52 protein-coding genes and 1 pseudogene are annotated in these 57,671 nt (G+C 45.5%); 27 read left to right on the top strand and 26 right to left on the bottom strand.

The window, feature by feature from the left end; genetic code table 11:
• Positions 1-44: 44 nt before the first annotated feature.
• From HC752_RS12280 to HC752_RS12265, 4 genes are all read right to left on the bottom strand, one after another.
• Complete coding sequence (locus HC752_RS12280) at positions 45-1,208, bottom strand: hypothetical protein (RefSeq protein WP_190335431.1); 1,164 nt, start codon at positions 1,206-1,208, stop codon at positions 45-47.
• Between the two features lie 94 nt (positions 1,209-1,302).
• Entirely contained in the window at positions 1,303-2,364 is a 1,062-nt protein-coding gene (locus tag HC752_RS12275; RefSeq protein WP_190335429.1) for a hypothetical protein, read from the bottom strand.
• 145 nt (positions 2,365-2,509) lie between these two features.
• Positions 2,510-3,955 carry a succinate-semialdehyde dehydrogenase gene (locus HC752_RS12270; protein WP_190335428.1) on the bottom strand — a complete coding sequence of 482 codons (1,446 nt, stop codon included), beginning with the start codon at positions 3,953-3,955 and terminating at the stop codon, positions 2,510-2,512.
• A 136-nt stretch (positions 3,956-4,091) separates the two neighbouring features.
• Positions 4,092-4,433, bottom strand: a complete 342-nt coding sequence (locus tag HC752_RS12265) for an ArsR/SmtB family transcription factor (protein WP_190335426.1) — start codon at positions 4,431-4,433, stop codon at positions 4,092-4,094.
• Positions 4,434-5,105: 672 nt separating this feature from the next.
• Here HC752_RS12265 and HC752_RS12260 point away from each other — a divergent pair.
• On the top strand, positions 5,106-5,948 hold the full coding sequence (locus HC752_RS12260) for a DUF6279 family lipoprotein (protein ID WP_190335425.1): 843 nt from the start codon (positions 5,106-5,108) through the stop codon (positions 5,946-5,948).
• 125 nt (positions 5,949-6,073) lie between these two features.
• On the opposite strand, the gene HC752_RS12255 is transcribed toward HC752_RS12260, so the two are convergent.
• A complete protein-coding gene (locus HC752_RS12255) occupies positions 6,074-6,445 on the bottom strand; it encodes a DUF4440 domain-containing protein (RefSeq protein WP_190335423.1) in 372 nt (123 codons plus the stop codon).
• Positions 6,446-7,475: 1,030 nt separating this feature from the next.
• On the opposite strand from HC752_RS12255, the gene HC752_RS12250 reads away from it, so the two are divergent.
• Both HC752_RS12250 and HC752_RS12245 read left to right on the top strand, forming a co-directional pair.
• Positions 7,476-8,447, top strand: a complete 972-nt coding sequence (locus HC752_RS12250) for a hypothetical protein (protein WP_190335422.1) — start codon at positions 7,476-7,478, stop codon at positions 8,445-8,447.
• Between the two features lie 83 nt (positions 8,448-8,530).
• A complete protein-coding gene (locus HC752_RS12245) occupies positions 8,531-10,276 on the top strand; it encodes a HEAT repeat domain-containing protein (RefSeq protein ID WP_190335420.1) in 1,746 nt (581 codons plus the stop codon).
• Here HC752_RS12245 and HC752_RS12240 read toward each other — a convergent pair.
• Entirely contained in the window at positions 10,270-11,460 is a 1,191-nt protein-coding gene (locus tag HC752_RS12240; RefSeq protein ID WP_190335418.1) for a sugar efflux transporter, read from the bottom strand. The two genes, HC752_RS12245 and HC752_RS12240, sit on opposite strands and share 7 nt — an antisense overlap.
• 281 nt (positions 11,461-11,741) lie before the next feature.
• Between HC752_RS12240 and HC752_RS12235 the strand changes: the two genes are divergently transcribed.
• Positions 11,742-12,641, top strand: coding sequence for a helix-turn-helix transcriptional regulator (locus HC752_RS12235; protein WP_190335417.1), 900 nt, complete (start codon positions 11,742-11,744; stop codon positions 12,639-12,641).
• Positions 12,642-12,661: 20 nt separating this feature from the next.
• Here the strand turns inward: HC752_RS12235 and HC752_RS12230 are convergent, their stop codons facing one another.
• From HC752_RS12230 to hpaC, 9 genes and pseudogenes are all read right to left on the bottom strand, one after another.
• The gene (locus HC752_RS12230; protein ID WP_190335415.1) at positions 12,662-13,672 is read right to left on the bottom strand and encodes a S66 family peptidase; all 1,011 of its coding nucleotides are present in this window, start codon (positions 13,670-13,672) and stop codon (positions 12,662-12,664) included.
• Positions 13,669-13,863, bottom strand: a pseudogene (locus tag HC752_RS12225) (NAD(P)-dependent oxidoreductase); the annotation flags it as partial. The pseudogene HC752_RS12225 and the gene HC752_RS12230, both read right to left, overlap by 4 nt.
• Before the next feature lie 96 nt (positions 13,864-13,959).
• Positions 13,960-14,286 carry a hypothetical protein gene (locus tag HC752_RS12220; protein ID WP_190335414.1) on the bottom strand — a complete coding sequence of 109 codons (327 nt, stop codon included), beginning with the start codon at positions 14,284-14,286 and terminating at the stop codon, positions 13,960-13,962.
• 162 nt (positions 14,287-14,448) lie between these two features.
• Positions 14,449-16,809, bottom strand: a complete 2,361-nt coding sequence (locus HC752_RS12215; protein ID WP_190335412.1) for a Lon protease family protein — start codon at positions 16,807-16,809, stop codon at positions 14,449-14,451.
• A 304-nt stretch (positions 16,810-17,113) separates the two neighbouring features.
• Entirely contained in the window at positions 17,114-17,623 is a 510-nt protein-coding gene (locus tag HC752_RS12210; RefSeq protein ID WP_190335411.1) for a DUF6795 domain-containing protein, read from the bottom strand.
• Between the two features lie 521 nt (positions 17,624-18,144).
• On the bottom strand, positions 18,145-18,801 hold the full coding sequence (locus HC752_RS12205; protein WP_190335410.1) for a hypothetical protein: 657 nt from the start codon (positions 18,799-18,801) through the stop codon (positions 18,145-18,147).
• Positions 18,798-20,801, bottom strand: a complete 2,004-nt coding sequence (locus HC752_RS12200; protein WP_190335409.1) for a DEAD/DEAH box helicase — start codon at positions 20,799-20,801, stop codon at positions 18,798-18,800. The genes HC752_RS12205 and HC752_RS12200 overlap by 4 nt, the downstream gene beginning before the upstream one ends.
• 1,010 nt (positions 20,802-21,811) lie before the next feature.
• Positions 21,812-22,981, bottom strand: coding sequence for a p-hydroxyphenylacetate 3-hydroxylase oxygenase component (locus HC752_RS12195; protein ID WP_190335408.1), 1,170 nt, complete (start codon positions 22,979-22,981; stop codon positions 21,812-21,814).
• A 50-nt stretch (positions 22,982-23,031) separates the two neighbouring features.
• On the bottom strand, positions 23,032-23,541 hold the full coding sequence (gene hpaC, locus HC752_RS12190; protein WP_190335406.1) for a 4-hydroxyphenylacetate 3-monooxygenase, reductase component: 510 nt from the start codon (positions 23,539-23,541) through the stop codon (positions 23,032-23,034).
• Positions 23,542-23,796: 255 nt separating this feature from the next.
• On the opposite strand from hpaC, the gene hpaH reads away from it, so the two are divergent.
• From hpaH to HC752_RS12150, 8 genes are all read left to right on the top strand, one after another.
• Positions 23,797-24,600, top strand: a complete 804-nt coding sequence (gene hpaH, locus HC752_RS12185; RefSeq protein ID WP_190335405.1) for a 2-oxo-hept-4-ene-1,7-dioate hydratase — start codon at positions 23,797-23,799, stop codon at positions 24,598-24,600.
• A gap of 132 nt (positions 24,601-24,732) precedes the next feature.
• Positions 24,733-25,524 carry a 4-hydroxy-2-oxoheptanedioate aldolase gene (hpaI, locus tag HC752_RS12180; RefSeq protein ID WP_190335403.1) on the top strand — a complete coding sequence of 264 codons (792 nt, stop codon included), beginning with the start codon at positions 24,733-24,735 and terminating at the stop codon, positions 25,522-25,524.
• Between the two features lie 25 nt (positions 25,525-25,549).
• Positions 25,550-26,239, top strand: coding sequence for a fumarylacetoacetate hydrolase family protein (locus HC752_RS12175; protein ID WP_190335401.1), 690 nt, complete (start codon positions 25,550-25,552; stop codon positions 26,237-26,239).
• Positions 26,236-27,006 (top strand): fumarylacetoacetate hydrolase family protein, encoded by a 771-nt coding sequence (locus HC752_RS12170; protein WP_190335400.1) that lies wholly within the window; start codon positions 26,236-26,238, stop codon positions 27,004-27,006. Before HC752_RS12175 ends, HC752_RS12170 begins: the two co-directional genes overlap by 4 nt.
• Positions 27,007-27,008: 2 nt before the next feature.
• Entirely contained in the window at positions 27,009-28,532 is a 1,524-nt protein-coding gene (hpaE, locus tag HC752_RS12165; protein WP_190335398.1) for a 5-carboxymethyl-2-hydroxymuconate semialdehyde dehydrogenase, read from the top strand.
• Complete coding sequence (locus HC752_RS12160; protein WP_190335396.1) at positions 28,533-28,916, top strand: 5-carboxymethyl-2-hydroxymuconate Delta-isomerase; 384 nt, start codon at positions 28,533-28,535, stop codon at positions 28,914-28,916.
• A gap of 57 nt (positions 28,917-28,973) precedes the next feature.
• Complete coding sequence (gene hpaD / locus HC752_RS12155) at positions 28,974-29,825, top strand: 3,4-dihydroxyphenylacetate 2,3-dioxygenase (RefSeq protein ID WP_190335395.1); 852 nt, start codon at positions 28,974-28,976, stop codon at positions 29,823-29,825.
• Between the two features lie 267 nt (positions 29,826-30,092).
• Complete coding sequence (locus HC752_RS12150; protein ID WP_190335394.1) at positions 30,093-31,538, top strand: succinate-semialdehyde dehydrogenase; 1,446 nt, start codon at positions 30,093-30,095, stop codon at positions 31,536-31,538.
• Positions 31,539-31,565: 27 nt separating this feature from the next.
• On the opposite strand, the gene HC752_RS12145 is transcribed toward HC752_RS12150, so the two are convergent.
• Entirely contained in the window at positions 31,566-31,703 is a 138-nt protein-coding gene (locus HC752_RS12145; protein ID WP_190335393.1) for a hypothetical protein, read from the bottom strand.
• Here HC752_RS12145 and HC752_RS12140 point away from each other — a divergent pair.
• The 8 genes from HC752_RS12140 (at position 31,695) to HC752_RS12105 (ending at position 39,827) form a co-directional block, all read left to right on the top strand.
• A complete protein-coding gene (locus HC752_RS12140; protein ID WP_190335392.1) occupies positions 31,695-32,993 on the top strand; it encodes an NAD(P)/FAD-dependent oxidoreductase in 1,299 nt (432 codons plus the stop codon). The genes HC752_RS12145 and HC752_RS12140 overlap by 9 nt on opposite strands.
• 83 nt (positions 32,994-33,076) lie before the next feature.
• Positions 33,077-33,439 carry a cupin domain-containing protein gene (locus HC752_RS12135; RefSeq protein WP_190335391.1) on the top strand — a complete coding sequence of 121 codons (363 nt, stop codon included), beginning with the start codon at positions 33,077-33,079 and terminating at the stop codon, positions 33,437-33,439.
• Positions 33,440-33,500: 61 nt separating this feature from the next.
• On the top strand, positions 33,501-34,484 hold the full coding sequence (hpaA, locus tag HC752_RS12130) for a 4-hydroxyphenylacetate catabolism regulatory protein HpaA (RefSeq protein WP_190335390.1): 984 nt from the start codon (positions 33,501-33,503) through the stop codon (positions 34,482-34,484).
• Positions 34,485-34,531: 47 nt separating this feature from the next.
• Complete coding sequence (locus HC752_RS12125; RefSeq protein ID WP_190335389.1) at positions 34,532-35,944, top strand: aldehyde dehydrogenase family protein; 1,413 nt, start codon at positions 34,532-34,534, stop codon at positions 35,942-35,944.
• A gap of 127 nt (positions 35,945-36,071) precedes the next feature.
• Positions 36,072-36,596 (top strand): universal stress protein, encoded by a 525-nt coding sequence (locus tag HC752_RS12120; RefSeq protein ID WP_202987896.1) that lies wholly within the window; start codon positions 36,072-36,074, stop codon positions 36,594-36,596.
• A 177-nt stretch (positions 36,597-36,773) separates the two neighbouring features.
• Positions 36,774-37,721: a tripartite tricarboxylate transporter substrate binding protein gene (locus HC752_RS12115; protein ID WP_190335388.1), complete on the top strand. Its 948-nt coding sequence runs from the start codon at positions 36,774-36,776 to the stop codon at positions 37,719-37,721.
• A gap of 39 nt (positions 37,722-37,760) precedes the next feature.
• Positions 37,761-38,339, top strand: coding sequence for a hypothetical protein (locus HC752_RS12110; RefSeq protein WP_202987895.1), 579 nt, complete (start codon positions 37,761-37,763; stop codon positions 38,337-38,339).
• 9 nt (positions 38,340-38,348) lie between these two features.
• Complete coding sequence (locus HC752_RS12105) at positions 38,349-39,827, top strand: tripartite tricarboxylate transporter permease (protein ID WP_190335387.1); 1,479 nt, start codon at positions 38,349-38,351, stop codon at positions 39,825-39,827.
• 129 nt (positions 39,828-39,956) lie between these two features.
• Here the strand turns inward: HC752_RS12105 and HC752_RS12100 are convergent, their stop codons facing one another.
• Entirely contained in the window at positions 39,957-40,676 is a 720-nt protein-coding gene (locus HC752_RS12100; protein ID WP_190335386.1) for a helix-turn-helix transcriptional regulator, read from the bottom strand.
• Between the two features lie 325 nt (positions 40,677-41,001).
• Here HC752_RS12100 and HC752_RS12095 point away from each other — a divergent pair, with 325 nt between their 5' ends.
• From HC752_RS12095 to HC752_RS12080, 4 genes are all read left to right on the top strand, one after another.
• Positions 41,002-41,496 carry a hypothetical protein gene (locus HC752_RS12095; protein ID WP_190335385.1) on the top strand — a complete coding sequence of 165 codons (495 nt, stop codon included), beginning with the start codon at positions 41,002-41,004 and terminating at the stop codon, positions 41,494-41,496.
• 137 nt (positions 41,497-41,633) lie between these two features.
• Positions 41,634-43,253, top strand: coding sequence for an ABC transporter ATP-binding protein (locus tag HC752_RS12090; protein ID WP_190335384.1), 1,620 nt, complete (start codon positions 41,634-41,636; stop codon positions 43,251-43,253).
• Positions 43,254-43,402: 149 nt separating this feature from the next.
• Entirely contained in the window at positions 43,403-44,572 is a 1,170-nt protein-coding gene (locus HC752_RS12085; RefSeq protein WP_190335383.1) for a GGDEF domain-containing protein, read from the top strand.
• 197 nt (positions 44,573-44,769) lie between these two features.
• Positions 44,770-45,027 carry a DUF3081 family protein gene (locus tag HC752_RS12080; protein ID WP_190335382.1) on the top strand — a complete coding sequence of 86 codons (258 nt, stop codon included), beginning with the start codon at positions 44,770-44,772 and terminating at the stop codon, positions 45,025-45,027.
• 48 nt (positions 45,028-45,075) lie between these two features.
• On the opposite strand, the gene HC752_RS12075 is transcribed toward HC752_RS12080, so the two are convergent.
• Together HC752_RS12075 and HC752_RS12070 are read right to left on the bottom strand one after the other, a co-directional pair.
• Positions 45,076-45,975: a LysR family transcriptional regulator gene (locus HC752_RS12075; RefSeq protein ID WP_190335381.1), complete on the bottom strand. Its 900-nt coding sequence runs from the start codon at positions 45,973-45,975 to the stop codon at positions 45,076-45,078.
• A gap of 316 nt (positions 45,976-46,291) precedes the next feature.
• On the bottom strand, positions 46,292-46,660 hold the full coding sequence (locus tag HC752_RS12070) for a PilZ domain-containing protein (protein ID WP_190335380.1): 369 nt from the start codon (positions 46,658-46,660) through the stop codon (positions 46,292-46,294).
• Positions 46,661-47,257: 597 nt separating this feature from the next.
• Between HC752_RS12070 and HC752_RS12065 the strand changes: the two genes are divergently transcribed.
• The 3 genes from HC752_RS12065 (at position 47,258) to HC752_RS12055 (ending at position 52,302) form a co-directional block, all read left to right on the top strand.
• Positions 47,258-47,896, top strand: coding sequence for a 2OG-Fe dioxygenase family protein (locus tag HC752_RS12065; protein WP_190335589.1), 639 nt, complete (start codon positions 47,258-47,260; stop codon positions 47,894-47,896).
• A complete protein-coding gene (locus HC752_RS12060; RefSeq protein ID WP_190335379.1) occupies positions 47,874-49,115 on the top strand; it encodes a cysteine desulfurase-like protein in 1,242 nt (413 codons plus the stop codon). The genes HC752_RS12065 and HC752_RS12060 overlap by 23 nt, the downstream gene beginning before the upstream one ends.
• Before the next feature lie 445 nt (positions 49,116-49,560).
• Entirely contained in the window at positions 49,561-52,302 is a 2,742-nt protein-coding gene (locus HC752_RS12055) for an immune inhibitor A domain-containing protein (protein WP_190335378.1), read from the top strand.
• Between the two features lie 59 nt (positions 52,303-52,361).
• On the opposite strand, the gene HC752_RS12050 is transcribed toward HC752_RS12055, so the two are convergent.
• From HC752_RS12050 to HC752_RS12020, 7 genes are all read right to left on the bottom strand, one after another.
• On the bottom strand, positions 52,362-52,715 hold the full coding sequence (locus HC752_RS12050) for a hypothetical protein (protein WP_190335377.1): 354 nt from the start codon (positions 52,713-52,715) through the stop codon (positions 52,362-52,364).
• A 13-nt stretch (positions 52,716-52,728) separates the two neighbouring features.
• Entirely contained in the window at positions 52,729-53,214 is a 486-nt protein-coding gene (locus HC752_RS12045) for a hypothetical protein (RefSeq protein ID WP_190335376.1), read from the bottom strand.
• An 82-nt stretch (positions 53,215-53,296) separates the two neighbouring features.
• Positions 53,297-53,605 carry a hypothetical protein gene (locus HC752_RS12040; protein WP_190335375.1) on the bottom strand — a complete coding sequence of 103 codons (309 nt, stop codon included), beginning with the start codon at positions 53,603-53,605 and terminating at the stop codon, positions 53,297-53,299.
• Positions 53,606-53,706: 101 nt separating this feature from the next.
• On the bottom strand, positions 53,707-54,420 hold the full coding sequence (locus HC752_RS12035) for a DUF2799 domain-containing protein (protein WP_190335374.1): 714 nt from the start codon (positions 54,418-54,420) through the stop codon (positions 53,707-53,709).
• Between the two features lie 781 nt (positions 54,421-55,201).
• A complete protein-coding gene (locus HC752_RS12030) occupies positions 55,202-55,774 on the bottom strand; it encodes a hypothetical protein (RefSeq protein ID WP_190335373.1) in 573 nt (190 codons plus the stop codon).
• Positions 55,775-55,899: 125 nt separating this feature from the next.
• Complete coding sequence (locus HC752_RS12025; RefSeq protein WP_190335372.1) at positions 55,900-56,412, bottom strand: hypothetical protein; 513 nt, start codon at positions 56,410-56,412, stop codon at positions 55,900-55,902.
• Positions 56,413-56,599: 187 nt separating this feature from the next.
• Positions 56,600-57,373: a hypothetical protein gene (locus tag HC752_RS12020; protein ID WP_190335371.1), complete on the bottom strand. Its 774-nt coding sequence runs from the start codon at positions 57,371-57,373 to the stop codon at positions 56,600-56,602.
• Positions 57,374-57,671: the final 298 nt, after the last annotated feature.

Genomic DNA, 57,671 nt, shown 5'->3' with positions numbered 1-57,671 from the left:
AGGCGGTTTCACATTTTGAGATAATCACGCGAATATGCGAGCGCTTACTGCCCCAGTTTTTTCAGGAATTCAAGGCGTGCTTTCTCTTGCTCTGTGGGTTGATATGGCTCATCACTCAGTTGGGAAACATCAAATGACCCTAACAAATAAGACGCTTGCTCACTGATCCCAAAGCCCGTTTTTTGCCCCGGAAAATCCGACAGTTTTTCCAATTGAAGATAACGCAGTTCAAACTCGGTATTCGCTTCTTTTTTCAGGCTATTTTGTAATGCTTTGCTTTTTAAAACGCTGCTGTGCGCCTTCAAATGCATCTCTTGATTGCCTTCGGCTAACGTCTTTGTCTCACGTAATGACGCAATTGGCATACCGCTAGCAGAGAATAGGCTGGCTCGAAGCCGAAACGTCCCTCTCTTTTTGACGTCCAATTGAACAGGAATGAGCATGTCGGCACCTTTGCTCTCTAACGCGTCGACTCCTGTGATTTCCCCCACGGGCACATAGAAACGGAAATCACCGGTAAGAACATCATCCCCTTTTGCAAACGTGACTTTGGCTTTTACGCGAATTTCTTCTGGCCAATCTTCGCTCGGTATAAATGAGGCTTCTGCACCGTTAACGGTTTGACTGGCAATACTTTCCCCATTATTGATGCCTCGTAAATCAAACGAGACTTGCTGTATTTCGAGTGGCGACTCTATCGCCATACTAATTGGATGAGGATAAAAGTAACGGTATTGTTCCAACCTCAAAGCGGCTTTGTGCTTCCCCCCTAAAATAGGCAAGGTCACTTTGTGGTATCGATTTGGGTCAAGCGTCATGGGATCGTCGTCGTGTAGCGGCGGCGAATACGCAGGATGTTTCAATTCTTCGCTATACGCATGGGCGATCAACGAAAACTGCTGCTTAATGGGCGTCTCAAGTTCAACGGGCGGTGTTGGGAGATCCGTGACCTGATCAGACGGTTCCAAGCCGGACACCTCCATTCGTTTTTCCTTGAGTGCCACCTTTTCCTTGAGTATCACCTTTTCCTTGAGCATCGCTGCCCATTCTTCTTTGGGTTGACTGTCTTTTCTTGAGGCGCTGTCCATCATGGTGTCTTTGCCATACGATAGGTACGTCACCAAGGCGACCAAAACAACAGCAACAATAATGAAAAGGCTTCTAACATAGACGTTTCCAGAAAGAAACGGAGAGCCAAACACTTTCATAATCGAATGTCCAACGCATTACTGTGAAAAATAGGGTTCTGTCGAACGACGGAACCCGTATACGCAACGTACTGAATTCAATGCGCATGCAACATTACTGTGCTCTTTCCAACACATGGTATGTCAATTGCGACATGGATTGAGAATCGGAATGTTGGACATAACGATAGACACTACTCGACCACCAAGAGCTCTGATCTTCTGTCTTTACCGTGACCGTTTTGCCGTTACTTAAACTCACATTCGCGCGTGCCGTCGTAACTCTCCCTTCATGTCTGTTATCGATAAGGGAACCGTGAGAATAGCCCTCGCCCATTAACAACGGATAATGCTGTGCCATAAAATGGGTGACCCCCCGTGACTGAGCCGTCAATTTGCCATTAAATCCCACAAAAGCAGAGCAACTGTTGTAGCTGCCCACTGATTGTGCCCCACAACTCGAATGGGCTGCCACGACGCCGTCATCGTGCCCTGGAAGAAAGCCTGCCGTTAGCCCCAAGAAATCAGAACGGTCACCCACTACACGCACCCGTGGAACTCGGCTGTCTGGCGTTGCGGAAAGCTGCCTTGCGCTTGCGACTTTAAGATCGTTCAAAACACCCGTGTTATTCGATGTTGGTATCATACCTAGCCACAATGACAGCGCTTGTCTCAGTGTCCAATTGCCTAAGCCCCCTCCTTCTGCGGCATTAATAGCAATATCAGCCAATTCCGAACCGCCTCCTGCACCAGCGAAATCAACCGTCGCGATGATGTTCAAGGGCGTTAAGCCTGCGTTTTCAAGCCAACGTTTTTGGTTGTCCAAAATATATCGTGCTATGAGGTCACCCGTAGAATGCGTCACAAAAATGCACCCATTCGTACAGGTATTGTTGCGAGAAAGCGATTGAAGTTTTGGCCAAATATAGTCTGATGCAATTTTACCTTGGATTCGTTCATGAGAAGGCCAATCGATACGCTCATCAGAACGAGATAGCCAATAGGATCGCCAACCTTCTTCACCCGCTAACGCGACCTGTTGAGCGTTTGGCTTTTCGCTCAACTGATCGGCATTAAAACCGTGAATAAGGATGACTGGGTGCTGCGAAATGGCGGCTGAAGCGCCTGTAGAAACGTAGGCCATCAGGCATACTAGAGAGCAGATTAACGTCTTCATTTTATAATTTTCTCTTGTGCGTTATAAAAACAACAAGAATAGAAGCAAATTATTTAATTACTAAGGCATTAATGTCACAACCTATGATAAATGTTAAAAAATTGTAACATTATCGCAGTTTTATCCCTATTCTCTCACATCAACCTTACAATCCGCCCATCAGCATGTATTTGGTTTCTAGATAGTCTTCAATGCCTTGACGCGCACCTTCGCGCCCAAGCCCTGATTCTTTCATACCACCAAATGGCGCGACTTCCGTCGAAATCAACCCTTCGTTGATGCCTATCATGCCAGCTTCCAATTGCGCCGAAACCTGCCAGCTTCTTCTTAACGATTGAGAGTAAAAATACGCCACCAAACCCGCATCGGTTTGATTTGCCCGTTCGATCACTTCTTCTTCACTATCAAAGGTAAATATGGCGGCAAGGGGGCCAAAGGTTTCTTCATTTGCCACTCTCATGTCATCGGTCATTCCCGTTACAATCATGGGAGAACAAAAGAGATCCGCCGGTTTTTCTTTCGATCCGAACTCTAACGTTGCGCCTTTTTCCAATGCATCGTTTAGGTGATCGTACACTTTGTCGATCCCCGCCTGATTGATCATTGAACCAATGTGATTCTTTGGGTCGATGCCGTTACCAACATTCAGCTTTTCAAACGCAGCCTTAAGCTTCGCGACATACTCGCTTTGCACGTCGCGGTGAACAAAAATCCGGTTGGCGCAAACACAAGTTTGACCTGCATTTCTAAGCTTCGCAATCACGGTGCCTTGAACGGCAGCGTCGATATCGGCGTCTTCAAAGACAATGAAAGGCGCATTCCCACCCAGCTCTAATGACAGTTTTTTCACCGAGCCGGAAGACTGAGACATCAAAAGCTTTCCAACTTGCGTGGACCCAGTAAAAGAGACTTTGCGAACGGTTTTATTGTCCGTCAATGCCTTACCAATCCCAACGGCGTCGCCAGTAATAATATTAAAGACACCAGCCGGAATACCGGCTTCTTCCGCCAGTACACCCAATGCTAATGCGGTGAACGGAGTCTCTGGGGCAGGTTTAAGCACCACACTGCACCCAGCCGCTATGGCAGGTCCGCATTTTCGTGTGATCATCGCTGCGGGGAAATTCCAAGGTGTGATGGCGCCCACTACCCCAACAGGTTCTTTGGTCACCACGATTCTGGCGTCCGTTTTATGGGCAGGAATGATCTCGCCGTATGCACGCTTGGCTTCTTCTGCAAACCACTCAATAAAGCTGGCCGCGTACGCGACCTCGCCTTTCGCTTCGTGTATCGACTTGCCTTGTTCTGTGGTGATGATCGTCGCTAAGTCATCGCTGTTTGCTTGAATCAAATCAAACCATTTTTTTAATACATTACAGCGCTCTTTCGCTGTGCGAGCTTTCCACTCTTTCTGTGCTTTTTTCGCTATTTCGATACAATATTCGGCTTCTTCCCTGCCAAATACAGGCACTTCACCCACTTTCTCTGACGTGGCTGGATTGAAGATAGGCTGCTTGTCTGCCTCCTCCCCTACCCAATGCCCATTGATGTAACAACGCTGTTTAAAAAGGAGGGGATGTTGAAGTTTCACGGAGTGCTCCTGAGTACAAGAATTCGACTTCCGTAATATTTGTTCTAAATTTCGGAACAAATCAACCCATAATTGATTAAATGGTGACGTCGATACCCAGAAATTCAAAGCTGTATGACCGCGTTAAACTGAATTGTTACTCGCTATCCGTTAATTGCTTGTCTAGGTAAAATTCTAGTGCATCGAATTTGTCTTCCCAGAAAGTTTGATTGAACGCTAGCCATTCATTCACTTCGGCTAATGGACTGGGATTCAAAGAACATATGTGTTCACGTCCAACCACTTGCCGAGTCAGCAACCCTGCTCGCTCTAAAATTTTAAGGTGTTTCGTAACCGCAGATTTAGAAATGTTGTTTGGATTCGACAACGCTTTAACGGGCAATGATCCATTCGCTAACTGGCGTACCATTTCACGTCGTGTTTCGTCTGCGAGAGCCATAAAGACGTGGCTCAGTTGTTCGTCATTAATGTTTACCATAAGGTGTACAGTAGTTCTGAATTTTTACGTTGTCAACTTTCTGCTCTTTGCTTTGCTTTGCTTTGCTTTGCTTTGCTTTGCATAAGAATAGGTCAACTCATGTCGTCATAAAAAAGATGAAGCTAAGACGCGTATGAATGTGGGGTTTTCATCGCCGAGCTCTTTGCTAGGAAACCCATGCTACAATCGAAGCCCACACTAAAATCTACAAACTACAGACGAAAATCTACAAACTACAGACGAAAAAAAAGCCACACGCAAAACGCGGGTGGCTAAATCATTTGTGAACAAATTTCGGTTCACTAACAACGTCAGTTGGCTAGGTGACCCTCGGCTTTAAAAAGGGTCACTTTTATTAATGCATCTACCGTGCCAACTTTTTAAGCCATATTTCCGGCTAAAATCCGAACTCATCTCTCATAAATTCGCCATAAACATCAATGCTTTTGCATTTTGCAAATGCAGTTTGCAAACAATAGCAATATAAAACTTGTTTCACCTGAGGCGCGAATATACTCGTCTCACTTATAAAACACCATGCGTAAGCCCGTTGTGGTGGTTTTTTAAACTAATTCTGGGATATAAAGTACCATTAAGCATGTTGCTACGATTTATCTCTAGTGTTGTATAGTCATGACCAATATCTCCGTTACTTGTTAACAAGGAATCGCTATGTTTTGGAAACACCTATTACTACTTGCACTTTCATTTGGTTTGTTCGGATGTACAACCAAGTTGGTGTACAGCAATATAGATTGGATAGTGATGGAATACGTCGATGATTACGTCTCGCTGAATTCAGAGCAAGAAGAGGTCATCAAACTCAGCGTGCAACAACTGAGCGAGTGGCACAAAACTCAAGAACTCCCTACTTATATTGAACATCTCGACGAGCTCGCATCGATGGATCCCAAAGCCGTCGATGCCGCTTATGTTTTTAAGCATGCCGAAAAGTTAAGACAGCATGCCAAACGAGTGATCGCCAAGGCCTCACCAAACTTGTACGCACTTGTTAGCCAACTTAACCAAAAACAAATAGATGAACTGTTAAAAAATACCGCGAAAAATAATGAAGAGTATCGTGAAAAATATGAAGATATGAGCGAGTCGGAGATCCGCGAAGTGTATCAGGAAAGGATGGAAGACAATCTTGATAGATGGTTAGGAACGCTCTCGAAAGAACAAAAAGCGATCATCAAATCGTGGTCTGAGAAAGTCAAAATAACGAACGTCGATTGGGCGGCTCACAACGACAAAATGTACAAAGAGATAGAAACCTTGCTCAATCGCCGCGACGAAGTCCAATATTTTCAGTCCACGTTTATTCGCCTTCTCGATGATCCTGACAGTTTCTACACCGATTCGCTTAAACAAAAACTGGCACACAATCGACAATTATCCAGTGAACAAATCGCAAGGGTCATCAACCTAATGGACAACAAACAGCTGGCTTACTTCAAAGAAGAAATTGCAGACTGGAGGGACATTGCTCAAGATTTAGTAACAGCAAAATAGTGCCCACACTTCTCACTGAGCTAGGAAGAAACGTTGATACGTGCATTTCCCAGTCTGCGTCTCTTTGATGCAATACTCATGCATGTCCGTAAGCTCGCAGTATCAAAGGTGCCCCGAACCAGAACTTACTCTTTAATTTCAAATTCCGAGCATAACGTTCCCTGATGGTAAATAAGTTGCCAACTCTCATCAGTAGTAAGCGTCCAAATCGATGATCGTTTTGTGTAATCAAAATAACCGCCTTGTTGGTCTTGTACTGCTGTTTTGTAAAGCAGTAACCGAAGGGATGATTTAAGCTCGACACACAAAAATTCCTGAGCGTGAATTTCAGGGGGAACGTCCACGCTCCTTTCTTCTAATACATCCTCAAAGTAGTAGGTTACGCCTGCTTTCCCAACTTCTACAAAATCGGGATGCAACAGTCGCTTGAGTTCATCACGGTTACTTCTCACGCTATGCGCATGCAAAGCTCTTTCTTGTTCTATCAGTATTCTCACGCCGCCTCTCTTCCTTTTTTCTTCAGCCAGAAACCTACTCAGTCGAAATGTTAGAGGAACGAACCAAAAGCCAGTGCGCCTAAAATAGAGATCCTTTCCCCATATTTATGCCAAAGCACCATGATTTACATTCATAAATTTTGATGCCTTCCCAATTCAAGCACATCAAAGCCATGCTACATGACTGATAATTTCTCTTTTGTGAGCAGTGTTGCTTTCATTTTTCAAACACGAATTCGTTAGGAATAGAATTTTTTAGTCCATGCTTCGGAGCACAACCTTGCTGGATTGGCGGTTTCACACTCAAATGTTTCATATCCAACGCACCTCGACCAAATTCATAAGTCTCTACCCTTTTTTTGGGCTGGTACCATTCACCGCCATAAATCAAGCTAGGGCAATATTAATTTCATTCTCTTACTGACTCATCATTTGTTTATCTGGCGCTACAATATTAAAGACATTAAGGGTTTTGTGGCGAAAACAAAAACCATTATATTTTCATGGCTATAGTAAAGTTATCATTGATGTACCATTAATATACTGAACTAAAATCACATTTAATATATTGAACCGAAATCACGCTAAATATAAAAAAGAACATACACAAAATCTATTGGTATTTTTATCACCAGTTAAAAATACCCTTATTAATATTAACGCAAGTAAATAAATGGAACGCTAATAAATAGACTTAACATTAGAAATAATGTTTATTTTCTTTGATTTCACTCACATTAGTAGAAAGATTTAAGGCGATTTACTTTTCAACAATAATTAAATAACTCCTATAAAATCAATAGAATATAATTCCACTGCAAATAAAGGGATATTATCTTAATTAGATTAAACAAGGAGTTATCCATCTATTGACTGAGATATAAATAGGATTAAGTTAAATGAGTGTTTGATATTTTTATTTTCAATTTGGAACTTTTTTATTTATCCCTTTTTGATATTCAAACACATTTATCAACCTGAGATAACAGGTTTGACTTCAGCTTACAGGATGACTATTAAGGATAAGACAATGAAGAAAGCCTCAAATATGGCGTTGGCTGTCTGTAGTGCCTTGGCAATAGGGATATTTTCTCTCCCTACTTTCGCAGGCACTATGAATGCCGGAACCGTTTTAAACAAAACACACTCAGCAGACGTGCATAACGTTGTTGGTCGATTCCAACAAACACGGCATGCCTCTGGCTACGTGACTTATGCGGGAGGGAAAATACTGGGCAATACAGACAACCAGTTTACGGTGAATGTGGGACCGCATAATACGAAAATTGGCACCGTTTTTGGCAATACCAACCTTTCTTTTAACCCTCAAGAGCTTGACTGCGTACGTGGGCTGCATCTGTCTCTGACGGTCAATGCGTCGACCCCTCTTTCGATTAGCCCAACGTGTAACGCTCTTCTAAAAGCAGACATTAAACGCACCTTTTCTCACACCATTGCGACTCTCGAAGTGCCTATTCCTGAAGTCCCTATCGATCCGGCTGGCGTATTTAAGCTAGGTGTAAAAATTGGGGCGGTATTGAAAACGGGGGCAGATTTCGCGGCAGGTTTAGAAGTAGGCGGATTTGACAAGCCAAACACCCCAATCAAAATCAATGGACAGCGTCGACCCGACTTTGTTTACGCGTCTGTTCGGCCTTTTGTCTCTGGGGATGCGACAGCCAAAGGTTACGCCATGCTCAACCTCGGTGTTAAGACCGTCGAAAAAGGGGTGAAAGGTGCCATCAATTTGGTGAATGTTGGCACAACAGCGCACGCAGAAGCTGGGGTGACCTACAAGAAAGGCAGCGCGACGGATTTTCAGTACTACACACGGCTTAAATGGGATGCCAGTGCAAAAGGCGGCAGCGGAAACATAGGGTTGTACTGTCAGGTAAAATTATTGGGTATGTGGGACATCCTGAATGCGGAAACGACCCTCATCAGTTGGTCTCCAATTTGGGAGTTTAACCACACTATTTACGATAAGAAGACATTTATATAAAGCTCAAAATAGGGGGGCGAGCTTACCGCTCGTTCCCTTGAGATAGAGTGGAATTGAGTTAGACATCGATTAAAGGGGGAGACATGAAACGGATCATATTATTGCTATCTCTGAGTATTATTGCGATCACCACTGCCTTAGTCTTTATGGTCAGAGAAGAGCCCGAAGCATCTGATCATTCCGACACGATTCCTGTTTATGCACCCGAAATGAACAGCGAGCCCGCTGCCCTTTCTACGATTGCGAAAACACGGGATACGCACATACCCGATCCGGTGCATCGCTATCGTGTGACGCTCACAACAACCATGAGCAATCCGACGGCTCAATTGGGTGAAATGACCTACCGATTCAATATGGCTTTGAAAGCAGCGGACACCCAACCAAATGTGTACCTTGGGCAAATAGACGACATTCAATGGGCAGCCGACTCACAAGGAGAAGATCGCCCTAAACGCCTCACGTTTACCACTCAATTTTCAAAGGGCTCTTTTCACAACGTGGATTTACTGGGGTTAAATGACTCTCATCCTTTGACGATTATTCATACTACTCTCACTCAGTTTTCTTACTTTTCTGGCAGAAAAACACTGACCCTAGCCGATGGAAAGCACCGCTTTTACTTCGTCAGACAAGATGAATCCAGCCTTAAGCGAAACTGGCTTGGTTCGGTTTCGGATTCACAGAGCTATAAAATCACCGAACAGCAAGATCAGTGGCAATTAACTCACGATGCCCACGGGTTCCCGCAAACATTGGCGCATACCCACACACGAACCGTCGACTACGAAAATCAACAACTGACCGTTGTTCAGCAAACCACTATTGCGCCTTTGACAAGCACAACAGCCCTCAATTGGTCGATGAACCAATACGCAAGTCGCGTTAATCAACATTTGAAAGGGTTAGACGTGGCTACTGCCAGTAATAACGAGGCAGTGAGTGAAGCCAACTTTGCGAAACAATTCGAATTGTATGCAGGCTCACCCAATCTAGACAACGCCCACGTCATTGGGGCTTATCTTGCCAATCAAGGCTTTAATACGGTGAAAGATTGGCTTCAAAACCAGAACCTAACGGATAACCAGCAATCACTTTTGATCTTCGCGTTGGAGCGTTCACAAAGCGCTGAAGGGGAAACGATCCTTTCCCAATTAATTGAAGACAACTCACTAGACGAAGAAAATCGACTACGTGCCATCATGTCGATCGCCAAAATGGGTGACGTGAACTCCACTCATGCTCTGCAAACATTGGAAGCCGCCAGCGACAACAGCAATCAAATCATTTCAGAAACCGCATTACTCAATATCGGCATTTTAGGGAACCAATCCGAATCTTTACGCGATGAAGTGTCCAGCTACTTACGCAAGGCTTTACAGTCCGAGAAGGCGTCTTATCTCACGCTGGTTTCCATTGATAACCTGAATGATCGCACTCTGGATAGCCAAGTCTCTCACTATTTAGCAAGTGAGCATTTTGACGAACGAATGGTGGCGGCAAGAGTGTTAGCCAGAAACCCTGAAATGAAGCCAACCCTTCGTGAACAAGCGTTAAGAGACAGCAATCCGAATGTTGTGCGTGAAATTGTGAATGCACGTTTATCGACACCGAATTCACTGCCTTTTGATTCAAACTATCAGCACCAACTTCGTAACCGGATTTTGGATGGCGACGTGCCTACGCCAACAAAAGAAATGCTGTTTGAGTATCTAATGTCGGGTTCCGAAAATACGTCGGAAAATCAGGCGGTCGCAGAAGCGCTGTATAAAGAAGCAGATCTCTCTGAGTCCACAAGACAAACGCTCGCCGGCTTACTCAATCAATAAGCAGGGGCAATACCACGGGTGCTGCGATTTCTTAGCGCAGCCATCGCCAAGAAAACCAGCCCTAATACGGTTCCGCCTAAGCTTAAATAAAACGTACTGTAATAGTTGTACATGCCACCAACAATGCCAATGGAGATGCTCGCCAACAGCGTACTTCCCTGCAACACGTTAGAAAATAGAGTGGAAGCAACGCCAAGCTGGTCTTTCATCATATCTTGTAATATCACCATGCCTAACGAAGCGGTAATCCCGACAAATATCCCGTTGCATACCTGCATCGCGATTAATTGCCATACTTCTGTCGCTTTAATAATGCCGATAAAAAAGACCATGCCGCATATCATTGCAATCCCAACGACCCGATCCCCCCCATATTTCGCCGCCAGCCAGCCCGCAGCAAGCATAATAGGGATCTCGCACAGCGCGGCAATCCCCAAAAACGCGCCCGGTAAGCTTTCACTTAACTCCAATTCTTTGGTGATGTATAACGGCATCGCTGTTAAATACAAACCATTAGCAAAAAAGGCCATCAGCATGGATAAGCAAAACAACACAACCGATGCCCTTTGATACCAAGGAATCGCAACGGGTGCCTCTTCCACTTTTTCCTCTTTCATATCCCCGTTAGGCAGGAAAAAGAAAACAACCGCAATCGTGATTGCGATCATACCGGCCGATATAAGAAACGTTGTTGAGAAACCATATTCCGCTTTAATAATGAACGCAATAGGCGGTCCGAATACCCAAGCCAGCGCCATTCCAGCACGTAACGTAGACAAAAATGTCGTCGCTTGATCATGCAAATGCCTGTCGGCGTATTCGCGTGCCAGCGCAAATGCTTGCCCATAAATTGCCCCTGTTACACTGCCAAACACAACAGAGATCGCCACCGCTAAGTAATAGTCACGGATAAACGAAAATCCAAACACCGTCACCAAATAACCACAGAATGACACAACCAATATTTGTTTTCTTTTCCACCCACGATCAGAATGGTAAGCGATGAATTGAGAGACCACGACGGAGCTGAAAACAGAGAGCACTAAGAAAGCACTCAGCATAGCGGGGGTCGCACTGAGCGCTTCCACCATAAACAAGCTCGACAAAGGAAAGAAAAACGATCCACAAAGCCCGGTAGCAAAGGTCGTAAACAAGAACAGAATTGCCGTTCTATTTGTCCACATAGCAAGATCCTCACCGCTGCACCTTCATCCCAATAAAGGTTCAACATATTGATATTATTAAGTATTAAGTTGTAAGAGTGGCTACTCTCAGTCTCAAGATACGCAGGAAAAACACATTCTGCGTATCGGGTGTGTGTGCAATAAGTGTACTGAATATAATGCGCATGAATGGTAGAAATCTGTCGTGTGTCGATACTATTCATTCAAAATACCATTACACTTTGACAGCTCTATACAGTATTAGGTATACCCAGAAGACGCGTATTTAGGAAGAAAAACACATGAGACCGTTTGTCGAAGCCATTGGTGATAAACCCCATTTCAATTGGAAGATCAGTGAGTATGTTTGCGACGCACCAAAAGAAGGGTACGCCTGTGCATGGCATTATCACGTTGAATATGAATTGGTTCTCTATCGCGACCCAGGACATTGCTTTGAAGGCAATTTTTTTGCGGGCGATCATATTGGGAAAGTCGACCACAACACCCTGCTGCTTTTTGGGCCGGGCTTACCCCATATGCTTTCGGGGCGTTCGTTTGCGCAAGCCTTCCAACCCCACAGCACCCTGATTTTGTGGTTCACCCAAAGCTGGATAAACAACCTGATTAAAGCCGCGCCCGAGCTCGCTCATATCAAACCCATGCTTCACCGCTCTTATCACGGCCTAGAGTTTTCTAAAGAAATGGGAGAACGGCTGTTTCACAAATTGAAAGATCACCGAGTGCTTTCCGCCCACCAGCAACTGCTGTTTGTGATTGATGCCCTCACGCAGTTAGCCGATGAGCACACCGCCACTTCGCTCTCTTCATCAAGCTATGGTATCGAGCAAGCCACGCAGCCAGATGGAAGCTTTAGCCGAGTCGAAGCCGCTCGGCAATTTATTGAAAGCCATTACCATGAACCCATTAAAATCCGTGATTTCTGCAAGACGCTTCACATGAGCGAAAGCTCGGCTTATCGGTTGTTTGAAAAGCACTTTAAAGAAAGCTTTTCGGAGCATTTAAAGACATTTCGAATAGGTAAGGCGTGCGAATTGCTCGTCAATTCCGACATTCCGGTATCACTCGTCGCAGAACGTTCAGGGTTCAATAACTTGTCTAATTTTAACCGCCAATTTAAAGAGAAGAAGCAAATGACCCCGTCCGATTTTAGGGGCCAGTTTACTAAGCATCACAGCTAGTTTTTCGTATCAGATAACACCTAACGAGAAATCCAATTGCTTTCTATTTGGAGAGTTTCTTTATCAAAATCAATAGACATCTCAACGCCTATCGGAGTGACCAGCATTGGATGAGTATGGCAACTATCGAAACCATTCACTATCGGTACTGATTGCTCACTTAACACTTCTTTCAGTACGTCCAATGGCGACCTACCCGTTCCCTTATCATCAAATAATTCATGCTTTCCTAGAATTATCGCGGATAGCCTATCGAAGACACCGCATGCTTTAAGATGAGCAAATGAACGCTCGATCGTTTCAATGCCTTTCAGGCTATCTTCTACAAGCAGAATATCTCCTTGCTTAATGGTTGGCATATAAGGGCTTCCCCAAATACCCGCCATTGTGTTCAAATTTCCTCCGATCACCCTACCCGTTACGACACCGTTACCTAAAAACTGCCATTCGTTTGGATTAACTGGCTTTGCTTCACATTGCGTCTTCCAATCTATCCGAGCATCTGTCCAAAAGGCTGGAATGCTATATACATAAGGCAATCTAGTCGGGGTACATAGCAACTGATTGAAAGATGCATATGTTTCATCGACTAAAGGGGGAAACTCTCCAAAAGAGGCGACAAGCGCGGGGCCATAATAGGTAACCAGCCCGGTTTTGGCATAAATGCCAAGTAATAAAGCCGTTACATCCGAGTAGCCTATGATAACTTTGGGGTCATTTAAGAGAGCATCATAATCAATGTAAGGCAGCAATGAATTACTGTTGTTGCCGCCAATAGTCGACATAATACAACGCACATCTGGGTCTCTAATTAGTGCATTCAGTTCATCGGCTCGCTCTTGAATAGAGCCAGAACGGTAGCTGTCTGATTGACCTGTTAGGCTACCTTCAACCAAAACATATCCTTTTTCTGATAAATATTTCTTAGCTCGCTCAAAACGTTCGGGAGCAAATACCGTTGCAGGAGAAGAAGGAGAGAAAAACCCAATTTTGTCACCAAGCTTTAGTGCAGGTGGAAGAATAGTGTTCATGATTTATTGCTCTTTACCAGATTTTGCGGATTTCCATTTGCAAACGCGATCACGTTCTCGAATGCGATCTTAAAGTACAACTCATAGCTGCCTTGTTCCACATAACCTAAATGAGGGGTTGCCAAAACGTTAGGTAGCCCGATTAATGGTTCATTTTCTGGCGTGGCGGGTTCATGCTCGAATACATCGATAACGTCATGCCCTTTCAGGAGGTGAAAACACGCCAACTCCTTCACCGCATTTTGATAATCATCCAATATGGCTATTTTCATTGCGCTCTTCCAACCTTAACTGAAATCGAACTCTTGGTTGTACAGTTTGAGCACGTTCACTAAAGGCTCTTCCCAACCCAAACATTCTTTTAGCTGGGCAACAATGCCTTCCACAAACCGTTTTTCAACGTTGATTTCAATTTTCATCAATGGGTAGTTTTCAACGTCGCCAATCGCACCAAATACGGGGCTAGACCCCAATAACGCGCGGTGCGAACCAGTGACCGAACCAATCGCCCAGCAATGATCGTAATTCCCTATTCTGTCGACTCCCGCTTCATGCAGTGTGCTCAACACTTTGTCTTTTTGGTCTGGCTGACAGAAGATTTCCAATTTGTACATTCAGGTTTCCTTATTTTAAAGCCAAGCATCGATGGACTCTTTTGTGTCCTCTCCATCTATGATGGTTTAATCCAAATAGGATGTTGCGAACCCTTCACCATTTACAATGTAAATTCATAGACAGAAAAAGGCTTTCGCCCCTTTTCCATGTGTGCTCTTGAGTTACTTACGCAATGCATTTAGCCTTGCTTGTGCCACACCAAATACCGTATCGATTGGGTACGCTCCCTCTTCACCCAATTCACCTGGCGGTTTACCCGTAAAGAGTTCGACCGCTTCGGTCACATGATCAATGGCCCAAATGTGGAATTCGCCTTTTTCAACTGCTTCGACCACATCGGTACGCAACATCAAGTTGTGGACGTTCGATTTCGGAATGATGACCCCTTGGTTCGGTGAGCGCCCTTTGATCACGCACACATCAAAAAAGCCTTCGATTTTCTCGTTCACTCCCCCAATGGGTTGAGACTCACCAAATTGGTTCATGGAGCCTGTAATCGCGATATCTTGTCGAACAGGCAATTTAGAAAACGCCGACACTATGGCGCAAAACTCCGCCATACTGGCGCTATCGCCATCGACGCCACCGTAAGATTGTTCGAACGTGATATGCGTGGTTAACGGTACTCGGGCGGTTTTACCAAATACCGAAGCAAGGTAAGCCGAAAGAATCAATACGCCTTTTGAGTGAATGCTGCCGCCCAAATCGACATTGCGCTCAATATCAATCACTTCACCATCGCCGTACGCCGTTGTCGCGGAGATTCGGTTTGGCGCACCAAACATGTGATCGCTGGTGCTCAGTACGGAAAGCGCGTTCACCTGACCAACCGCTACCCCTTCTGTATTAATCAGCGTAGTGCCATTGGTAAAGCTTTCCATCACACTGTCTTTCAACCTGCCGACTCGCATTTCCTGACTTGATAATGCTTGCTCGACATGGCTGGCACGAATCAGGTTGGATTTGGCGGCGCGAGCAACGTAGTTAGACTCTCGCAACAAGTTGGCAATATGGGCAGAATGCAACGAAAGCTTAGTGCAATCGCCCGCTCGACGAGAACTGTGTTCGATGATTCGTGCAATGGCTTTCTTGTCGCAATGCAACATGCCGTTATCGTGCACAATGCTGGAGATAAAGCGCGCGTAGTGAAGCTCCGCTTCTGGGGTTCGCGTCATCTCATCTTCAAAATCGGCCGTAACACGGAACAGCTCACCAAACTCAGCATCGTAATGCTGCAAAAGCTGGTAGGTGCGGTAATCCCCAAACAAGATGATTTTCACATCCAGTGGAATGGGTTCCGGATCGAGCGAAACCGCCCCTGTCAGGGTCAGCTCTTTTTCTAACGACGTTAAGCTTAACTGGCGAGCGCGGAGTGCGCGCTTCAACCCATCCCAAACATAAGGCTGCTCTAGCACTTTCACCGCATCCATAAGAAGCACACCACCATTGGCTTTATGAAGGCTGCCCGCACGAATAAGCGAGAAATCGGTAAATACCGTGCCTTTGAATGTGGCCGTTTCGGTGTAACCAAACAAACTATGGTAGTTGGGGTTGTCTTCCACAATGATGGGGAAATGCTCGCTTTTTTGGCTCACCAGCACGTTAATTTTGTAGCGGCGTGGCAACTTCTTATCTAACGAGGCGGTAGCAACTTCACCTTGTTCGTTCGATTCTTCCAAGAAGATATCCACGTTTTCGACAATGTCTTTTTGCAGTTCACCCAGATACTTTTTCACTTCGGTAAATTCTGAGTAGTCTTTCTTAAGCTGCTTAATGAAATGGCTGATCACATCCAGTGTTACATCGCTGTTCAGCTTCTGGATTTTCTCGGTATAGGTTTCTTCCCATTCGGTTAATTGACGAACCATGGTGCGCAACGAGATTTCTAAAGAATCGATGGTTTTATCGAAATAATCTTGCTCTTTCGGCGTTAGCTCATCAAAGGATTCTTCGGTGTGCAATTCTTCACCATTCATCGCGACAAATTGGTAATCGCCCTGATTGGTAATGGTTAAACTGATGCCACGCTCCTTGGCATCTTTACTGATGTCTTCAAGCTTTTCTTGTTGTTTATCCGTAAGTTGGTTTTTTAGCTTATCCGCACGGGAATAGTAGATTTCGTTATCGAAAGCCAACGGCATCGCTTTAACCAGCTTCGCCATAAGCTTTTCTATGTCTTTACTGAGCTTTGTACCCACGCCTGCGGGTAACTTAAGGACCTTCGGCGTACGAATGTCTTCAAAGTTCGCGACATAACACCAGTCGAAGGTAGGCTCATTGTCCACTGGGTGGCGATTTAAATAACGCAGCACCATCGTACGTTTGCCCAAGCCATTCCGGCCAATGGCGTAAATGTTGTAGCCTTTTTCTTTGATGGACATAGCGAATTCAACGGCTTTTTGCGCGCGTTCTTGCCCAACAATTTCATCAATCGGTTCGATATTCTTAGTTGAAGTGTGTTCGAAGTCTTCTTTTAATGCATGTACGTATAGATCGTCTGCGCAAAGTTCTTTGATTCCCATAACGACTCCTTTCACTAGATTGTAATTCTTGTATTCTCGATCAAATGACAGAGCCCAACTAGGCTATGCGGCGACAAAAGAGTGACAAATTTTAGCCACCTATATTCAATAAGTTAGCATAGAGACAACGCATCGGGTGTGGGGCAACCATCATAAAAGGCAATTCCGCCGATCGTTTGAACAAAATATAACCAACTGCGGTCAGTATTGCATTTTTATTGGGTGGGGGTTTTGGGTGGCTTGGGTAGGAGTGAATACTAGTCATCAACGTCGATAAAGGTAGGAATCGACACACTTACTCTTTTTAATATTTGCCAGATTCGTCGCTTCCTTGTAGATCGCAGACGCTATGAACTTCATAGTCATTACCGTCTATAGAGAAAATGAAATACTGTAAATCCGAGTTCACATCACACGCAAGATTGGACAAATTATTAACCATGAAAGGCTTGAAACGATAACCAGCTGTCATCGTCCGCCAGATTTTAATGTTTTTATCTCCGATATCAGTATCAATTGAGACACTCACCAATTGTTCATCAAACACACCAAGGCTATTTAGTTTATTAAATACCACCTCGTCAAAATAAAAACTCCCATTTTGGTCAGTGATGCTTTGATGGACCCGTGTATCTCCCATAGCTCCAATTGCTAATTCAATAACTGCACCTGCTATTGGAGTACCTTCTGATACAAGTTTTCCACTTATTTCAGGAGTGAGTTCATATCTATTTGTTTTAATAAAATGACCTTCCTTTGCTTTGATAGACCCCAAAAATAAAGCGTATACAACAATAAAGCATAGTATTTTCATTGTATTGAGCCTAAAAAACTATAAGTCTACAGGCGAATTTTAGCTTGGCCATATTGTTTGCCTTCATATTCGGTAGCCTTCATAGAAAGCTGAAACTGACTTTCTTGATAGTTACACGGCTCAATGAGGTTCTTGTAACCTAGAAGAACTAACGAACATTCCTATAAATTGAGAAAAAGATTGTCGGGTTTGTTGCTGGCGAACCTCTTTATCGAAAAAACAACGATTGCCAAAAGGGAGGCAGAAAAGCGACGGAATACGATTTGAATTGGTAGGGAATACAGCTCCAATCATCGGTTGTACATTGTTTAGAACTGTCAACGGATAAGCATACATAGAGATAACTCGCTACATATCGAATGAAATTTTAGTGCTAAGAAGGGACTGTCTATTAAAAAGCCAGTAGGTTTTTGGCTGAATCACTTTTGCCCCTAAATGACTTACGACTAACATCAGTGCATACTTTTGCGATGAGTATTTGACTCAGTTAGAGAAAGCCTCCAAATAATTGGAGGCCAAACTTATAAAACTTGAGTGCTATCTGCGAGATATTTCTTATCAACCGTTTTGTCAGCTAAGGCTAAGAAATAGTCAGTGCCAGCAAGGCTAGGCGTTCCAACTTTCAGTGCTGATGAATTAGTGCAAAAAATATCAAAGTGATATCGAGGATGAATGTTGCCGTTGATGTTGTCAGGGTCGTCATCAAATCTAAAATAACCATGTTCTTCAGATATTAACGATGCAAAGGTATCGTAGTATCTAATGCTCTCTTGGACATCTAGACTAAAGTTCTCTGAGATTGAAACGATAATGTTCTCATGTGAATGCCCTTCATTCTTAAATGTGGTGATAGCATTCTTTAGTATAGATATTAGCATGCCACCAACTTGCTCCTGAAGTTGGTCACAGTTAAAAAGCATAGTGTCGTCTTGAATGATTACTTGAAAGGGGTTCGACATTGAGAAATAGCCATCCTCCTTTTGTACCAAGAATCTTTGGCAGTTTTGAGTGAAAACTGCCACATCAAACGGGTCATAAGTAATTTGATGGTACTGTGGGGCACAGTTTATGGCCTCAACGACTACCAACACGTTCCATAAATTATCGACAGGTTCCCTTACGGCGATCAGCCTATTTAAAACATGTGGGGGAATGTCATTGAAGTAAAATGTACTCATAACTTAACAAATCTTCTGTATTCCGCATTAATCATGTCGGTGAAGTAATCATCGTCTTCTTCAAGACCATCCATTAGATTATTCATACGCTGAATTAGCTTAGCCTTTAAGCGTGGGGATGCTCCTTTCTCATCGCAAAACTCTTTTACTTTGTCCTCGATAGATGGGGACTCATTCCAAATGAGTAGAGAGTTTTGGCTTTCGACTTCTTCAGGTGGTGGTATACGAAGACTCATGTAACCATTCGCATTCATGCATTCCATTCCATCTTCTAAGGCTGTGAGTAGGTCTGCATCAGTGCTGTCGCTTACTACCAAGTGGCTTTCTAAGAAAGAGCGAGCCATCATCGTGTAAAGGCCATTTCTAAAGTAAGTGCCCCTATGAAGATTGAGAGCAAAACAAATAACGAACGGAAACTCCAAACCTTTAGCGTTGTTTATATTGGAAATAAACATTTTTGAAGAGTCTGTGGTTTTACTCTCATGAGATATGTTTACATCCCACCCAAACTTACTTTCAACTTCATTAGTCAGTGTTGGGATTTCGTCGTATATGTAGCTACTTTTGTCTAAAAACAGAACAGCTATATCACCAGGAGTCACGGTGTTATGCTGTTCTACAATACGCTCGATAACCTGAACAATCGAATTTGATATTGATGCTCCTTTTTCGACTACATGTAATGAGGTGGATTTATAATCTTCAGGAATATCTTCAAATCTACTTAAAGCGTCTCGACTTACGATAGCTTTCCCGTTTTCCTCTGAGTAGTTATAGCCACATGCTGCCCATTCGTTGTCTTGGAGCCATCTAAGTACAGGTTGTTCATATAACCCCATACCGAGAGCATGTGAGAACATTAGGTTTTTAGGGTCTGTGCGATAACACTTTTTTAAAACAAGGTTTGCATGACGTACAGAGTCATCTATTGGACGAAATATATTCTGAAAAACATCGCCGGCTACAAAAACTTTACTCTCGGTAATTAATTCGCACAGTTCTATGAAGCTTTCACCAAAGTCCTGACTTTCATCTATGAAGACATAATCGAAAATAAATTCGTGTTGCTCCCCGCTCTCAATGCGTTCTCTTAGTAATCGTACAGCTTCTTTACTGAAAAACTCTAAAGAACCAGTTCTAAGAGTTCCAAATGGAATGTCATACTTATGACAGATATAACGGTACATTCCTGAGAATGGTGCGTTTCCATTACCCCATGAACTAAAACAGAATAATTTTTCGTCCCACTCAATTTGTCTTTCAACTTTCATGAAGTTAAAGAATTCAGGGATGCGCTTTTTCATACTGGACGCTAGTATTTTGTTGAAACATGTAAACGCTATTCTGGCGTCTTGTTCATTTGAATATAGCTCTTTGATTTTATGGAGTAAGAGTTCGGTTTTACCTGAGCCAGCTAATCCTTGGATTACAAATTTCTTACCCGTGCCCATTTTATAAACAAAACCAGTTTGGTCGGTATCGAAGAGAACTATTTTAGATTTGACAGTATCTAAGAGATTAGTTGTTGTAAGGCTTATTTTTGAAACATCGTTGATGCTACCAATCACTAGGGATGTGATTAAGTCAGACATCCTCTTATCTACAGGATTGTCGATAATGAGCTGAGGAAGGTTAAAACTGTCTTTTTTAGCGTTTTTAAAAAGATGCTTCCATGCTTTTTTACGTCCTATTTTCTTTCTATATTCAAACTTTTCAGAAAGAAATGCTATGTCATCAATGAAATCATCGATGAAGTCTTCGAAGTCCTCGTTCTCTTCTTCTTCATCATCAGACAAGTTGATAAAGCATGGGTTGGAACCAGAAGAGAAAATAACAACTGCTTGATCATATTCATACTCCAAGTCTTCTTTAGACAATGGGCGAGCGAGAACATAAATCTGCTTCTTTAATTCATTTGAATAGTCGGTTAGAACGTCGCGTAATCCGGCTGATTCAACTCTCTCGAGCGACTCTGGTGTAAAAAAGCAATAATCTGACATTGTTAGTTCTCCGACTAAACGCTAATAATTTGATGATTGCACCTTGCCGTTATAACTAGTGCAGTAGCCAATAAGCCACCTTAGGATATTCAAGTTTTATGGTCCTGTCACTATTGTAAGTCACTTATTTATTTAGATTTATTGAGGTTTGTTGAATGTAAACCAGTGGTGAATCATTTCAGTTTCAACTCTCTGTTACTTGAGTAACTTTTTCACACAACTAGCTCTTTCTGCTTGTAAGTCTGGAGAATGGAGAATGGCCTTGCTTTTTCCTACTGAAGTGAAGCAAGTTAGATTTTCATAGAGTGACTAACACGCTTTTGTCCATTTCCACGTTAAGCCTAAAATTTCAGTGTTCATTTACAAGTAGGTAGATGGAAGCAACAAACGCTAAGTGGGCTGAAAGAGGTTAGCGGCTATTTCAAGTAGTTCTGCGGTAGCGGAGATTACCCAAAAACGGCGACAACTAATATAAAGGGTGAAGTATGCCGTGTACCGCCCCAAAGGAAAGTAGAATCCGTTCGGGTGTATTTCATCACAACGCCTACCAAGATAGAAAAAAATCGCCAAGCAAATGAAAAGAAAGGAGAAAAAGCAGGAACGCAGAAAAGAAAAAGCGACACATAAAGATGTGTCGCTTAGCAAAATTGAGTAAGGTCGAAACTAAGCCAACCTTTCCATAAGCTATAAATTACACTGGAAGCAATGTGAGCAATGTCGTGTCAAAGAAATCCAGATTCGATTTACCACTACTTTAAAAAGTGCCGAGTTAAATGATTCAACTCTATGACAAACCGGTTCTTTTTCCCTTTCGACGAAACAAACAATAATCATTCTCATTTATATTGTCAAACATTTTATTGATAATTATTCTCATTAAATGTGTTTAGGCTACTGGAACACCATTCTTTGGAAAGACAAACGCAGCTCGCTTCGAATGAAAAAGCGAGCCACGGTGGAAAAGGCGAAGCCCGAACCAAAGGGATTGGCGTTCTAAGCGAGTAGGCGGCTTAAACCATGGAAGGGTCGGGTTCTAGCCCCATGAGCTCTCGGCCAAAGATCTGAGCGCATACATCGTAGTCGGTGTAGGCGTGTGCGCCTGTCATGTGCGAGTCTCTGAATAGGCGCTGGGCTTCGTTGTCTTCAAACCATGAATTGCCGCCCATCGCCTCAAACAAACGGTCTACGGCTTCAATGCACATTTTTACTGCGTAGGCTTGGTTTGTTCGCCAGTGTGCTAGTGTTTCGCGATCTGGGTAGCGTTTTTGCTCGCCGTATTCTTTGTGCTGCTCCCATGTTTTTTCTAGAAAGGCTCGCGCAGCGTTCACTTGGTGAGTCGATTCCGCAAGGCGCATTAATGCAGGCGTCGCGCCACCAACGTTCACGCCGGTATAAGCGCGCACGCGGTTTTTGGTTTTCTCTTTAAACACTTGTAGCATGCGCTCGGCAATGCCAAGGCTGATCGCGGAAAATCCGCAAGCAAAATAGGGGCGATAAGGCGCGTAAAAGATGTTGCTGTCTGGGTATAAACCAAACCCTGCTGATTTCCCTTCCATCATGTCTTTCGCGGCTTCTATGCGGTGTTCTGGAATGAACACATCTTCGATGATCAGGGTTTTGGTGCCGCTAGATTTCATGCCAGCTGCAAACCAGTCGTCTTGAATGCGGTATTCGCTGCGCGGCACCACACCGAATGAATAGATTCGTTCGCCTTGAATACCTTCACGCCAAAAACCGACAATCGCCCACTCAGCATGGTCGCAACCGCTGCTCCAGCGCATATGCCCGTTGAACAAGACCCCGCCTTCAACTTCCACCGCTTTGCCAAATGGTGCAATACTGCTGCTGGCGGTCGCATCTGGGTTCTCGCCCCAAAATTCTTCTTGCGCCTGCTTGGAAAACATCGCCATTTGGTGGCTGTGGGTAGAAAGCAAACTTGCCGCCCACGCGGTGCCACCGCACGCGCCTGCTAACGCGGCAACGCAGTTTGTAAATTCCGGCAAAGACACTTCCAGCCCACCGTAGGCTTTAGGCTGTAAAGCGCGGTGAAAGTTAATGCTTTTTAATAAGCGTATGTTCACTTCCGGTGGCGTTCGGTCTCGCTCGGCTATGGCGGCATTGTCAGCAATGGTAGGAAGGATTTTATTCAGTTCGTCGAGTAATGGGTTATTCGTCTTCATCGTTGTCTCACATTATTGTATTTTTCAAAGAAGTGTTGGTACTTTCCAATTTAAGCGGCCTTTTCTGCGCCGATTTTTACGGTTCTAAACTCTCTATTAAAATAAATAAGTGCATCTTTACTTGAATTAATATCAATATTTTCTATTTCGACAAAAAATACAGAATGGGTTCCAACTTCGTTTACGCTTTTAATTTTTCCTTCTAAATTGGCTATTGCCCCTTCGAGTTTCGGCACGCCTTTTTCAGTCAGTTTCCATTCGGGCAGTGCAAATCTTTCTTCCATCGGTAGCTTGGTCATACCCGCAAAGTGATACGACATAGTCTCTTGCTCTTCACTGCAAATGTTTATGCAGATATGTTGATTTTCACGAAACTTATCATGGCTGCCACATTGCTGGTTAACACACACTAACATGGTGGCTGGAGCGTCACTTACCGAGCACACAGCCGTGGCAGTAATGCCCCCCAACCCAGCTTGCCCACCTGTGGTTACAATGTTCACCGCTGCCGCAAGGTTCGACATAGCATCTCTGAATTTTTTTTGGTTATCCTGTTCCATTTACCTATTCCCTTCGAGTGTAGGATCGCATGTCCATATTAAATAAAGGGAGATATATAGATATGGCTTTTCCTTTTAATGGATTGCACTTTTCAATACGGTATTTACCCCAAAGAAAATTAACTCAATGAATTTAATAAAAATATATCTTATGAATGGCATCGCCTAATCATTCTCGCCATTTTTACTTCTGGATTCTATGTTGATATAGATAAATAAAGAACAAACAAAATCGATAATAAATAAGGAAGTAGCATGCTCAAAAAGGAAGAAGTAGAAAATGCCGCGCAAAGGCTTTATCAAGCGGAATTAAACCGCCAGCCCATTCCCGCCCTGACGCTCTCTTATCCAGATATGACGATGGACGATGCTTACGCCATTCAGAAAAGCTGGGTGGATCAGAAAATCAAAAATGGGGCACAGGTGAAAGGCTACAAGATCGGGCTGACATCGAGAGCCATGCAAATGGCGGTGAACATCGATCAACCGGATTTCGGCGTATTGCTAGACGACATGTTTTTTCCGGATGGCGCATCGATCCCCGCGGGCGATTTTCTCGATCCTCGCATTGAAGTTGAGCTGGCGTTTGTTCTAAAAGCCCCGTTAAAAGGTGAAAACGTCACCATATTTGATGTGCTCAATGCCACCGATTACGTGGTGCCCGCCATGGAGCTGATCGCGGCTCGCTGCCACCGAACCGACCCAGAAACAGGCTACACCCGTAAGGTGTACGACACCATTGCCGACAACGCCGCCAATGGCGGAATCATTATTGGGGGTCGCCCTATTCGACCAGACAACATGGACATTCGCTGGGCGGGGGCGGCGCTGTATCTGAACGGGCAAATTGAAGAAACGGGGCTGGCTTCTGGCGTGCTTGGGCACCCTGCCAACGGCATCTGTTGGGTGTGCAAACGTTTTGCGCCACACGGCATTGGGTTGGAAGCGGGGCAAGTCATTCTTTCTGGCTCCTTCACCCGCCCAGTTGCCGTCAAAGCGGGCGATACCGTGCATGCCGATTACGGCCCGTTAGGCGGCATCTCGGTGTCGTTTGTTTAGGCTCACGGATGAAAACCGTGGCTTAGATGAAAACTGCGGCTTGGATGGAAACCGTGGCTCAGATGACAGCAGAAACACAAATAAACGCAAGGGCACCAATGCAAGCGGCGCACAGATAAAGGCGGAGCACTTATGAAAAATCAATTCAAATCCAAACTCACCAACCACCAGCTTCAATGGGGCTTGTGGCAAGGCTTGCCCGATCCAACCGCGGCCGAGATCTGCGCGGGTGCGGGCTTCGATTGGCTGCTTATCGATGGAGAACATGCCCCCTTTGAACTTGGGGATGTGCTTGCTCAACTGCGCGCAATTGAACCTTACAACACGTCCACCATTGTTCGCCCAGCCGAGGGAAACACCACGGTGATCAAGCGCCTTCTCGATATTGGCGCACAAACGCTTCTAATACCGATGGTTGATACTGCCGAGCAAGCACAGTCGTTAGTGTTGGATTGTCGTTACCCACCTCAAGGTCGTCGCGGCATGGGCAGTTCGCTAGCGCGAGCAGCACGCTGGAATCAGATCCCGGGGTACGTGCACAGCGCTAACCAAGAAGTGTGTTTACTGGTTCAAGCGGAAACGCAAACGGCACTGAACAACTTAGACGCGATTGTGGCAATCGATGGCATCGACGGCGTATTCATCGGCCCTACCGACTTGTCTGCCTCGATGGGGCATGTGGGAAACCCCGATCACCCCGAGGTGGTTGCCGCTATCGAAAAGGCGATTGGCACCATTCGACAAGCAGGGAAAGCCGCAGGCATTTTGTGCCTCAACCCAGCCAAAGCCCAGCACTACGCCGATTGTGGGGCGAGTTTTATCGGCATTGGCGTAGACACCTTACTGCTGTCGAATGGCGCGAAAGCGCTGGTCGCCCAATGTAAAGGACAACAAGACGCAGCCCCAAGCGGAAGCGGTTATTAAAGGCTTGCAGACTTAAGGATTCAACATGACGATTTTACCCAACAGCCAGTCCAAACTGGTTTGTGTGGCGCTGAACGACCAACGCCATCGCCAAGAATGGTACAACAAATTTCAGCAGCCGCCCTACAACGCGCTGCCAACCGAGCCTGTTCTGTATTTCAAGCCCAGAAATACATGGAATAAAGACAATGCGTTAATACCAGTCGAAAAGCCGAACACATCGCTCGTGGTCGGAGCCAGCCTTGCGCTACTGATTGGTCAACGCTGCCAACGTGTAAACCGAGGCGATGCCTTAAACTACGTTTCTGGTGTGAGCGTGGTGCACGACATCTCATCACCGGAAGACAGCTACTACCGCCCAGACATTCTTGGAAAAGGCATCGATAAATCGGCCGCCATGAACGGCAACTGGCAGCCCACCAGCCTGCTTTCCTCTTCAGCGAGTGCGCGTTCATCCCGATCTTTTCGATCATCCACCGTTGTCTCCACCAAAATCAACGGCAAATGGCGGGGTGACATTTCCACCGACCATTTTGAAACCGACATTCTCGATCTGATTGAACGTATCTCTTTCATCATGACGTTGGAACCGGGCGACATCATCGCCCCGTGTTTTCACGGGGAGCGCATAGCCGTGCGCGCTGGCGACAAAATCGAATCCAGCATTAATGGTCAACATCATCTCACCAGCCGTTTAGGGGAGTATGCCCAATGAGAACCGCACGTATCCTCAAAGACGGTCACCCCCTGAACATCACCATCGATCGGAATGGTCACTTTATCGCACCCGATGGCACCGTGGTCTCAAACGACAACATCACGTGGCTGTGCCCAGTCGAAAACCCAGGAACGATTTTTGCGCTCGGTCTTAACTACGCGGATCACGCGTCAGAATTGGCTTTTTCTGCCCCAGAAGTACCGCTGGTTTTTATAAAAGGTGCCAACACGCTCACCGGGCATGAATGCCCAACGTATCGCCCAGACAATGTGGCTTTTATGCATCACGAATGCGAACTGGTGGCGGTGATTGGCAAGAAAGGCAAACACATCTCTCGTGAAGACGCGCTGGACCACGTTGCGGGTTACACCATTTGTAATGACTTCGCGATCCGCGACTACCTTGAAAATTACTACCGCCCCAACCTGAAAGTGAAAAGCCGCGATTCCCTTTGCCCTATCGGCCCTTGGTTGGTGAGCAAAGATGAGTTGCCAAACGTCGGCAACTTGTCGCTGGAAACCAAAGTGAATGGCGAGGTGGTTCAAACCGGTAACACCAACGGCATGATTTTCAGCATACCAGAACTGATTGAATACCTAAGCCAAACCCTCACATTGCAACCCGGCGACATGATTGCAACGGGTACGCCAAAAGGACTGAAAGACACCCAACCCGGCGATGTGGTCGAGTGTTCCATTGAAGGGCTCGGCACCTTAACCACGCGCATGGTCAGTGAAACGGAATACTTTGAAAGCAAGGATTAAGCATGACAACTCTCGATACGCAAATTACCCAAGCCAGGCACTATCTGGCGCGTTTTAAAGCCGATACATTAGGCCACTTCATTAATGGGGAATGGACGCTAGGAACGGGTTCCAACACTTTTGAAAACCTGAGCCCCATTAACAATAAACGCCTTGGTACAGTAGTGAAAGGCACAGAAGAAGACGTGAACCTCGCCTGCACGGCCGCGCAACGTGCCTTTGGAGAATGGTCGGGGCTGTCTGGGGCAAAACGTCGCCAAATCTTACATAAACTCGCGGATGAAATAGAGCGCCGAGCCGAAGAAATTGCCCTTGTAGAATCGGTGGATTGTGGTCAAGCCTTTCGATTTATGAAGCAAGCGGCCGTGCGCGGTGCAGCGAACTTCCGCTTCTTTGCCGATAAGGCACCAGAAGCCAAAAATGGCGACTCGTTGTTTCAAGACGCACACACCAACTTCACCGTGCGCACCCCTATTGGCCCCGTGGGGGTGATTACCCCATGGAATACCCCTTTCATGTTATCAACATGGAAAATCGCCCCTGCCCTCGCCGCGGGCTGCACCGTCGTACACAAACCTGCCGAGTTCAGTCCACTTAGCGCGGCTATTTTGGCGGAGTGCGCACAAGCGGCTGGGCTGCCCGCGGGCGTTTGGAACATGGTGAATGGGTTTGGGGAAGTGGCAGGAAAAGCACTCACCGAACACCCCGCAATCAAAGCGGTGGCCTTTGTTGGGGAAACCACCACCGGCTCCATGATTCAGGCGCAAGGCGCGGCAACGTTAAAACGCGTCCATTTTGAATTGGGTGGCAAAAACCCCGTATTGGTGTTCGACGATGCCAATATGGATCGCGCCCTTGATGCGGTAGTTTTCATGATTTACAGCTTGAACGGCCAGCGCTGCACCAGCTCCAGCCGCTTGATCCTTCAATCGTCCATCAAAGATGAATTCATCACCAAGTTGAAACACCGAGTGAGCTTGCTAAAGGTGGGGCACCCACTCGATCTCGATACCGAAGTGGGCCCGCTTATTCACCCGACGCATTTAAACAAAGTCACCAACTATCTGGAATCCGCCAAGCAAGAAGGGGCAGACGTCACACGTGGCACCGTATCCGACACCGCACCCGCAGAAGGGTATTACTTTGCTCCTGCGCTGATCACCAACGTGAATAACGACATGAAAGTCGCGCGTGAAGAAATCTTCGGTCCCGTGCTATCGGTGCTCACCTTTGAGACGGAAGAAGAAGCCCTAAGCATCGCCAACGATACCCAATATGGCTTGGCGGCGTACATTTGGACAGGCGATACCGGCCGCTCTATGCGATGCGCCCACCAAATAGAAGCGGGCATGGTGTGGGTCAACTCTGAAAACAACCGAAACCTCCCTTCTCCCTTTGGCGGCGTGAAGATGTCGGGGGTGGGCCGTGATGGCGGCGACTGGAGTTTCGATTTCTACATGGAAACCAAGAACATTTGCATCGCCCACGATCAGCACACAGTGCCTCAATTGGGTAAGGAGGGCTAAATGCCTCACTTTATTGTTGAGTATTCCGCCAATTTGGATGGCGATGTGGATTTTCCCGATCTGTTTGAACAGCTCGCTAACGTGGCGCAAGGCACGGGGGTGTTCCCATTGGGGGGCATCCGCATTCGTGCCCACCGCTGCGAGCACTTTCGGGTGGCAGAAGGCGACCCAGAAAATCGGTTTATCCAGTTCACCATCAAGGTGGGGGCAGGTCGAAATGAAGACACACTCAAAAACGTGGGCGACACCCTGCACGCCTTTTTAACAGAGTATCTTTCTCCCCTGTTCGATACCCGATACCTGAGTTTTGGGCTGGAGCTGACCGAGCTTCACCCAACCTTGAATTACAAGAAAAATAATATCCATCAAAAACTGGCCAAGTGAGCACAACGCTGGCATCGCTGGCGCACCAAAAGTGAATGAAACACAAGGAGAATGATTATGGGTGAATTGGTTATCGCAGCCAAAATTACACACGTCCCAACCATGTTGATGTCGGAGCAACCCGGGCGTCTATTTGGCTGCCGACAGCAAGCCATCGACGGCCATAAAAAGTTGGCGGCAATGGCAAAGGAAAACAACGTCGACACATTGGTCGTGCTCGATACCCATTGGTTGGTCAATGCAGGCTATCACATTAATTCAAACAAGAAATTTGAAGGCGTTTACACCAGCCATGAGTTTCCGCATTTTATCCAAAACCTCGCATACCATTACGATGGCAACCCAGAGTTAGGGGATGCCATTGCCCAAAAAGCGATGGCGAAAGGCGTTCACACCCTATCCCACCAAGTGGAAACGCTCGATTTGGAATACGGCACCCTCGTTCCTATGCGCTACATGAATGAAGACAGCCACTTCAAGGTTGTCTCCATTGGGGGTTGGTGCGCGGTGCACAGCATCGACTCCTCACGCCTCGTCGGTGAAGCCATTCGCGAAGCGATTGAAGAAAGTGACAGCCGAGTCATGCTGCTGGCATCGGGGTCCCTTTCCCACCGAATTTGGGACAACGACGACTACGAAGCCAACAACGGCACTTTCACGATTTCTAAAGAATTTAACCGCCAAGTTGATCTGCGTGTATTGGATCTGTGGGCGCAAGGCGAAATCAAAACCTTCCTAAAAATGCTGCCTGACTATGCCGAATTGTGCTCGGGCGAAGGCGGCATGCACGACACCGCCATGCTGTTTGGGGCATTGGGTTGGGATAAGTATGAAGGCAAAGGTGAACTCATCGGCGAGTACTTCCCAAGCTCGGGAACAGGGCAAGCGAACGTGTTGTTTTCGTTATAAACGGCTTTCGTTAGAAACGGTTCTGGTTAGAAACGGCTCTCTTTACAGGCAGCCTCTCTATTAAACCGTTCTCTCTATTGAACCGTTCTTTCTATTGAATAAAGCGTCTTCTCTGAGCCAGTCGTCATTCTCAGATCCAATGGCCATTCTCTGATCAGAGAACCTTCTCTGATCCCGTTATGAACGATGGGATCCGAGTTTCATTCCGCCCGATTCCTGCTTTGAAAATAGCAAGGTGAAGGGCGCTTTTTTGCAAAGGAGCGCAACGTGAAATTAAACGATCCAACTCTGTTAAAACAACAATGTTTGATCAACGGGAAATGGGTGGGCGAAGGTAACCAAAGCCAACCTATTTATAACCCAGCGACTCAAGAAACGATTGGATTTGTGCCTTACTTTGGAGCCGAAGAAACTCAGCAAAGCATCAAGGCGGCAGAGCGAGCACAAAAAAGCTGGAAAGCGCAAACCGCCAAATCCCGTTCGCTGATTCTTCGCCGCTGGTTCGAATTAATGCTCGATCACCAAGACGATCTCGCCACAATTCTTACCTCGGAACAAGGAAAGCCGTTCGCAGAAGCCAAAGGCGAAATCGCGTATGCGGCAAGCTTCATCGAATGGTTTTCGGAAGAAGCCAAGCGCACCTATGGCGAAACCATTCCAAGCCACAAACCCGATGCCCGAATCGTGGTAACGCGAGAGCCCATTGGCGTGGTCGGTGCGATTACGCCTTGGAATTTCCCCGCCGCCATGATCACCCGAAAATGCGGTCCGGCGTTAGCGGCGGGCTGTGCGGTGGTGCTTAAGCCAGCCCCTGAAACCCCGTTCACCGCTTTGGCATTGGGCGAACTTGCCCTTCGCGCTGGCGTGCCAGCGGGTGTGCTCAATATTGTTACGGGCGATGCGGTGCAAATTGGCGGGGCGTTAACGCAAAGCCCTGTGGTACGAAAAATCAGCTTCACTGGCTCCACCAACGTGGGAAAGCTGCTCATGAACCAATCGGCCGATACGGTGAAAAAGCTGTCGCTTGAACTGGGTGGCAATGCCCCTTTCATTGTATTTGATGATGCGGATCTGGATGCGGCGGTCAACGGGCTGATGGTGGCGAAATACCGCAATGCAGGGCAAACCTGTGTGTGCGCCAATCGAATATTTGTGCAGCGAGGCGTTCATGATGCGTTTGTGGAACGTTTCAAAGCTGCGGTGGCTAAGTTAGAAGTTGGCGATGGGATGAATGCCCACGTTCAGATAGGCGCGATGATAAACGAACACGCGGTCCGTAAAGTCTGCGAGCACGTGAGTGACGCCTTAGAGCAAGGGGCAACCTTGGTGTCAGGATCCGCCACGCCCCCCGACGACCTGTTCCTCCACCCCATGATTGTGACCAACATGACCGACAACATGCGCGCCGCCAATGAAGAGACCTTTGGCCCTCTGGCAGCCATTTTTCCTTTTGACACCGAAGAGGAAGTTATTGAGCGTGCGAACCGCTCCGACGTTGGGCTCGCCGCGTATTTCTATACCCAATCGCTGGCTCGTGCTTGGCGCGTTGGCGAAGCATTGGAAGCGGGCATGGTCGGCATCAACGAAGGGCTGATTTCTACCGAAGTTGCGCCATTTGGCGGCATTAAAGCGTCTGGCTTAGGGCGTGAAGGGGCAAGGCAAGGCATCGAGGATTATCTAGAAACCAAGTACATGCTGATGGGCGGGTTATAGAATTTTCCTATGCCATTCAAGATGTTGCTACACCTCATCCTGATGGTTGATATAGCCCAAAAACAAAACTTGGCTAAATGGAACCAAGCCCGTCCCAATGGCTACTGAGTTTGGGCTTGGCACCACAGACGAAATGGACATCAGAAGAACACTATTATGGAACATTTAAATTCTCTTACTTACTACGCCGCGACCAAGAAATACGACCTGTCGTTTCCAGCATTGGAAAACGATCTCGACGTGGATGTCGTGATCATCGGTGGTGGTTTTACGGGCATCAACACGGCATTGGAGCTGGCCGAAAAAGGCATCACCAATATTGCTGTACTGGAAGCCAAACACCTTGGCTACGGTGGCACGGGTCGTAACGGTGGTCAAATCATGGCGGGATTGGGTCACGACTTGGACACCGTAAAAAAACACGTGGGCAAAGATGGGCTAGAAACCCTATTCAAGCTGGGCAACATTGGCGCGAGCATCATTCGTGAGCGTGTCAAAAAGTACAATATTGATGCGGATTTTTGTCAGGGTTACGCGTATCTGGGCTTTAACGGACGGCAAGAAAAAACGCTGCGTGCTTGGATGGACGAATTTAAAAAAGCCACGCCAGACGAAGACATCACGCTGCATACTGGCTCAGAGGTGCAAAATGTGATTGGGTCGCCAGCCTACTCTTGTGCCTTAAAACATATGGGCGCTGGGCATGTTCACTCCTTGAATTTGCTGCTTGGCGAAGCAAAAGCCGCCTCTGAATTGGGTATCTCTATTTACGAAAACACCCAAGCGCTGGATGTGGAATACGGTGAGCACATCAAAGTGCGTACTGCCAGAGGCACGGTGACCGCGAAAAAACTCCTGTGGGCTTGCAATGGATTTTTGCAAGGAATGGAGCCTCACTTACACCAGCACACCATCAACACCTATGCCTTCCAAATGGCAACCGAGCCCCTCAGCGACGAAATGATTGAGCGCATCAGCCCCATTCGCGGGGCCTACAGCGACATTCGTCCGGTTATCGATTACTACCGAGTCACCAAAGAAAACCGCCTGCTGTTTGGGAGCGCAACACGCTGGGTCGAGTACATGCCAAGCGATCTCAAAGCGTGGAACCGCAAACATATGCTGACGATTTTCCCGTACCTGAAAGACGTGAAAATCGACATGGCGTGGGGTGGGCCACTTTGCTGTTCTCCTAACCTGTTCCCACAAGTCGGCACACTGCCGGGGCACGATAACGTGTTTTACGTGCAAGGCTATTCGGGCTTTGGCGTTACCCCAAGCCACATTGTGTGCAAAGTGCTGGCGGAAGGCATGAGCGAGAGCACCGATCGCTACAGTTTGGTGAGCTCAATACCACTCACTCGAGTGATCGGAAAAGACGTCGCCCGCCCATTACTCGTTACAGGCGGCAAGCTCTTCCACCAAATATCGGGGTACTGGATGGGCCGGCGCTAAATCGCCCTTTCCTCCCCACACACAAAAGCACGTGCTTTACCCATTAATACGCTTAATAAAAGCCAACGAAAAAGGACAACCCCATGAAACCGATTCTATTGAATCAGCCCCTGCCTGAAATGATGTCTGTCGGCAGTGTCGAAAACCTTGGTTCAACCGTGATTTCAGGCTCACCTCAAGCCGAGGTCGCGATGATTTCAGGTGCCCCCGACGACGCCGTAAGCTGTGGTTTGTTTTGCTGTACTGAAGGCGAATTCCGCATGCAGTACCCCTTCACTGAACACGCCACGGTTTTGGAAGGCGAAGTGGAACTCACAAATGAAGAGACAGGCGAATCCCAGACCTACAAGCAGGGCGACTCTTGGTTTGTGGAGCAAGGCACAAAAGTGCGTTGGCACATCCGCACCCCCAAGTTTGTAAAACACTACTTGGCTGTTGCTCAGTAAGTTTGATGCTTCTTTGCCGATTTTCCCTTAACCATCGGCAGAGAAGCAGTTTGGGGGAGTTATGAGTCCGAAGAACTTCAAAAGCATCACGCAAACTAATGTCTCGCAAGCCAGTGGCGCGCAAACCAATGGTACGCAAACCCATATCGCGACATCACGCATCCCGAACATCGATATCGGCCAAGCGTATGACCGCCGCTATATCGATAGCGAAGTGCATTTCGAACAGATACAGAATCTGGCGGACTTCTTTGGTCATGATATGCCCGTGCATTATCACGATCGCTTTTACCAAGTGCATGTGGTGATGTCGGGTAACATTCGTTTGCAACTGGATAATCACACCTATCAGTGTGAAGGTCCGGTGTTGTTTTTTACCCCACCTACCGTGCCGCATGGTTTCACTATTTCAACGGAAACCGAAGGCTACGTACTGACGATTCGGCAACAATTCGTTTGGCAAATACTCAGCCAAACATCCGCCTTACACGATAAAGGGCTGTTTGCCACCAAAGGCATCTGCATTCCGCTTAACACGCATAACGCGTCGCTGAATCGGGTACTTACACTGCTTGCCTTGCTAAACGATGAATACCACAACGAGCGAACCGAAAAAGCCAAAGCGCTGTATTCGTTGGTGCGCTTGGTGTTGATTGAAATTATTCGTATGTCCGACGAATCCGATTCGGCGTCTTCTATCCGCGATATTGATGCTCAGATATTTCATCAGTTCCACCAGCTGATCGAAGCGCAGTTTGTCCACCATTGGACATTGTCTCAATACGCCAGCGAGCTGTGCGTCACCGAATCTCGGCTCAACAATATTTGCCAACGCGTTAGCGAAAAATCCGCCAAACGCTTGGTTAACGAACGGGTTTTACAAGAATCCAAACGGCTGATTGGGCTCACCCAAAAACCGATTACCCAAATTGGCTACGAACTCGGGTTTCACGACCCGGCTTATTTCGCTCGCTTTTTTCGCCGAATGTCCGGCGTCACCGCCAGCAATTACCGAGAAAGCCAGCAAAAACCATCGGTGGGGTAATCACCCAACGCTTACTACGCTTTCAATCAACATCAGGAGATTTTGTTATGGATAACCGCTTTGGAATGATCATCAATGGCCAAAAACACACAGGTGATCTGCCACCACGCCCTGTCATTAATCCCGCAACAGGACAAGTGCTGAGAAACGCGCCAGAAGCGTCTTCAGCGCTGCTCAACCTAGCTGTGGAATCGGCAACACAGGCCTTTGAAAGCTGGAAAAGTGTCAGCCACATGACGCGCAAAGCCATGTTGACGGACATTGCCGACAAACTGGAAGCCGCCATGGAAGAGCTCGCTACTCTGATTGTGGAAGAACAGGGTAAACCCCTCGACTTAGCACGAATGGAAGTGGGTGGCGCGGTGGCGTGGACACGCTACGCGGCCAACACCGACGTACCCGTAAAAGTGATTCAGGACGACGACACCAAACGCATCGAGCTGCACCACAAGCCGATCGGCGTGGTGGCGTCTATCACCCCTTGGAACTGGCCACTGATGATTGCGGTGTGGCATGTTATGCCGGCGTTGCGCACCGGAAATTGTGTGATCATCAAACCTTCTGAGCTGACGCCGTTCAGCACCCTTCGCATGGTGGAGATCATGGCGGATGTGCTGCCAGACGGTGTGATTAATGTGGTTTCCGGTGGCGGCGAGCTCGGACAAGCGATCAGCGAACATAAAGGCATCAATAAAATTGTTTTTACGGGTTCCACACCAACAGGGCAGCGCATCATGAGTGCAGCGTCGGGCAACTTGAAACGCCTAACGCTTGAGCTCGGCGGCAATGACGCGGCGATTGTCTTACCCGATAGCGATGTACACGCCTTTGCTCAGGGGCTATTCCAAACCGCTTTCCTCAATATGGGGCAAACCTGCGCGGCATTAAAACGCTTATACGTGCACGAGAGCCAATACGATGACGTCTGTCAGGCGCTGACTGACATTGCACAATCACAGCGAGTGGGTAGCGGTTTAGAGGAAGGCGTGACCTTTGGCCCCGTACAAAACCTGAATCAACTCAACAAAGTACAAGCGCTCATCGACGACGCCGTCGCCCAAGGTGCCAAGGTGCTGACAGGTGGAAAGCCAGTGAGCGATGAAGGTTACCTGTTCCCACCGACCATTGTCGCCAATGTGTCTAACGGCATTCGGTTGGTCGATGAAGAACAATTTGGTCCGGTGTTGCCCGTGATCCCATATCAAACAGTCGAGCAAGCGGTTGAACTCGCCAACGACAGTGATTTGGGGCTCGGTGGCTCAGTATGGGGCAGCGATACCGAACACGCTCAACAGGTTGCTCTAAAATTGGAGTGCGGTACGGTGTGGATCAACGGGCATGCCGAAGTCCTGCCCCATGCGCCCTTTGGCGGGAACAAGATGTCGGGGTTTGGTGTGGAATTCGGTGAAGAAGGGTTACTGGAAAATACCCAGCCTCAATTGGTCAATATAAATCGCTAGGCTCTGCTGACCTTTCAGATGACTTTTACCTTGAAAAACAGAGGGTAATAGTTGGCTCATCCCAATGGTTGATACCTGATCCCTGCGGGATGAACTTGAATGGTTCAATAGAGAAAATGCAGAGGCAATGGATATGCTGACGGACATTAATACGATTATTTACGCATCGGATTTGCAAAAGGGCAGCCGCCCCGCTTTTCGAACAGCCGTAAAGCAGGCCATTGCGCACAATGCCAACATCGTATTTCTTCACGCGATCCCCCCCATCGGAGAGCTGACTCAACAAGTCATGGTGAGTTACCTCCCTAAACAGGTGAACCAAAAGCATACCGACCAAATCATGGCTGAGGCGCAAGCACGCATTCAGCAACGCATTCAATCTTTTTTGGAAAGCGAGCTGGATAACGTAACGGTATTGCCACAGCCACCCCAGATTCAAACGCAAATCGGCGAACCGCATGAGGTGATCTTATCCAGCGCTCGGAAGCACCGTGCGCAATTGATTGTGATGGGAGACAGGGAAGCAAACGCGATATCGCGTCTGTTTTTGGGCTCTACTGCTCTAAAAGTCATCAGCCAGAGTGACGTTCCTGTACTCATCGTTCCACTCAACCAAGCGTCAGTTAGCCAACAAAGAGTGAACCAAGAGTGAGTTAACCAAAAGATAAGTTAACCGAATAAAAGTCAGCGAAACGCAAATTAACTCGATGATAAGTCAGCGAAACGGCTGTTCTCTAAGTGCTTGTTTAATTAAGACTTGTTTACTTGAGACTGTTTACTTGAGACTGTTTACTTGAGACTTATCGACTAAACACTAAAAGGGAAGTTTATGAAACGTGTAACGAAAGCCATGAAGGCTGCGCTTATTGCGGCTGGTCTTCTGACCAGTTTTGCAGCGCTATCCACCAATTACCCCACCCGACCAGTTAAGTTTGTGGTGCCATGGCCGCCGGGCGATCTGGAAGACATTCTCACGCGGGTGATTGCGGAAGAAATGTCGAAAGAAACGGGCAAGCCTGCGTCCGTTGTGAATAAGCCGGGCGGCGGCGGCGTGGTCGGGGCGACAGACGTTTCCCGCTCTCGCCCTGATGGGTTGGTGATCGGCTCTTTCGTTGCCGATATTCTTACCACGCAAGTGTTGTACGGCGCCGCGCCGTTTGACGAAACCACCTTCGAGCCTGTTGGGATATTCCTTGATTACCCGTTTGCTATTGCGGTGAAATCGAACGCGCCTTATAACAATCTTGAGGAGCTGGCGGCTTACTCGAAAAGCAACAAAGTCACATTAGGGCATTTTGGCTATCAGGCTTTACCGACCGCCATTACGTTTAAAGCCGCTGATCAAATCGGGATCACGTTTTCTTCGGATGCGCCATTTGATGTGCTGGATTGTTCCACCTTGGCAAATGGCGATGCGGATGTCATCAACACCACAACTCAGCTCATTCTGGCGTGCTTAAATTCGGGCGAGGTAAAATTGCTGACGTCGATCAGCCGCGATCGCCTTTCCATTTCGCCTGATGTCGCGACATTAGCCGAGCAAACGGGCATTACTCAAACCACGTGGAATGGTCTGTTTGTGAAGAAAGGCACACCTCAAGCCATCAAAGACAAAATCGCCAGTATCGCTCAAAAGGCGCTTCAAGCCGATCGTGTTAAGGACATCAGCATGAATACGGGGGCGGGGATCTATTGGCTCGGGGGTAAGGATGCAGAAGCCCTTTTGGCAAAAGACTTTGAACAAGCGAGAGCCCTGCTTAATTTTATGAATCAGTAATCGAAAGGGGGCGAAATGCCCCCTTGCAAGGAGTGCAGTATGATCTCTGATCCCCATTCTCTCGCCACCAAATCCACGCCTGAAAGCACCCACGACGAGGCAAAAACAGGGGCGTGTGGCATTTTCGTCTTCTTTGCTGTGTGCGGTCTGCTCTTGCTGTGGTCCTTGCCCGAGCAAGCATCGTGGGTGACAACCAAACGTGGTTGGTACACTCAACCCATGATGGGACCGGCGCTGGGGTTGGCCGTTTTTGTGATTTTTGCTCTGCTCAAAGTATTGCATCACGTCCGGCGTTTTTCTTTTCACCCGATTCGTGCTCTGGATTCCGGTGCCAATGCCATCGCCAGTTATCGTGTCGCGATTATCGCTGGCGCGTTGTTTACTCTTTACATTCATTCCCTGTCCATTATGGGGTTTGCGCCCGCCACCTTGCTTTTTGTTTGCACTTTGTTGTGGGTCAGCCGATTACTGGATGGCTTTTGGATGATCATGAGCATACTTGGTGTGGCTGTTGTTATGATCATCTTTAGAGTCCTGTTGAACCTTTGGCTACCGGATGTTTGGTTATACGGGCTGTTGCCTGAATCTTGGTCGCTGTTTGCCAATCAATATCTGTAAGGGGATAACATGGAATCATTAATGTTAGGGCTTGCAGAAGTCGGAACCGTTAGCGTACTGAGTGCCATTTTGCTTGGGGCGCTTATTGGCGTGACCATTGGCTCTATCCCCGGCTTGGAACCTGCCGGTGTCATGGCCATTTTGTTGCCAATCAGTTTTTCAATGGAGCCATTAGCCGGTGTCAGTTTGCTGGTGGGGGTGTATGGCGGCGCTTGGTATGGGGGAGCCATTCCCGCCATTTTAATGAACACCCCCGGCACGCCCGTAGCCGTGTTAACCACTTACGATGGCTACCCTATGACCCAACGAGGTGAGGGGAAAAAGGCACTGTCTATCGCGTATTCGGCTTCCTTTGTGGGGGGCTTGGTGAGCATTCTTTCTTTGGTTTTCCTTGCACCTATTTTGTCGCAAGTCGCGACGCATTTTGGCTCGGCCGAGTTTGCCATGCTGGCGTTGTTGGGCATGGTGTTCGTGGTGTTAGCGCATCGCAACCAAGTGCTTGAAGCCGCTATGATGCTCGGGCTCGGTATCTTTTTTGGTTCCGTTGGTGTGGATCGCTCATACAACACCTTAACGTATACCTTTGGGCAAGAATGGCTGCTTGGCGGCATTCCATTGGTTCCAGCGGTGATTGGGTTGTTTGCGATGTCGCAAGCGTTTGTGCTGCTCTCCCAAAAAGGGGGCGACGCCCGCACCACAAAACTCGAAGGGAAAGGGTACTTTTCTGGCTTGATCGCGCTAGCAAAACATAAAATGACCGTTGCCCGCTCCGCGGCACTGGGCGTGGTGATGGGGCTTTTGCCCGGCGTTGGGGAGTTTGGCTCTCAATTCTTCTCTTATACCTTGGCGCAAAAGTTCTCGAAAACACCGGAAAAATTCGGCGATGGCGCTGAAGAAGGGCTGATCGCATCGGAAACGTCCAACAATGCGGTGACGGCATCCGTCATGATCCCACTGCTGGCGTTTGGCATTCCTGCCGACGCGTTAATGGCGATGTTATTGGCGGTATTTATGGTGCACAACTACATTCCCGGTCCGACCCTTTTTGTCGAAAGACCGGAGTTTATTTCTGGCTTGTATTTGTCGCTGCTGCTGATCAATGTGGTGGTCTTTTTGTATTTAACGTTCGCCACTAAGTGGATTGTTAACCTCACTCGCATCCGTGGCAGGTTCATCGGGGCTTTCATCTTAGTATTGGGTTTCATTGGCAGCTACAGCCAGAACTACCAGTTTTCCGATGCCATTATCGCGCTCGGATTTGCTGGGCTCGGTTATGTCTTGAGGAAGAAGGACATTCCCGCAGTCCCTATTGTGCTTGGGCTGGTGTTAGGACCAGTGTTTATGGTGCGAATGCGACAGGCACTCGGGGTAGCCGATGGTGATCTATCGATACTGGTTACGCGCCCAATCGCGGCAACATTATTGGGGCTCACACTGCTCTCTATTGTGGTGTACGCCCTTTCTTTGAAAAAGAAGAAAAAGAGATAAGATTCAGCCCCTGCAATGATGACCATTGCAGGTTTTTCTGCATTTCAACATATCTGTATTTCAACCATAGACAGAGTGATTGAAATAGACAGAGTGATTGAAATGACTGGATACACTAAGGGGCAAACCTTACACCGTGCAATTGTTGCGATACACCAAGCTGGTCAGCTCGACTTTGCTGTTGATTTCCATTTTGGCGAAGATGTGCTGAAGGTGCGTTTTCACGGTGGGTAAACTGCAACATAACTCGTTAGCGATGGCTTTATTGGGCATGCCTTGTAAGGCAAATTGCGCCACCAATCGTTCTTTCTCGGTGAGGGAGTATTGATCGCAAAACGCTTGGTAACTCATGGATTCCGGTGTCGATAAACTCTGATTGAGTGAGAATTCGATGTATCGATGCATGTGGTGCAACTTCATCACATCATCCGTGCCCATGGTATTTTGATTGTTACCGACAAACATAGCGGCACCAGCCACCAGCTTGCCATCCACATGAAAAAAGAGCTCGATGATGTCGTTGATTTTCCATGGGCGAATAAAATCTTTGAAATAAGTATGTGAAGCCCGTTGCTGTGCTGGCACTAAATCGCTCATTTTCACCACTTTAGCCCCAGAAAATCGGAAGTTGGTTGGGTGAAGAGGATCGGTTTTGTAGAAATGATCGAGGTATTCTCGATGCATGGTAGGTTGGATCTTAACCGATTTATAGCAAATCGGTTTCGCTTGCTCGTCGACCAGATAACTCGCCATTTTGGCGAAATTAAACACGCCAGAAAATAAACCCAATAGCTCATCTTGAAACTGGTTTAATTTCTCTAATTGAGTTCCTTGTACTTGGTGTGTCATGGTTATCCAGCCTCCATCAAATCTGCTGTTAAGCCCCATACTATCGGCTTTTCCGTTCACACCACGTTATTTTGATCACACAAACTAAACAACTAATTAAACTATCAATAACATTCTTGTTTTTGAGAAGCCCACTCTTATATTCATAATGGATGAGCCCTTAAATAAATTGACTCAAAGGGAGCACAACCATTCCATCTGCATCACTAAACAACACTTATTAAGGATAAAACGTTATTATTAGCAGTGGAGTTAGAATTATTTGCATTTGATAATGGTTTTCATTTAAATTATTCTTCTACTTTTGTGTAAACGGGATCGGGATATGGATTTAGAACAGTGCTGGGCACGCTTTGTGAAAGCAGAAGAGTTACTAGAACAAGGACACTGGCCTGAGGCACAATACCTGTATAACGATGTATTAGAACATCTCCCAATGTATGTTACGCAAGCCGCTGAAAGTGATGACATCAAACCATGCCAAATGAGCTGCCTGCTCGCGGGGTTAAAAGACGCGGCGATTAGCCAGTCTGAAATCCTAAACAAAATGGGGCAACAACGCGAAGCATTCGACCTGCTCAACCAGACTTATGCGCACATGCAGTTTCTTGCGCTCGAACAGTATGATATTGTTCGTGCTATCGAATCCACGCTGATCCAGCATAGTGAAACAATATTCCGCCATATTGTGGCATTTTGTGTGGCTCAACGTCATGCCAGTTGGCAATTGAAGCTGGATGCCCTTCAAAAAGCACACCATCACTTCAACCAATTAAAACGGTATTCCGAGAGAGCCAGCGCGGTATACACACTGAATTAAAAGGGTCTCACTTATTTGCTATAGCGTAGCGACACCAAATAATAACGACACCAAATAAGCCCTGCCTTGTATAAGGCACCCACAAATTGCTGTAATCATCATCTCGAAAGGTCAACAGACCCTAATAAGGAAGTTCAATGTCACAGTCCCCAATTCTTACCGTTCGCGACCTGTCCGTTACTTTTACGACCAACGATGGTCCCGTATATGCGGTAAAGAATGTTCATTTCGACCTGAAAAAAGGCGAAACATTGGCAATTGTTGGTGAATCAGGTTCAGGAAAGTCAGTATCGACAAACGCGATTATGCGCTTGCTGCCAGACAATTCGATTATTCCAGCTGAAGCCAATATTCAATTTGAAGGGAAATCCATTCTGGATCTTTCTGAAAAAGAAATGCAATCCATTCGCGGTGATCGAATCGGTATGATTTTTCAGGAACCCATGACCTCTTTGAACCCATACATGCGTGTTGGTATTCAGGTCGCAGAAGCCCTAATGTGTCACCGCAAGGTAAGCCAGTCAAAGGCAAAAGAAAGGGTACTTGAACTGTTTAATCTTGTTCATCTTCCCAACCCAGAGACGGCGTACACCAAGTATCCTCATGAATTCTCTGGCGGTCAGTTGCAACGCATCATGATTGCCATGGCGCTCATGAACGAACCAGATCTCTTGATTGCGGACGAACCAACCACAGCCCTTGATGTGACCGTTCAAGCAGAAGTGCTTAACCTAATTAAAGAAATTCAAGAAAAGATGGGCATGGCTATCTTATTCATCACTCACGATTTAGGTGTTGTTAAACACTTTGCTGATCGCGTGATCGTGATGTGTCAAGGCGATGTCGTTGAGGAAGGACAAACCGCAGAATTGTTCAAAAATCCGACTGAAGACTACACAAAAATGCTGATCAACTCGATTCCGCATGGCAGTAAAGATCCCGTCGCAGAAGACGCCATTAATCTTCTCAAAGCAGACGATATTCGCGTTAAGTTCCTTATCAAATCTCACTTTCTTCCGAGCAAGAACCAATACTTTGAAGCCGTTAAAGGCATTTCCCTTGAACTGAAACAAGGTGAAACACTGGGTATTGTCGGTGAATCGGGATCGGGCAAATCCACACTAGGGCGCGCTTTAATTGGCTTACTTCCGTCGGAAGGTAAGATTGCGTATCGCGGTCGCGACATGAGCACACTGTCAGAGAAAGAGAAGTTTGAGCTGAAAAAAGACGTTCAAATGGTTTTCCAAGACCCTTATGGCTCGCTTTCCCCTCGCATGACGGTGGGCGATATCATTACTGAATCCCTAACGGTGCATCAACCTAGTCTGAGCCGCTCCGAGCGCATGACGCGAGCGCGCCGAGCATTGGAAGAAGTCCGTTTAGATCCGCACTCCATTAACCGCTACCCACACGAATTTTCTGGTGGTCAGCGCCAACGTATTGCCATCGCCCGTGCATTGATTCTTGAGCCTTCGTTCATTCTTCTGGATGAGCCTACATCCGCACTTGACCGCTCTGTTCAGCTCACCGTTATCGATTTGTTGAAAGATCTTCAGAAGAAACACAACATCGGCTTCCTCTTCATCAGCCACGATTTGAGTGTGGTTAAAGCACTTTCGGACCGCGTGATGGTGATGCAAAAAGGGGTAGTCATGGAAGAAGGATCGGCAGAAGAAATCTTTAATAATCCTCAGCATGAATACACGCAAAAACTGATTGATGCGTCATTTGATCTTGATGAAGACCTTGTTGCATAACGTAGAAAAATCAAGCTCTTAAATGTTTAAGATGCCCCTCAACAATGAGGGGCATTTTTTATTGCCAAAAAAACCCTACAATTATGAGGTAATTATGTGCGTGTGTACTATGCTTTTAACTACATAATAGAAAAGGCTAGGCTAAATACATGTACAACATGGCAGGTCGAAAGCTAGAAGAAATGGCAGACGTTCGGCTATTGCGCAGAAAACGCACTCTCATCGTTCTCTCTGTTATCGTTTTTATTCTGCTTTCGACATTCGGATTTCTAAGTATACGTAACGAAAATCACTTTCAGGGCTCCATCAACTACATCAGTGCATTGGTTATTTTTTCCAATCTCGCTTGGTTTCTTAGCCGTGGACACTACACGCAAGCCGCCCACATTCTCACTCTTGTTCTTGTTACCCATGCGATCGTTCTGATTCTTACGGGGGGGTTGTCCAAGTCTTCTGTTTATTGGATCTACCCTATTCTGGCAACCATCATCTTTGTAAACTCCGTCAGAGGCGCGGTTTTAGCCACCACGAGTTTCTATGTATTCTGTGTTGTCGCCTTTACTTCCCCCAACTTCCCTTATTTATCCGCGGACTATTCCGAGTTTTCCGTTGGGCGCTTCTTAACAAGCATGTTGGCCTTCTTAACGATTTGCCATTACTTTGCCTATCAATATTGCAAAACCAATCACTATGTACTGTCTCTGTACCAAGAAGGCATTGAAGATTTGGCCTATCGAGATGCCCTTACTGGATTGGCGAATCGATGGAGTTTTGAGAAATGGGCAGAGCCTAAGCTTAGAGAGCTCAGACACAGCTCCAAAATTACGGCGTTGGTCTTTATCGATATTGATAACTTTAAAGAAATTAATGACAATTTTGGTCATTCCGTTGGCGACCGAGTTTTACAAAGCTTTGGGCAAAGGCTTGCTAACAACCTGCGCACAAAAAGCAGAAAAGAACAAAAAGATGAGTTTTCCATCGCCCGATACGCAGGAGATGAATTCGTCGTGTTGCTCTACGATATTCCCAATGCACAAGTACTAGAAAGCATTCTAAGTCGTATCATGTCTTTGTTTAACGATGGTTATCAGGTCAACAATCAAGTCAATTATGTGACGTTAAGTGTGGGTGTGTCGGTATATGGGCAAGACGCTTTTGAGCTTCCCGAATTACTTCGCTGTGCCGATAAAGCCATGTATGCCGCCAAATGTGATGGCAAAAACGACTATGAGTTTTATCACAACATTCAGTCTGGCAGTACAAAAGCCAGCAATGTGAAACCTTTCTGTAGACAAGGTTCAGCATTGAAAGAGTTATGATATCCCTCTAAATGTAAGCAGATAGGCGATCAAGCGGTGCGTTAATTTAAGCAGATTGCTTCCATCGTATCGGTAGGCCCATACTGGCATATCGGAGCACACTATTTCATTTATCGTTTCTTTGCTTTGTTGCATGCCGCCCCCTAATCAGCACGTGGATTCGATGATGACGTTCCTTCATAGCAAGGGGAAATACGATGAAAAACCAGCTAGATATCCTCTTTGTTCTAACGGTATTGGATAAAATTAGGAAAAGTGGACGCAAATCCGAGAATGGCTACGTACTCGAAGGCGTTGAAGCCAGAACAGGTTACGATGAATACACCGTATACTTAGCCACTCCGCAGGTCACCCTGTCTATTTTTTTCCATAACAAATACCAAATCGAATATCAAAAAAAAGAGCACCTCAAAAGCTTTATGAAAAGCCTAGAGGTGATCAATCGCAACTATTAGCTAGAAGCTAGAAGCTAGAAGCTAGCATGCCACGGGTTAGGCTAACGGTTAAAAGTAGTGTGAGATTGCTAAATAACGAGTGCGAATGTGCTCTATGAGCAAGCTCACTTTTTTGGGTGGTTGTCGGGTAAATGGGTAAACAGCGTAAATTCCGAGCTTTTTCCCTACCAGTTCTGGGAAAATATCGACAAGTTCGCCACTTCTAATATCGTGGTACACCAAACAACGAGGCACATAGGCAATTCCATGCCCACCCAGCGCCGCTTTACGAAGCGCGGTGGCGTTATCGGTGGAGAACGATCCTGACACCTTGACAGTATAATTCCCTTTGGCAGATTTAAACTCCCAATCAGACGCACCTGTGGTTTGATAAGCGTATTGTAAACAGTTGTGGCTGGTTAAATCTTCTGGCTTTAGCGGTTTTCCATTTTTAGCAATGTAAGAGGGAGAGGCGCACACTAACCATTGCGAGTCGAGAATATGACGCGCAATCAAACTGGAATCTTCCAGATACCCTGTTCGAATAACGAGATCAAAGCCTCCTTCCACCAAATCAACAAACCGATTATCCAAAGACATATCGACCGCCAGCCCAGGATGCATATTACAGAATTCTGCAACCGCATCCGCCAAGATAAGATCACCAGAAATGCTCGGCACCGACATTTTCACATGCCCACTCACCTTCTCCCCAAAACCGGAAATCACATCCATTGCTTCATTGACGGCTTGATTCACGTTTTTCGCCCCTTGGTACAGGGCTTTTCCCGCTTCGGTTAAGGTGAGTTTTCTGGTAGTGCGATACAGCAGTTGTACGCCGAGCTCTTCTTCAAGCCGCGCGATCCTTTTACTCACGACAGAATTCGTTAAGTCGTTTTGTTCCGCCGCTTTACTGAACGTGCCCAAAGCCACCACTTGATAGAACAATATTAGGTCATCACTACGCATTGAATTCTGTTAATTTTGGAAATAATTTAGGCAATTATTTCCTTAAGTTACAGAAAAAGAAAGGAGCGGCGTCACGTTTGTCTTACTCGGGAGCCACATAACACTCGAGGCGGTTGGCATCGCTTTTGATCGCGCTTCTATTTAGCCTTGACCAAAATGGATTTGAGTTGGGTTTCTATAGGGAAACTTCATTTCAATGCCTCTTGTACCTAGGTGTGTTGACCTTTCGGGAAAGCAAAAAACCCTAATTGACAGCGTCAATCAGGGTTATGTCATTAGAATGTGAGTAGAGCGAAAAAGCGTAAAGCAGTTTTTACTAGGCAGCGAAAGGGCTCTGGTTCTGTTTAGAGAAAAATGTCGGGTACTTTTTCCTAATATGGCGTTGCTCTTCCACCATATTTTTTAAGCTGGGACCTTTAGACAATTGCAAGATAACTTCATCGTTATCGAACCTTAACACGGCACCTTCCACAGAGACATTCATGTTGCCATGCAAACGGAGAGTTCCTGCCATAGTGAGACCACGATAAAGGGACGCCACATTTGCCATTAGAACTCGTATGCCTTTCTCCGACACTTCGCAAATATGGTAATACTGATCTTTAATTCTTAGTACAGGTCTTTCCTGCTTAGGGTATCGCAGACGATAGTATCGACGCTTTTGTTCAACAGATGTCTGGCTCATGATGGTAAATACTCCGTTTCTCACTCAGCGACCGAGTGCCGTAGCCGTTAAAAACTCTAGATCTTGAAAACTTTAGATCTTGAAAACTTTAGCTCTTTAAAACTTTAGCGTGTTGCTGCGACAATAAATCTAAACTTATCACAGTCGCTGCTTACTGTATTAGCGAAAGGTCTATCAAATAATGCTTGTCTCAATAATAAGCATCGGCTGCTCACTGAGAAACTTTAGGGAGAAAGTGTGAAAATCGATGCGAAAAAGGTCCCTGCATTATTTTTCCGCTTAAGCTCAACATTGAAAACGCAATACAGTGGCTGGTTTGGGCAACCCAATCCCCTTTTCCGTGGCAGCAAAAGGAGACCGTTCTACGGAATAACTATTATTAATATCGATTTATGTTAATTTTAAAGATGATTAATCCATAGATAAAATAAAAGTCAGCATTAAAATCCAAAAAATAAGATGATCAGTTTTTAATTCTAGAATTAACGTTTGTATTTAGTTCAATGAATTGAAAATTAATTACTTAGCGGGATAATGGTCTTATTGTTAATTATATGTTAACTGAAAAAGCGATAAGGACACATCATGGAAATGGAAATGGAAATGGAAAACAAGTTTCTCATTGAAGCTTTTCAAACCCCCAGCCACATTGCTGAACACCTTTCATCTTATTTTGATCAACTGCCACCAGACCGATATGTCGACAGCGATCACCGCTATCGCTCTTACGCGAGGTTCCAATCAACCAATCATGGGCTAACTCGGCTCCCCCATTCTACGTTTACGCAATCGTCAGAATTCAATAGAGTCGTCGGGGGCGTTGAGCGCGATTTCGCCAAAATGAATGAAGAAATGGTGACAACGCCGCACTTCCAGCATCTCATCAAATCGTTTATGGAAAGAACAGGCACAGACAAGGACCATTCGGTAGTGGATGTGCATCAAATACGTGTTACCTGTCATTCGGATGTCACCAGTGCCCCAGCACCAGAAGGGATACACCAAGATGGCTACCGATATGTCGGCATTTTCTGCGTTCAGCGAAAAAACATCACCGGCGGATTTACGCAAATTTATGCTTCTCCTGTCGATCAACATCCGCACTTAAACACCGTGCTGGAAGAAAATCAGTTTGTGGTGATCAATGATTCGCGCTTTTTCCACCATATTTCAGAAACGCTTTCTAGCGTAGCAGGCGAAAAGGGAGTACGTGATGTCTTTGTATTTACCGCTTAATCAAGACAGTGTTGAACACCTTAGAGAGCAATTCCCCGCGCTGAGTACGCAGCAAAATGATGTGTCTCCCATCTATTTTGATGGACCCGGCGGCACCCAACTTCCACTCTCTGTTATCGAAGCTTACGGTGCGTATTTAGCGCAAGGTAATTCGAACTTGGGGGGGCGCTTCTCGGTGAGCCACAACACGGTGAGTTTGGTCGATTCATGTAGAGAAAAAGCCGCATCACTTCTTGGCGCGGCATCCAAAGATGAGATCGTCTTTGGGGCGAACATGACGACCATGACGTTTCATTTTAGCCGTGCAATTAGCCAAGATTGGCAAGCTGGCGATGAAATCATTCTAAGTGACGCCGATCATGGGGCAAATCGGTCGTCTTGGGCAATGGCCGCACAATTGAAGGGAGTAAAAGTTCATTACATTCCCATTATCGACAATAGCTGTCATCTGGACTTGGCGGTGTTTCGGTCGCTCTTGAATGAAAAAACACGCTTGGTCGCTGTCACGGCTGCCAGTAACTTATCTGGCACACTGGTAGACATTGAGAAGATCACCCAATTATCAAAAGCAAACGGCAGTGTTGTATTCATTGATGCGGTGCATCTTTTGCCCCACAGAATCCTCGATGTAAGCGCATTAGGTGCGGACTTTGTGGTGAGTTCTGCCTACAAATTTTTTGGACCTCACCTCGGTGTACTATATGGTCGCAAAGACTGTTTAGAAAAATACACACCTTTTAAGGTCGAGCCCGCCCCTACCCACGCACCCAATTGCTGGGAAACGGGCACGTTGAACTTTGAGGCGCTCTCTGCGTTTTCATCCGCCGTGGATTATTTGGCAATGCTTGGACAAGGGGAAGGCCTAAGAGCCCAATTGGAATCGGCCTACGAGAATATTCGGCAGTATGAAGAATCGTTGACGACGTACTTTCTCGCTCACCTCACTGAAGGCCCCTCCATTGAATTGTTTGGTGAGCCAACTTCAACCAACAGAACCGCAACCTTTGCCCTTCGATTCGGCGATCGTGATCCAACAGAAATCGCAACCCATCTTGGCGCGCAGGAAATCTATACTTGGAGCGGTCATTTGTACGCCGATAGATTGACCGATGCGCTAGGTGTGACTGACAAAGGCGGCATTTTGCGAGTCGGGCTAATGCACTACAATACCAAAGCTGAAATCGACCGATTCTTTCTTGCATTGCGCCGCGTGCTTTAATTGCTAACGCATTAGGGTCAGATTTCAGCCGCTTGAAATCACTTGAAGTCACTGGGTATATGACTTAACCACAAATTTAAGCCAGCATCATTTTGCTGGCTTTTTTGATCCATTGGAATTTGTGCAATGAATTTTAAATTTTATGTAAATAATCCCATTTTCAACACACACACCATAAACCGTACCCCATTTCGTGCTCATATTTAAGAAATAGAACCATTACCAAAATTTTAAAAAAATACTTCAACTAGTTTAACACCACTTATTAAACATATTATGCCGAGAATATATTCGGTAATTTGGAATAAATAGTCACATTATATTTCCATCGTTCACTCATATAAAAGTGAATCCAATAGTCTGAAATCCATTCAGTCTCAACTACGGGGGGAACAATAAAGAAAAAAAGGAAGTGTAAATAAAAACAATCATTAAGGAATATAAAATGGTAACTTTTAAAAACACTATGCTGCTGGTCTCATCGCTGGCAGTAGTCAGTGGAATATCTTACGCCAATACTCCGGTCGATATGGGTGTTGTTAATGAAGAAAGAATAGCGGATATGCTTATTCGCTCTGGAAAACTCAGTAAAGATGCGACACAAATAGGAAAAGAAGAGGCAGTAAATAACTTCTTAAATACAAAACTTAACTCTCATAAAAATGGCGACGCTCAATTTGGTAAAAAAGCGCTTGAGCAGAGAAATAAGATCTTTAAATCGTTAGCAAATAAGAAAGGGAAGAAACTGAAAGCCATTTCTTTTTCCCCTGGCTCGGTTACGATTAAAAGAACGGACAAAGTCATCGCTTTGATGATCGACTTTCCCGACCTGCCGTGGGATAACAACAGAGTCACCGATAAGCATACCGATATGCTTTATGACTCCTATCCAGTTTCGCATTACTCTAATTTGTTGTTTTCCCCTTCAGGCTACGAAGGACCAAATGGCGAAAATATTATTTCCATGAGGCAATACTACGAGCAAGAATCCGGTGGAACCTATTCGGTGACGGGTGAGGGATTTGGGTGGTATAGAGCGTCCAAAGATGCTGCTTATTACGGTGGGAGTAACGACAGTCATGCTCGTGAATTAGTGCGTGAAGCGCTAAACCAGCTTGCGAATGATCCGAGTGTCAACTTAGCTGACTACGACATTGAAGATAGATACGACTACGACGGCGATGGCGATTACCGCGAACCCGATGGGCTGATCGACCACCTTATGATCTTCCACTCCTCGGTCGGTGAGGAAGCTGGGGGTGGTGTTTTAGGTGAAGACGCGATTTGGTCTCACCGTTGGGACTTGGGCTCTGTTTACTTACTTCCAGGCACTTCCAGTACGTTACCTGATCGCTTCAATGGGCAATACGCTGCATTTGATTACACCATTCAACCGCTTGATGCTGCCGTCGGGGTCGCAGCACATGAATACGCGCACGACTTAGGTTTACCCGACGAGTATGACACACAGAGATCAGGCAAAGGCGAACCCGTTGCCTATTGGTCTATTATGTCTTCCGGCAGTTGGGCTGGCGAGCTCGGTGGAATTCGACCCACTGCTTTCAGTTCCTATGCCAAAGAGTTCTTGCAAGAATCGATCGGCGGACGCTGGTTGAACACGACACAATTCTCACTTGATGACGTAGCCGAGAAACCTCGCTACCTCACGTTATTTGAAACCACAGATAACCTTCGCCCGAATATGGTGAAAATAGAGTTACCCACGAAAATATCCGACGGCGTAAAACCGTTTAACGGTGAGTATGCTTTCTACTCCCAAAAAGGAGACAACCTCAACAACAGCATGAGCCGTAACCTCACCGTTCCTTCCGGTGGTTCAGTGACGCTCTCTTTTAAAGCGTGGTACCAGATAGAGGTGGACTACGATTACGCCCGAGTATTGGTAAACGGCACCCAAATCGCGGGGAACATCACCACCACTCAAGACCCTTATAATACGGGGCTGGTGCCGGCTATTACAGGGGATTCTAAAGGGTGGGTAGACGCCAGTTTTGATGTATCGGCATGGGCAGGCAGCGAGATTACCCTCACGTTTGACTATGTCACCGATGGCGGCTTGGCTATGGAAGGTCTGTACGTTGATAACATTACTTTTGAGGTCGACGGAGAGACACGTGGCATTGATGATGCCGAAGGTACGAGCACATTTGCTTTCAGTGGCTTCAGCAAAAATAACGGTTTCCACCTAGCGGACCACTATTACTTGCTCCAATGGCGCAGCCACGATGGCGTCGACAAAGGGCTCAAGAATATTCGCAAAATTGAACAGCTGATTTCTTACGATCCGGGCTTGCTCGTGTGGTATGTCGATAATTCCTTTACCGACAACTGGGTTGGGTTGCATCCAGGCGAAGGCTGGCTTGGGGTTGTCGATGCCGACCAAACTCCGTTTATTTGGTCTGATGGTGAAGTAGCAAGATCGCGTTACCAAGTTCGCGATGCCGCCTTTTCTTTAGAAAACAATTCGCCGCTCGTTTTGGTTGATGCGAAGGGCAACGTACTGCAAGACACCAACCTCATGCCCAATAGGGTGTTTGATGATAAAGAGGACTATTCTTCTCCCGATGCCCCACATGCTGGACGTAAAGTGATGGAATATGGTTTGTCTGTAAGATTGATCCATCAATCCCCCGATAACAGCTACGGCGTGGTACAGGTTTCTTACGATAAACCCAATAACGCACCAATAGCCGATTTCGTCTTACAAGTAGAAGGCATGAACGTCACTTCATCTAACGTAAGCCGTGACCCCGATGGTCAGATTGTTAGTTACTTGTGGGACTTTGGCAACGGTCAAACCAGTACTGAAGCCAACCCGAGCTGGCGCTACTCTAAAGCGGGTGAATATACGGTCGTACTTACGGTGACTGATGACCAAGGTGCAACCGCCAGTCATTCAGAAACGATAGAGATTGTCGCAGCGGCCAATGAACCGCCTGTCGCACAGGGCGGCTATTTCCCACTTTTCGGGCATTACGCCTTGCTGTACTCCACAAGCTACGATCCGGATGGGCACATCGTGAAGACTCGCTGGAAATTGGGTAAGAAACATATTCAATTTGGCATTGTCATTTTCACCCGACTACCCGCTAACATCGACGCCGTTAAGCTCACAGTAACTGATAACGAAGGTGCAAGAGACTCCACCCAAATTCGATTAGATTAAAAAGAAGGGCCTTTAAACGACAAAAGCCAGCGATGGCTGGCTTTTGTTATTTTCATATTTTAATGTGGGTAGTTTACGACATAGATAATTTCATCGCCTTCATTAGTACATTTGTTTGTTCCAACAAGTTTTATCGACTTATTTGCTGCCCAAGCAGTAAGCAGCATTGAGTATTTGTATTTGAAGACATCACCCGAAATATCAAATTCTTGTAACCTCAATAACTGCCTTTTCACACAGGAAGGAACATCTGTCTTCACGACTGACAGCGGTTTGATATACAGTGAACCACCATACCAATATGGTTGAAAAGTACCTGTATAGCTTCCTGCCATCGTTTTGAAACAAGAAAAAGACAGCAATACTAAAATAGAAATACGTACCGATTGTCGGTTGAAGAAACGCTTTAACATGAGCTATTTACCTTTATTTATCTGAAACCACATACACCACTTTACAAGTGCTTGAATCCGAGTTTGTCCTTATCCAGACAGGATGCTCGGTTGTATGAGCCGCAAGGAGCAATGAGTACACCGCATCATAATTTTTGTTGCTAATATCTAGCTGGATGTAACCACTTTTTCCGGCATCACAGGTTAAATTCGCTTCATTTCCAGACGTGCCAATCACAGAGTGCCCATCGGCATTAATGTATAATCGGCTCACTTTAACGCCAGTACAACTGTACCCGCTGCAGTCAGCGAACGATTGAAAAGACAAAAGCGAGAAGAATAAAGCCGCAATAAACGTTTTCATTCTACCCACCGCATGACACATACGATTACCGCCAATATATGAACCTGAATGACCTTCTTTATCGGATCCAATACTGCCCACTTGTTTGGTGGTGTATTTTGCATAAGAAAATGCAACCCCTTTCAAAGGTGAGAATAGAAATGCGTATTTTTTCATTTGCTTTTACCTACTCATTAAAGAAACTAGTAACTGAGGAGAACCATTCTATCTCCAATCTCTATGCTTCAAATAAACGGAATCACTGAATATGGAGCCCACGGGCTGTACACAATTCACCCGACTTCGAATAATCGATTCGTACGATTTTGAAACCCGCCGTTTTGGCCGTAAGCACTTGAGAGAATATCGCCTTTCCAGCTTCAGTCGATAAATCTATATACATAATGCCCCACTTGCATTCTTGCAGCCCTTCCGTCGTATAAAAACCCGCTTTAGCAGAACCTTCTGAAAACGTTCTCAAAACAGTTTTAGATCCCAATATTTGCTCTGCCTGAACAAACACAGAGAGGGTAGCAAGTGCTACAGCAAGCAACGTTTTTGCTTTCATATTACGTTTTCCTATTTTATTTCAATGAATTATAAAATTACGGTAAATAAGTTCGCAGAAATACTAATGAATGGATGTTGACCCATCAATTCACATCTGTATTAAAACAAGTCAACAATGGATTTGATAGTAGTAGCGCCCCTCCCTACTTTTCGTAGAGTTTCATAAACATTCTGTTGCTTATTGAGAGCATTTAAACGTTTATTTAAATCCTCTTTTTGAGTAGCCGAAACATCACTTTTCGACAATTCTTTCACTATTTCTTGCTTTTCCTTTTCTATTTTATGTAACTCTAATTCTATCTCGTACTTCTTGGTATCATATTTGGCGTATTCGAGGTTGTCTCTCGTCTTAGAAAGTTCTGATTGGTAGGTTACTCTGTCTGAATCACTAATATTGGCATCTTTAAGCCGTGCAGAATAATCATATATGAGTCTTTGATATTGCTGTTGTTTTGACTGAGCTTTCGCTAAATTATTGTACGGCGTGTAACCGAATAAAAACTGCGAGGAAAGTTCCGTAGGGCAAACATTGTAATAGTCTTGATTAGCCAGACCGAGAGCCACCCCGTTCTCGTAAGTACAATACGATTTTAGCCCCTCATTGCGACCTTGGTTATAGCGTTCAAGATCCAATTGAACAGAATACTCTGAACAATCTTTATTGTAGTCGGCTGCCTGATTGCTTTTACCTTTTTGACCATCTCGAAGCCCCAATTGATACCAATCTCCAAGCAAGCATTCTTCTTCACTAATGGAAGAGCAACCTGATAAAGCACCAATGACGAACAAAGAGAGTACGAGATTCTTTCTCATATTATTAAATTCCTTTAATATTATTTTAGCTCAATCGCTTAAGGGTTATCGAGTTACTCCTTCCAAACGCTCAAGTGAGGCAAGGTGCGAGCCACATAAACATTCTTGCTACATAAGGGCTGAAGAGCAGATAAAAATATCAACCAGCGTAGCTAGAGCAGTTTTAGGAGAACCCTACCTTTTTTGACTCACTCATCAACCCGAATAGCGACCGATTTTATAGTGTCTATGCCACCTTTTTTTGGGGGCATAATATACGAGACGTATGCTCGTAGAAATACTAATGAATTGGCGTTTATCCATCAATTCATGCTTGGAGGTTTGATTAAAAAACGAGAGCGAATAGACGATTTTAGGATGTAAAAATAGAAAAAATAAAGAATATAAAAGATAGGCACTTTTAGAAAAACCATATAGAGATTTACTTAACCGGCATTAAAGTAGAACCCTTTTAACAGCGCAGTATTAGTGTGTATTGGACATGTCTCTGGCTATCGTTTCTATAAAATGCCATACATACGACTTTGATACACACAATCACAGTGAGACGAAGTATCTACATGAATAAAGATTGTCCCGTCTGTATATTGATGCATTTGAGTTGTCCTCCCAGTGATACTGCACTGTTTTTAATACACTACAATACTAAATAGTGTAAGTAAAATTGCTAAAGCCTTTTCCACTTTACTTCTAATTACAGAATTCCAATTATCATCTTCTAATATGTCATTGATGATTATCTATTTTTAAAAAATCGTAATGAAGTGCCTATCTATTTTATTTATCGTTCATTATTTCCCCACCAATTCTCACCCCAATAATATTTCGCTCCCACAGCATTTGGATTACAACCACTGTGTTCATAAAAATATTTCTTTATATCTTCGTAGCTGGTATTGAAGTAGCATTCTAACCTACCAAGGAAACCAGTTACAATTATCACTTCCTCTTCTAACACATGGAGAATCAAATCAAAACTTGACGAGAATAAAATGTAGTTCTCATAGTACAACCCATCTTTCTCAATCATAAAGTTTCTGAAATCATCGGCATCACTAAATGTGAAAGGTATGAAATCACTATCCAGCCTATCTAAATAAAGTGATTTTTCGGGGAGTATGTAAAAGTCCTGAGAAAAATCCCTATTAATATAAGAAATAATTGCGTCATCTATATTCATTCCACCTTCATATAATATAAAGGTTTCATAGTTCCTTATTTTAAGCCACCGCTTATTAATATGCCAAAAGTCACCATATTGGAATTGATCGTCATCATTCCCTGAAGAAAACACTTCAAATATTAACCGTTTTAAAGATCTTAACTTATCTTCCCTAATCGCCATCATTGTCATATTCGCCAACATAAACATAAAACATAAAAGGACAGTCCCTGAGGGATCCCCACGAACTCAAACTGTAACCCTTTGATTATTCGATAGGTCATCCAGTATTTTCCCGAGCATGTTTCTCCAAACATCTATTGATATGCGCAACAATGGCATCCAGCATCAGTGACAATAATAAGTTGACTAGAAGACGGTAGTAACAGTTTGAGAATGACCAAAAAATCAGAATGTGTCTTGGCGGTCTCTTTCGTTTCCAATGAATGAACTTCTTCATAAAGCGTTAGGGCTCGACCTTCGAATGACAAAGAGGCACGGATAAGAAAGAGTGTTTTTTGCTTATTTAAATCAGACCAATCAACATGAATGATGGCAGTCTTCAAGTGGGAGGTAAGCAGGGTAACAATATGTTTATAAATAACAATTTTTGACCGACTCAAGTGGCGGTTAGAGCACAGTCTATCCGCTCTTTTTATCGAGTGTTTTTCATAGGCATGAGTAGAAATACCTCGTCCAATGGATGTGACAGAAAGAAAGCTACCGGAAAGAACACTTTCAACGCAGGCTCTCAGTGCATTAGCTCTCGCTTTATGCATGTTGCCAAAGATTGAATTGAGAAAAAGCGATACGATAGTATTTACATTCATGGTGCTGTTCCTTCTAGGGTGATAAGCAAATTTGTTGTGGTGATAAACTTGCGATCACAAAGCACCATGAATGTTCCTAACCAAATGAATCTATTTGCTATTTGTCTCAAATTTAAGGGGATACCTCAGGGACTGTCCCACTTATTTGTATCACCAGTACTTTTAACTATTTTTCCTATACACATCTCTACTTAGCTTGATTTTTGAAGTATTTTGCTTGTTCCAACCAATCACTATTAGGGTAAGCAGCTATGAAATCGTCAAATGCCTCAACTGTCCCAATACGTTTAGCTTCATTTAGAGCGGCCTTGTCTCGATAATAGATAATCGCATTTGTGTATCTATTCTTTATATTTATGCTTAGAAATTTCTGATATTGTTCCAACTCATCTACTTTTAAAAGGCGGTCATATTCAGACTGTAGGTCATAGGAAAATCTTGAAACAGACAGCGATTCCATAATTTTTTTACCGACAGACAACCACTTCTTAGACAATTCTTCGGTTGTATTAAAGTTAACTGTCAAATACCGCTCATTGACTGAAGTACCATACATAATATTGTGAACTTTAGTGTCTATAGTGGGCGTAATTAGCTCCATCACCATGAATTTTTGACCATTTTTCTCTACTACTTCATCTCTTATCCATATTGCTTCTGGATAGTTTTTTCTAAACGATTCTGATAAATATTTATGTGCCTTTATGATCTGAGAAGGTTTTAATGGCTTATCTGTATAGTGAAAAGCCAACGTAACGCTCGCAGTTTCATCACCGAGGACTTCAATAGGCTTATTCTTGGAAGGGTACTTAATTTCAATCAGCTCATCCGAAAGCTGAGCAAAGCTCTTGGGTGCTAAAACGGATACTTTTCCATTTAAAGCTTCATAGTTAGTTAAATCTACTGCCCAAGTTGGAAGACTTAAAATTAGCAAACCTAAAATAATCAGTATTTTGTTCACGTCAACTCCTTGTTTAAGAACTCAATATAAAACCATCGCTCCACTTCAAGATTTTTCTAAAAGTGTTTGTCCCTTTTATTTTTACATTCCAATCTCATTTGGAATTATCCCCAAGATTATTTCGTGTTTTTTCTATTCGCTAATTCTATTCTTTAAAATAAAGTAGTATATCTCAGGGACAGTCACTTTAAGAAAAACCGACTTCTATCAATTACATAACCATGATTGAACTGCCACAAATTCAAATCTGAGTGCTGTTCTATTCGATGCAATAAGAATAGTGTAATAATCACACACT

It is taken from the genome of Vibrio sp. S9_S30 (assembly GCF_014694455.1).
GTDB lineage: Bacteria > Pseudomonadota > Gammaproteobacteria > Enterobacterales > Vibrionaceae > Vibrio.
This window is presented reverse-complemented; position numbering and strand designations above follow the sequence as displayed.

What these genes read in the sequence shown, in the direction of transcription:
- HC752_RS12115 (WP_190335388.1), top strand. Translation starts at nt 36,774, where the DNA reads ATGAAACGTGTAACGAAAGCCATGAAGGCTGCGCTTATTGCGGCTGGT.
- HC752_RS12050 (WP_190335377.1), bottom strand. Translation starts at nt 52,715, where the DNA reads ATGTTAAAGCGTTTCTTCAACCGACAATCGGTACGTATTTCTATTTTA.
- hpaA (WP_190335390.1), top strand. Translation starts at nt 33,501, where the DNA reads ATGAGTCCGAAGAACTTCAAAAGCATCACGCAAACTAATGTCTCGCAA.
- HC752_RS12160 (WP_190335396.1), top strand. Translation starts at nt 28,533, where the DNA reads ATGCCTCACTTTATTGTTGAGTATTCCGCCAATTTGGATGGCGATGTG.
- HC752_RS12030 (WP_190335373.1), bottom strand. Translation starts at nt 55,774, where the DNA reads ATGACAATGATGGCGATTAGGGAAGATAAGTTAAGATCTTTAAAACGG.
- HC752_RS12195 (WP_190335408.1), bottom strand. Translation starts at nt 22,981, where the DNA reads ATGAAGACGAATAACCCATTACTCGACGAACTGAATAAAATCCTTCCT.
- HC752_RS12260 (WP_190335425.1), top strand. Translation starts at nt 5,106, where the DNA reads ATGTTTTGGAAACACCTATTACTACTTGCACTTTCATTTGGTTTGTTC.
- HC752_RS12275 (WP_190335429.1), bottom strand. Translation starts at nt 2,364, where the DNA reads ATGAAGACGTTAATCTGCTCTCTAGTATGCCTGATGGCCTACGTTTCT.
- HC752_RS12025 (WP_190335372.1), bottom strand. Translation starts at nt 56,412, where the DNA reads ATGAATGTAAATACTATCGTATCGCTTTTTCTCAATTCAATCTTTGGC.
- HC752_RS12045 (WP_190335376.1), bottom strand. Translation starts at nt 53,214, where the DNA reads ATGAAAAAATACGCATTTCTATTCTCACCTTTGAAAGGGGTTGCATTT.
- HC752_RS12210 (WP_190335411.1), bottom strand. Translation starts at nt 17,623, where the DNA reads ATGAAAATACTATGCTTTATTGTTGTATACGCTTTATTTTTGGGGTCT.
- HC752_RS12080 (WP_190335382.1), top strand. Translation starts at nt 44,770, where the DNA reads ATGAAAAACCAGCTAGATATCCTCTTTGTTCTAACGGTATTGGATAAA.
- HC752_RS12060 (WP_190335379.1), top strand. Translation starts at nt 47,874, where the DNA reads ATGTCTTTGTATTTACCGCTTAATCAAGACAGTGTTGAACACCTTAGA.
- hpaI (WP_190335403.1), top strand. Translation starts at nt 24,733, where the DNA reads ATGAAAAATCAATTCAAATCCAAACTCACCAACCACCAGCTTCAATGG.
- HC752_RS12105 (WP_190335387.1), top strand. Translation starts at nt 38,349, where the DNA reads ATGGAATCATTAATGTTAGGGCTTGCAGAAGTCGGAACCGTTAGCGTA.
- HC752_RS12075 (WP_190335381.1), bottom strand. Translation starts at nt 45,975, where the DNA reads ATGCGTAGTGATGACCTAATATTGTTCTATCAAGTGGTGGCTTTGGGC.
- HC752_RS12085 (WP_190335383.1), top strand. Translation starts at nt 43,403, where the DNA reads ATGTACAACATGGCAGGTCGAAAGCTAGAAGAAATGGCAGACGTTCGG.
- hpaC (WP_190335406.1), bottom strand. Translation starts at nt 23,541, where the DNA reads ATGGAACAGGATAACCAAAAAAAATTCAGAGATGCTATGTCGAACCTT.
- HC752_RS12095 (WP_190335385.1), top strand. Translation starts at nt 41,002, where the DNA reads ATGGATTTAGAACAGTGCTGGGCACGCTTTGTGAAAGCAGAAGAGTTA.
- HC752_RS12280 (WP_190335431.1), bottom strand. Translation starts at nt 1,208, where the DNA reads ATGAAAGTGTTTGGCTCTCCGTTTCTTTCTGGAAACGTCTATGTTAGA.
- HC752_RS12110 (WP_202987895.1), top strand. Translation starts at nt 37,761, where the DNA reads ATGATCTCTGATCCCCATTCTCTCGCCACCAAATCCACGCCTGAAAGC.
- HC752_RS12240 (WP_190335418.1), bottom strand. Translation starts at nt 11,460, where the DNA reads ATGTGGACAAATAGAACGGCAATTCTGTTCTTGTTTACGACCTTTGCT.
- HC752_RS12250 (WP_190335422.1), top strand. Translation starts at nt 7,476, where the DNA reads ATGAAGAAAGCCTCAAATATGGCGTTGGCTGTCTGTAGTGCCTTGGCA.
- HC752_RS12235 (WP_190335417.1), top strand. Translation starts at nt 11,742, where the DNA reads ATGAGACCGTTTGTCGAAGCCATTGGTGATAAACCCCATTTCAATTGG.
- HC752_RS12220 (WP_190335414.1), bottom strand. Translation starts at nt 14,286, where the DNA reads ATGTACAAATTGGAAATCTTCTGTCAGCCAGACCAAAAAGACAAAGTG.
- HC752_RS12215 (WP_190335412.1), bottom strand. Translation starts at nt 16,809, where the DNA reads ATGGGAATCAAAGAACTTTGCGCAGACGATCTATACGTACATGCATTA.
- HC752_RS12035 (WP_190335374.1), bottom strand. Translation starts at nt 54,420, where the DNA reads ATGAGAAAGAATCTCGTACTCTCTTTGTTCGTCATTGGTGCTTTATCA.
- HC752_RS12070 (WP_190335380.1), bottom strand. Translation starts at nt 46,660, where the DNA reads ATGAGCCAGACATCTGTTGAACAAAAGCGTCGATACTATCGTCTGCGA.
- HC752_RS12040 (WP_190335375.1), bottom strand. Translation starts at nt 53,605, where the DNA reads ATGAAAGCAAAAACGTTGCTTGCTGTAGCACTTGCTACCCTCTCTGTG.
- HC752_RS12200 (WP_190335409.1), bottom strand. Translation starts at nt 20,801, where the DNA reads ATGTCAGATTATTGCTTTTTTACACCAGAGTCGCTCGAGAGAGTTGAA.
- HC752_RS12265 (WP_190335426.1), bottom strand. Translation starts at nt 4,433, where the DNA reads ATGGTAAACATTAATGACGAACAACTGAGCCACGTCTTTATGGCTCTC.
- hpaD (WP_190335395.1), top strand. Translation starts at nt 28,974, where the DNA reads ATGGGTGAATTGGTTATCGCAGCCAAAATTACACACGTCCCAACCATG.
- HC752_RS12245 (WP_190335420.1), top strand. Translation starts at nt 8,531, where the DNA reads ATGAAACGGATCATATTATTGCTATCTCTGAGTATTATTGCGATCACC.
- HC752_RS12120 (WP_202987896.1), top strand. Translation starts at nt 36,072, where the DNA reads ATGGATATGCTGACGGACATTAATACGATTATTTACGCATCGGATTTG.
- HC752_RS12170 (WP_190335400.1), top strand. Translation starts at nt 26,236, where the DNA reads ATGAGAACCGCACGTATCCTCAAAGACGGTCACCCCCTGAACATCACC.
- HC752_RS12230 (WP_190335415.1), bottom strand. Translation starts at nt 13,672, where the DNA reads ATGAACACTATTCTTCCACCTGCACTAAAGCTTGGTGACAAAATTGGG.
- HC752_RS12065 (WP_190335589.1), top strand. Translation starts at nt 47,258, where the DNA reads ATGGAAATGGAAAACAAGTTTCTCATTGAAGCTTTTCAAACCCCCAGC.
- HC752_RS12100 (WP_190335386.1), bottom strand. Translation starts at nt 40,676, where the DNA reads ATGACACACCAAGTACAAGGAACTCAATTAGAGAAATTAAACCAGTTT.
- HC752_RS12135 (WP_190335391.1), top strand. Translation starts at nt 33,077, where the DNA reads ATGAAACCGATTCTATTGAATCAGCCCCTGCCTGAAATGATGTCTGTC.
- HC752_RS12125 (WP_190335389.1), top strand. Translation starts at nt 34,532, where the DNA reads ATGGATAACCGCTTTGGAATGATCATCAATGGCCAAAAACACACAGGT.
- HC752_RS12140 (WP_190335392.1), top strand. Translation starts at nt 31,695, where the DNA reads ATGGAACATTTAAATTCTCTTACTTACTACGCCGCGACCAAGAAATAC.
- hpaH (WP_190335405.1), top strand. Translation starts at nt 23,797, where the DNA reads ATGCTCAAAAAGGAAGAAGTAGAAAATGCCGCGCAAAGGCTTTATCAA.
- hpaE (WP_190335398.1), top strand. Translation starts at nt 27,009, where the DNA reads ATGACAACTCTCGATACGCAAATTACCCAAGCCAGGCACTATCTGGCG.
- HC752_RS12205 (WP_190335410.1), bottom strand. Translation starts at nt 18,801, where the DNA reads ATGAGTACATTTTACTTCAATGACATTCCCCCACATGTTTTAAATAGG.
- HC752_RS12090 (WP_190335384.1), top strand. Translation starts at nt 41,634, where the DNA reads ATGTCACAGTCCCCAATTCTTACCGTTCGCGACCTGTCCGTTACTTTT.
- HC752_RS12145 (WP_190335393.1), bottom strand. Translation starts at nt 31,703, where the DNA reads ATGTTCCATAATAGTGTTCTTCTGATGTCCATTTCGTCTGTGGTGCCA.
- HC752_RS12175 (WP_190335401.1), top strand. Translation starts at nt 25,550, where the DNA reads ATGACGATTTTACCCAACAGCCAGTCCAAACTGGTTTGTGTGGCGCTG.
- HC752_RS12055 (WP_190335378.1), top strand. Translation starts at nt 49,561, where the DNA reads ATGGTAACTTTTAAAAACACTATGCTGCTGGTCTCATCGCTGGCAGTA.